Annotated in this window: 36 protein-coding genes and 4 pseudogenes; 25 read left to right on the top strand and 15 right to left on the bottom strand. The window is 70.9% G+C overall.

What is annotated here, in order from left to right:
- Positions 1 to 2,154 (top strand): cation-transporting P-type ATPase (locus tag G3I77_RS38895; protein WP_248511819.1); only part of this gene is annotated, 2,154 nt, incomplete at its 5' end.
- 129 nt (positions 2,155 to 2,283) lie between these two features.
- Here G3I77_RS38895 and G3I77_RS38900 read toward each other — a convergent pair.
- A pseudogene (locus tag G3I77_RS38900) lies at positions 2,284 to 2,424 on the bottom strand (putative PEP-binding protein); the annotation flags it as partial.
- Between the two features lie 157 nt (positions 2,425 to 2,581).
- On the opposite strand from G3I77_RS38900, the gene G3I77_RS38905 reads away from it, so the two are divergent.
- From G3I77_RS38905 to G3I77_RS38920, 4 genes are all read left to right on the top strand, one after another.
- Positions 2,582 to 3,274, top strand: coding sequence for a response regulator transcription factor (locus G3I77_RS38905; RefSeq protein ID WP_248511821.1), 693 nt, complete (start codon positions 2,582 to 2,584; stop codon positions 3,272 to 3,274).
- A gap of 143 nt (positions 3,275 to 3,417) precedes the next feature.
- Complete coding sequence (gap, locus tag G3I77_RS38910; RefSeq protein WP_248511829.1) at positions 3,418 to 4,446, top strand: type I glyceraldehyde-3-phosphate dehydrogenase; 1,029 nt, start codon at positions 3,418 to 3,420, stop codon at positions 4,444 to 4,446.
- A 191-nt stretch (positions 4,447 to 4,637) separates the two neighbouring features.
- Positions 4,638 to 5,633, top strand: a complete 996-nt coding sequence (locus G3I77_RS38915) for a nitroreductase (RefSeq protein ID WP_248511831.1) — start codon at positions 4,638 to 4,640, stop codon at positions 5,631 to 5,633.
- Between the two features lie 433 nt (positions 5,634 to 6,066).
- The gene (locus tag G3I77_RS38920; RefSeq protein ID WP_248511833.1) at positions 6,067 to 7,095 is read left to right on the top strand and encodes a nitroreductase family protein; all 1,029 of its coding nucleotides are present in this window, start codon (positions 6,067 to 6,069) and stop codon (positions 7,093 to 7,095) included.
- Positions 7,096 to 7,319: 224 nt separating this feature from the next.
- Here G3I77_RS38920 and G3I77_RS38925 read toward each other — a convergent pair whose 3' ends face one another.
- From G3I77_RS38925 to G3I77_RS38955, 7 genes are all read right to left on the bottom strand, one after another.
- Positions 7,320 to 7,670 carry a cupin domain-containing protein gene (locus tag G3I77_RS38925; protein ID WP_248511835.1) on the bottom strand — a complete coding sequence of 117 codons (351 nt, stop codon included), beginning with the start codon at positions 7,668 to 7,670 and terminating at the stop codon, positions 7,320 to 7,322.
- A 13-nt stretch (positions 7,671 to 7,683) separates the two neighbouring features.
- On the bottom strand, positions 7,684 to 8,529 hold the full coding sequence (locus G3I77_RS38930; protein ID WP_248511837.1) for a methyltransferase domain-containing protein: 846 nt from the start codon (positions 8,527 to 8,529) through the stop codon (positions 7,684 to 7,686).
- Positions 8,530 to 8,726: 197 nt separating this feature from the next.
- On the bottom strand, positions 8,727 to 9,362 hold the full coding sequence (locus G3I77_RS38935; protein ID WP_248511839.1) for a vitamin K epoxide reductase family protein: 636 nt from the start codon (positions 9,360 to 9,362) through the stop codon (positions 8,727 to 8,729).
- A gap of 4 nt (positions 9,363 to 9,366) precedes the next feature.
- Entirely contained in the window at positions 9,367 to 10,143 is a 777-nt protein-coding gene (gene narI, locus G3I77_RS38940; protein WP_248511841.1) for a respiratory nitrate reductase subunit gamma, read from the bottom strand.
- A complete protein-coding gene (narJ, locus tag G3I77_RS38945) occupies positions 10,140 to 10,967 on the bottom strand; it encodes a nitrate reductase molybdenum cofactor assembly chaperone (RefSeq protein WP_374388510.1) in 828 nt (275 codons plus the stop codon). Before narJ (G3I77_RS38945) ends, narI (G3I77_RS38940) begins: the two co-directional genes overlap by 4 nt.
- On the bottom strand, positions 10,964 to 12,532 hold the full coding sequence (gene narH / locus G3I77_RS38950) for a nitrate reductase subunit beta (protein WP_248511842.1): 1,569 nt from the start codon (positions 12,530 to 12,532) through the stop codon (positions 10,964 to 10,966). Before narH (G3I77_RS38950) ends, narJ (G3I77_RS38945) begins: the two co-directional genes overlap by 4 nt.
- A 1-nt stretch (position 12,533) precedes the next feature.
- Positions 12,534 to 16,232 carry a nitrate reductase subunit alpha gene (locus tag G3I77_RS38955; protein ID WP_248511843.1) on the bottom strand — a complete coding sequence of 1,233 codons (3,699 nt, stop codon included), beginning with the start codon at positions 16,230 to 16,232 and terminating at the stop codon, positions 12,534 to 12,536.
- A 399-nt stretch (positions 16,233 to 16,631) separates the two neighbouring features.
- On the opposite strand from G3I77_RS38955, the gene G3I77_RS38960 reads away from it, so the two are divergent.
- The 5 genes from G3I77_RS38960 (at position 16,632) to G3I77_RS38980 (ending at position 22,614) form a co-directional block, all read left to right on the top strand.
- Positions 16,632 to 17,240, top strand: coding sequence for a hemerythrin domain-containing protein (locus tag G3I77_RS38960; protein WP_248511845.1), 609 nt, complete (start codon positions 16,632 to 16,634; stop codon positions 17,238 to 17,240).
- A gap of 173 nt (positions 17,241 to 17,413) precedes the next feature.
- Positions 17,414 to 17,917 (top strand): hypothetical protein, encoded by a 504-nt coding sequence (locus G3I77_RS38965; protein WP_248511847.1) that lies wholly within the window; start codon positions 17,414 to 17,416, stop codon positions 17,915 to 17,917.
- 377 nt (positions 17,918 to 18,294) lie between these two features.
- Positions 18,295 to 19,569, top strand: a complete 1,275-nt coding sequence (locus G3I77_RS38970; protein WP_248511849.1) for a TIGR04053 family radical SAM/SPASM domain-containing protein — start codon at positions 18,295 to 18,297, stop codon at positions 19,567 to 19,569.
- Positions 19,550 to 22,168 carry a multicopper oxidase domain-containing protein gene (locus G3I77_RS41020; protein ID WP_248511855.1) on the top strand — a complete coding sequence of 873 codons (2,619 nt, stop codon included), beginning with the start codon at positions 19,550 to 19,552 and terminating at the stop codon, positions 22,166 to 22,168. The genes G3I77_RS38970 and G3I77_RS41020 overlap by 20 nt, the downstream gene beginning before the upstream one ends.
- Positions 22,168 to 22,614 carry a hypothetical protein gene (locus G3I77_RS38980; protein ID WP_248511857.1) on the top strand — a complete coding sequence of 149 codons (447 nt, stop codon included), beginning with the start codon at positions 22,168 to 22,170 and terminating at the stop codon, positions 22,612 to 22,614. The genes G3I77_RS41020 and G3I77_RS38980 overlap by 1 nt, the downstream gene beginning before the upstream one ends.
- Positions 22,615 to 22,662: 48 nt before the next feature.
- Here the strand turns inward: G3I77_RS38980 and G3I77_RS38985 are convergent, their stop codons facing one another.
- Positions 22,663 to 23,085, bottom strand: a complete 423-nt coding sequence (locus G3I77_RS38985; RefSeq protein WP_248511859.1) for a pyridoxamine 5'-phosphate oxidase family protein — start codon at positions 23,083 to 23,085, stop codon at positions 22,663 to 22,665.
- A 322-nt stretch (positions 23,086 to 23,407) separates the two neighbouring features.
- Here G3I77_RS38985 and G3I77_RS38990 point away from each other — a divergent pair, with 322 nt between their 5' ends.
- From G3I77_RS38990 to narI (G3I77_RS39015), 6 genes are all read left to right on the top strand, one after another.
- Complete coding sequence (locus G3I77_RS38990; protein ID WP_248511860.1) at positions 23,408 to 24,691, top strand: MFS transporter; 1,284 nt, start codon at positions 23,408 to 23,410, stop codon at positions 24,689 to 24,691.
- Positions 24,692 to 24,737: 46 nt separating this feature from the next.
- Entirely contained in the window at positions 24,738 to 25,214 is a 477-nt protein-coding gene (locus tag G3I77_RS38995; protein WP_248511861.1) for a hemerythrin domain-containing protein, read from the top strand.
- Positions 25,215 to 25,437: 223 nt separating this feature from the next.
- Positions 25,438 to 29,121: a nitrate reductase subunit alpha gene (locus G3I77_RS39000; protein ID WP_248511887.1), complete on the top strand. Its 3,684-nt coding sequence runs from the start codon at positions 25,438 to 25,440 to the stop codon at positions 29,119 to 29,121.
- Complete coding sequence (gene narH / locus G3I77_RS39005; RefSeq protein ID WP_248511862.1) at positions 29,121 to 30,833, top strand: nitrate reductase subunit beta; 1,713 nt, start codon at positions 29,121 to 29,123, stop codon at positions 30,831 to 30,833. The genes G3I77_RS39000 and narH (G3I77_RS39005) overlap by 1 nt, the downstream gene beginning before the upstream one ends.
- The gene (gene narJ, locus G3I77_RS39010) at positions 30,830 to 31,492 is read left to right on the top strand and encodes a nitrate reductase molybdenum cofactor assembly chaperone (protein WP_248511863.1); all 663 of its coding nucleotides are present in this window, start codon (positions 30,830 to 30,832) and stop codon (positions 31,490 to 31,492) included. Before narH (G3I77_RS39005) ends, narJ (G3I77_RS39010) begins: the two co-directional genes overlap by 4 nt.
- Entirely contained in the window at positions 31,489 to 32,259 is a 771-nt protein-coding gene (gene narI, locus G3I77_RS39015; protein WP_248511864.1) for a respiratory nitrate reductase subunit gamma, read from the top strand. The genes narJ (G3I77_RS39010) and narI (G3I77_RS39015) overlap by 4 nt, the downstream gene beginning before the upstream one ends.
- Before the next feature lie 150 nt (positions 32,260 to 32,409).
- Here narI (G3I77_RS39015) and G3I77_RS39020 read toward each other — a convergent pair whose 3' ends face one another.
- Both G3I77_RS39020 and G3I77_RS39030 read right to left on the bottom strand, forming a co-directional pair.
- Entirely contained in the window at positions 32,410 to 34,149 is a 1,740-nt protein-coding gene (locus G3I77_RS39020; RefSeq protein ID WP_248511868.1) for a GAF domain-containing protein, read from the bottom strand.
- Between the two features lie 559 nt (positions 34,150 to 34,708).
- Positions 34,709 to 35,188, bottom strand: coding sequence for an RICIN domain-containing protein (locus G3I77_RS39030; RefSeq protein ID WP_248511870.1), 480 nt, complete (start codon positions 35,186 to 35,188; stop codon positions 34,709 to 34,711).
- An 878-nt stretch (positions 35,189 to 36,066) separates the two neighbouring features.
- On the opposite strand from G3I77_RS39030, the gene G3I77_RS39035 reads away from it, so the two are divergent.
- From G3I77_RS39035 to G3I77_RS39050, 4 genes are all read left to right on the top strand, one after another.
- Entirely contained in the window at positions 36,067 to 36,270 is a 204-nt protein-coding gene (locus tag G3I77_RS39035; protein WP_003973099.1) for a cold-shock protein, read from the top strand.
- A 343-nt stretch (positions 36,271 to 36,613) separates the two neighbouring features.
- Positions 36,614 to 38,104 carry a DEAD/DEAH box helicase gene (locus tag G3I77_RS39040; RefSeq protein ID WP_248511872.1) on the top strand — a complete coding sequence of 497 codons (1,491 nt, stop codon included), beginning with the start codon at positions 36,614 to 36,616 and terminating at the stop codon, positions 38,102 to 38,104.
- A 45-nt stretch (positions 38,105 to 38,149) separates the two neighbouring features.
- A complete protein-coding gene (locus G3I77_RS39045; RefSeq protein WP_248511873.1) occupies positions 38,150 to 38,554 on the top strand; it encodes a CBS domain-containing protein in 405 nt (134 codons plus the stop codon).
- 50 nt (positions 38,555 to 38,604) lie between these two features.
- Positions 38,605 to 38,913 carry an SCO5918 family protein gene (locus tag G3I77_RS39050; protein ID WP_248511875.1) on the top strand — a complete coding sequence of 103 codons (309 nt, stop codon included), beginning with the start codon at positions 38,605 to 38,607 and terminating at the stop codon, positions 38,911 to 38,913.
- A gap of 199 nt (positions 38,914 to 39,112) precedes the next feature.
- Here G3I77_RS39050 and G3I77_RS41365 read toward each other — a convergent pair.
- A pseudogene (locus tag G3I77_RS41365) lies at positions 39,113 to 39,368 on the bottom strand (ATP-binding protein); the annotation flags it as partial.
- A 536-nt stretch (positions 39,369 to 39,904) separates the two neighbouring features.
- Between G3I77_RS41365 and G3I77_RS39055 the strand changes: the two are divergent.
- From G3I77_RS39055 to G3I77_RS39065, 3 genes and pseudogenes are all read left to right on the top strand, one after another.
- Positions 39,905 to 40,243: a MerR family transcriptional regulator gene (locus tag G3I77_RS39055; RefSeq protein ID WP_248511877.1), complete on the top strand. Its 339-nt coding sequence runs from the start codon at positions 39,905 to 39,907 to the stop codon at positions 40,241 to 40,243.
- Positions 40,244 to 40,488: 245 nt separating this feature from the next.
- The gene (locus G3I77_RS39060) at positions 40,489 to 40,692 is read left to right on the top strand and encodes a cold-shock protein (RefSeq protein WP_031104458.1); all 204 of its coding nucleotides are present in this window, start codon (positions 40,489 to 40,491) and stop codon (positions 40,690 to 40,692) included.
- A 159-nt stretch (positions 40,693 to 40,851) separates the two neighbouring features.
- Positions 40,852 to 41,174 (top strand): annotated as a pseudogene (locus G3I77_RS39065) (hemolysin III family protein); the annotation flags it as partial.
- 127 nt (positions 41,175 to 41,301) lie between these two features.
- Here the strand turns inward: G3I77_RS39065 and G3I77_RS39070 are convergent.
- Complete coding sequence (locus G3I77_RS39070; RefSeq protein WP_248511879.1) at positions 41,302 to 42,525, bottom strand: NAD(P)/FAD-dependent oxidoreductase; 1,224 nt, start codon at positions 42,523 to 42,525, stop codon at positions 41,302 to 41,304.
- Between the two features lie 336 nt (positions 42,526 to 42,861).
- Between G3I77_RS39070 and G3I77_RS39075 the strand changes: the two genes are divergently transcribed.
- Together G3I77_RS39075 and G3I77_RS39080 are read left to right on the top strand one after the other, a co-directional pair.
- Positions 42,862 to 43,482, top strand: coding sequence for an ABC transporter ATP-binding protein (locus G3I77_RS39075; RefSeq protein ID WP_248511880.1), 621 nt, complete (start codon positions 42,862 to 42,864; stop codon positions 43,480 to 43,482).
- Positions 43,479 to 44,270, top strand: coding sequence for a hypothetical protein (locus tag G3I77_RS39080; protein ID WP_248511881.1), 792 nt, complete (start codon positions 43,479 to 43,481; stop codon positions 44,268 to 44,270). The genes G3I77_RS39075 and G3I77_RS39080 overlap by 4 nt, the downstream gene beginning before the upstream one ends.
- Positions 44,271 to 44,583: 313 nt before the next feature.
- Here G3I77_RS39080 and G3I77_RS39085 read toward each other — a convergent pair.
- Both G3I77_RS39085 and G3I77_RS39090 read right to left on the bottom strand, forming a co-directional pair.
- Positions 44,584 to 44,706, bottom strand: a pseudogene (locus G3I77_RS39085) (YhjD/YihY/BrkB family envelope integrity protein); the annotation flags it as partial.
- A gap of 325 nt (positions 44,707 to 45,031) precedes the next feature.
- The coding region (locus G3I77_RS39090) for a DNA-directed RNA polymerase subunit alpha C-terminal domain-containing protein (RefSeq protein WP_282574466.1) at positions 45,032 to 45,438 on the bottom strand (407 nt) is incomplete at its 5' end.

Raw genomic sequence — 45,438 nt, forward strand, 5'->3', positions numbered from 1 at the left:
GTTGCCGAGCGCACCTGCATGCTCTTCATGAACACCGCGCTGACCCGTGGCCGCGCCGAGATGGTCGTCACGGCCACCGGCATGCGCACCGAGGTCGGCGCGATCGCCGAGGCGCTGCGCACCGGCGCGGAACCACCCAGCCCGCTCCAGGTCCAGATGGACAGCCTGGGCCGACGACTGGCCCTGGTCAGCGGCATCGCCGTGGCCGCCTACGCGCTCGTGTCCCTCCTGCGCGGCGAGGCACTCGCCGACCTCGCGCTGCGCGCGGTGGCCTTGGCCGTCGCCGCGATCCCCGAGGGGCTGCCCGCCGTTCTCGCGCTCACCCTGGCCCTGGGCGTCCACCGCATGGCCCGCCGCGGCGCCATCGTCAAACGCCTGGCCTCCGTCGAGGCACTCGGCTCCGCGACCGTGGTGTGCAGCGACAAGACCGGCACCCTGACCCTGAACGAGATGACCACCCGCGCCCTGTGGGCCGCCGGGCGCGCCTACGAGGTGACCGGCGAGGGCTACGACACCGCCGGCACCGTCCGCCCCGCCGACGGGCGGCAGGACTGGGACCCGCACGATGCGACCCTGGACGATGTGGGCACGCATGACGCGCCCACGCAGGAAGCGGCCCTGCCCGCCCTGCACGACGCGGTGCTGCCGTTCGCGCTGTGCAACGACGCCCGTGTCACCCCCGAGGGCATCATCGGAGACCCCACCGAGGCCGCCCTGGTCGTACTCGCCGCCAAGGCCGGTGTCGACGCCGGACTCCGCGGCCGCGTGCCACGCACCGGTGAAATCCCCTTCGACCCGGCCGCCAAATACATGGCCACGTTCCACACCGACGCGGACGGCCGCGTCCGTGTCCACGCCAAGGGAGCCGTCGACGTCCTGCTGGACCGCTGCACCCACGTCCTGACCGAACAGGGCCGCGCCCCCCTCGACGCCGAGCGCCGCCGTGAGATCACCGACGTCGCCCGGCGGATGGGCGGTCAGGGCCTGCGCGTCCTCGGGGCCGCCACCGCCACCACCGACCGGCCGAACCCTCGGGAGGCGATGGGACTGATCCTGACCGCGATCGCGGGAATAGCCGACCCGCCACGTCCTCAGGCCCGGGACGCCGTCGCCCTGGCCCAGGCCGCAGGCGTCACCGTCAAGATGATCACCGGGGATCATGCGGACACCGCCGCCGCCATCGCCCGCGAACTCGGCATCACCGGCGATGTCGTCACCGGCGCCGAACTGGCGCGGATGAGCGAGCAGGAGCTCGCCGACCACGTCGAGGATGTCGGTGTCTTCGCCCGCGTCGCTCCCGAACACAAGGTGACCATCGTCCGCGCGCTCTCCCGGAAGGGCCACATCGTGGCCATGACCGGAGACGGCGTCAACGACGCCGCGGCGCTGCGTGCCGCCCACATCGGCGTCGCGATGGGCATCACCGGCACCGACGTGGCCAAAGAAGCCGCCGACATGGTCCTGACCGACGACGACTTCTCCACCATCGTCCGCGCGGTGCGCGAGGGCCGCTCGATCTACGACAACATCGTCACCTTCGTCCGTTTCCAGCTGTCCACCAACATCGGCGCCATCCTCACCCTGCTCGCCACCGTGCTGGCGGGACTGCCCGCGCCCATGTCGGCGATCCAGCTGCTGTGGGTCAACATCATCATGGACGGTCCGCCCGCCATGGCCCTGGGCATCGACCCCCCGCGGGACAACGTGATGCGGCGTCCGCCACGCCCACCCGGCGAACGCATCCTGAACGCCCGCCGCCTGGCCGCCGTCACCCGCTCCGGCGCGGTCATGGCCGCCGGTACCCTGGCCGTCTTCGCCGGCGCCCGTCACCTCACCGACACCGCGACCGCCGCCACCATGGCCTTCACCACGTTCGTCCTCTTCCAACTGTGCAACGCCCTGGCCGCGCGCAGCGAGGACGGCCCCGTCCTCGGCCGCCACCAGTTGCACAACCGCACCTTGTGGATCTGCCTGGCCACCGTCCTGGCCCTCCAGATCATCGCCGTGCAAGTGCCCATGGCCCAAGGAGTCTTCGACACCGTGTCGCTCAGCCCGGCCCAGTGGGCGATCTGCCTCGCCACCGCCTGCACCGTGCTGCTGACCGAGCATGCATGGCACGTCGGCCGGACATGGCTCGGCCGCCCGACGGACTGATCAGCCTGTCCGGTGCACCGGCCCGGGTCCTGTCCGACGTCGGGCACGGGGCCCGGACGCGGCGGCGGTGCCGGTGATCCGGTTGTCGGCGAACCGGGTGCGCGGCGGCTGCCCGCCGGCACGGGTGGGGGTGTGCCGGGCCAGTCCGGCGCGGACGTACGGCAGTGATGCGGCGCCCATGGACAGACTGGTGACGCCGAGTCCGGTGAGCACGCAGGCGAGCAGGGGGTCGGTGACGGCCTCGCCGCACACCCCGCGGCTCTTGCCCGCCGGTGCGCGGGGGGATGCGGGAACAGCAGAGCGAAAAGGGCCGGTCGGCCCTGGCCGTTCGGCCCGGAATCGCGCAAGATCTGTGACAGAGAAGGACCGGTCCCGCCCATCTGGCGGTTCCGTGCCGGAAAACGACGACACAGGACAGGAGCCGTCGATGGCGGACAGCGAGCGACCCGGACCCGACAACCCGATCCGGGTCTTCCTGCTGGACGACCACGAGGTGGTACGCCGCGGGGTGCACGACCTGCTGAACGACGAACCGGACATCACCGTGATCGGCGAGGCCGCGAACGTGGAGCAGGCCTTGGTCCGTGTCCCCGCGCTGCGCCCGCAGGTGGCCGTGCTCGATGTGCGCCTGCCCGACGGCGACGGAGTGACCGTCTGCCGCGAGCTGCGCTCGCAGATGCCGGAGCTGGCCTGCCTGATGCTCACCTCCTTCGACGACGAGGAGGCCCTGCTGGACTCGATCATGGCGGGTGCGTCCGGGTACGTACTGAAGCAGATCCAGGGCTCGGATCTGGTGTCGGCCGTGCGCACCGTGGCCCGCGGTCAGTCCCTGCTCGACCCCAGCGCCACCGCCAAGCTGATGGCCCGCCTGCGCCAGAGCCAGGAACCGGAGCCCGAGCCCGACGCCCTGCCGGGCCTGACCGACCGGGAGCGGGAGATCCTGGCCCTCATCGGAGAAGGGCTCACCAACCGCCAGATCGGCCAGCGGCTCTACCTCGCGGAGAAGACGGTCAAGAACCACATCTCCCGCCTGCTCGCCAAACTCGGCGTGGAGCGGCGCATCCAGGCCGCGGTCATCGCCACCCAGGCCCAGGACCGGCTCAGGCACGAAGGGCGCTGAGGCTTCGCGCGCAGCCGGCAGCCGCAGGGCCGAACGTCCCTCACCCGGCCCCCGAGCGGCCCAAGCCGAACCCCCTCCCCGGCCACCAGGCTGGCAGCACACCCGGACACCGCCGGGCGGCACTGATCGGGAGGACGACGGACATGACCGTGCGTGTGGGCATCAACGGCTTCGGCCGCATCGGACGCAACTATCTGCGCTGCGTGCTGGAGCGCGCGGAGAGCGGTACCGGCGAGCCGGTCGAGGTCGTGGCGGTCAACGACCTCACCTCGCCGGACGCACTGGCCCATCTGCTGGCGTACGACTCGACGTACGGCCGCCTCGGCCGCACCGTGGAACACGACGACACCTCGATCACCGTCGACGGCCACCGCATCGCCGTGACCGCCGAGCGTGACCCGGCCGAGCTGGACTGGGGGCACCTCGGTGTGGACGTGGTCATCGAGTCGACCGGCCGCTTCCGCACCCGTGAGCAGGCCGGTCTGCACCTGAAGGGGGGCGCCCGGAAGGTACTGCTCTCCGTACCGGGCAAGGGAGTTGACGCCACGATCGTGATGGGCGTCAACGAGGGCACGTACGTCCCGGAGAGCGACCACGTGGTCTCCAACGCCTCCTGCACCACCAACTGCGTGGCGCCCATGGTGAAGGTGCTCGACGAGCACTTCGGCCTGGTCAAGGGCCTGATGACCACCATCCACGGCTACACCAACGACCAGGTGGTCCTGGACGGCCCGCACAAGGACCTGCGCCGCGGTCGCAGCGCCGCCGTCAACATCATCCCCACGTCCACCGGCGCTGCCCGCGCCGTCGGCCTGGTCCTGCCGGAGCTGACCGGGACCTTGGACGGCATCGCCGTCCGCGTGCCGGTCGAGGACGGCTCGCTGACCGACCTGAGCGTGGTTCTGGAGCGGCCCGTGACCGCGGACGAGGTCAACGCCGCGTTCCGGGAGGCCGCCGACGGGCCGCTGAAGGGAATCCTGCGGGTCTCGGACGCCCCGATCGTCTCCCGCGACGTGGTCGGCGATCCCGCCTCGTGCGTCCTGGACGCCCCGCTGACGCAGGCGCACGGCGATCTGGTCAAGGTCTTCGGCTGGTACGACAACGAGTGGGGCTACACCAACCGGCTGCTCGACCTCACCGAGTACGTCGCCAAAACGCTCCCACGGAACTGAGACAACCTCCGGGGCCTGGGACAAGGACGAGGAGGCGAGACGAGAGGGGTGATCAGCCCCATCTGGGCAACACTGAGGCCTTTGCGCATCGTGTTCCGTCACGGCCGCGTCGGTGTGCGGATTCCGGGTGCTCGGCGGTGCCGCCGGGCAGACACTGGAATCGGCCCGTCGGGGCAGGACAGGAGGATTCCATGGCTTCGCGCGAACTCGACGAGAAGACGGTGACCATGCTCGTGGCCGAGGCCGCGGCGGCTCCGTCCATGCACAACGCGCAGCCCTGGCGTTTCCAGTACGTCGCCGACGAGCGTCTCCTGCTGCTGCGCGCCGACCTCGCGCGGGCCATGCCCCGGTCCGATCCCGGCAACCGGGCGCTGCACATCGGCTGCGGGGCGGCGCTGCTCAACCTGCGCGTCGCCGCCGCGCACAGGGACCTCGTCCCAGACACCCGGCTGCTGCCCGAGCCACAGGATCCGCTGCTGCTCGCGGCCGTCCACCTGGCCGACCCGGGCGGGCGACGCTTGCCGCAGGACGACCTGGCGCGGCTGCATGAGGCGATCCGGCAGCGGCACACCAGCCGCCATCCCTTCGCCGAGAAGGACATCCCGGAGGACGTCCGGACCGCCTTGCAGGATGCGGCGGCGCGCGAGTCGGCCGTCCTTCTCTTCCCCGGCCCCTGGCACGCCGAGACCGTGCTCGACCTGGTCCGCGATGCGGAGAGCCGCGACGCCATGGACTCCGGCGCCCGCGCGGACCTCATCCGCTGGACCCGGCTCGGGGCGGAGGCGGACACCGCCGTCGACGGCGTCCCCGAGTACGCCTTCGGCCCACGCAAACGGGACGGCAAGGCTCCTGTACGGGACTTCGCCGGACGCCGGCCGGTTGCCGACCGCGGCAGCACCGCCTTCGAGCACACCCCGCACCTGGCCCTGCTGAGCACCCCCGGTGACACCCCCGCCGACTGGCTGCGCGCCGGACAGGCCCTGGAACGGGTTCTGCTGGAGGCCACCCTGGCCGACCTGGCCACCTCCCTGACCTCCCATGCCCTGGAAGACCGCGAGCTGCGCCTGCTGGCCCGCGACCCGGGACGGGGCACGGGCCACGTGCAGATGGTGCTGCGACTGGGCTACGGCCCCCGGGGCCCGGCTACCCCCCGTCGCCCGGTGAGAGATGTCCTCGACATCGTGTGACCGAGGCCCGGGCGGGACATTTCTCGCGTCGAACCCCGTGCCGGAGCCGCAGCCGGTGCTCCGTGTCCGGCGTGAGCAGGCGGGCCGCGTCCGGAGTCCGCCCTGGCCCGGACGCGGCTGCACCTCGTCGCCGTCACTCGGTCCTTCGGTCACTCGTGCGGGATCACCGTGACCGGCGCCGCGGCATGGTGCAGCCCTCGTCGTCCGGCCAAGACCGCGCGGAACTCACCGGGGCACGGGTGTCAGTACCAGGGCTTGACACGGACCGGCCGAGGGGCTGACGGGCATGCCCTTCAGGGGACCGCACGGCATGTCCGGCACGTATTTCAAGGCCGTATGGCAGGCCCGGAAGGGCCGGTCAACCCTCTCCCGAGCTGGGGTCCGTGGCGCAGGGTTGGCGGTACGAGGGAGAGTTTTGCAGAGGAGAGCCGTCATGCAGACCCGGGAAGTCGACGCCACAGCCGTTCGGTCCCTGCTGGCCGCGGCGGTGGCGGCACCGTCGATCCACAATACGCAGCCCTGGCGGTTCGGCCTGGACCCGGACAGCCGGTCGGTCGAGGTCCGGGCCGACCGCGGACGGCCACTGCCGATGACCGATCCCGACCTGCGTGCCCAGCACCTGTCGGTGGGCGCGGCCGTCTTCAACCTCCGGGTGGCCGCGGCACACCTGGGCTGGGAACCGATCGTCCGTCTGCTGCCCGCCGCGGACGATCCCGACCTGCTCGCCCGCGTGCAACTCGCCCGGCCCGCCGCGGACGGGCCCTCGACCCCGGGCGGCCTGTACGAAGCTATAGAGCGGCGTCACAGCAGCCGGATGCCCTTCACCGGCCGCCCGGTGCCGGAACCGGTCGTGGCACAGATGATCACCGCCGCCCGGGCCGAGGGCGCGCGCCTGGACGTTCCCGACATCATGGGAACCCGGCGTCTGCTGCGGTTGACCCAGGCGGCCGAGGCCCGCAACGCATCCCATCCGGCTCGCACGGCCGAGTCACGCACCTGGCTCACCGCCCCGGGAAGGGACACCCCCTACGGCATCCCCGTGACCGCCCTGGGCGCCCGGGATGCGTCCGGGCGGATACCGGTGCGGGAATTCACCGGCCGGCTGCCTGTGCCGTACCTGCCCGCCCTGCACTTCGAACGCCACGCCCAGGTAGCGCTGTTGTGGACCTCGCGGGACCGGCGCGAGGACTGGTTGCGGGCGGGCCAGGCCCTGCAGCGCGTACTGCTCACGGCGACGGTGCACGGGGTACGCACCTCCATGCTGCACCAGGCGATGGAGTGGCTGGATCTGCGGGCGGCGATGGGCGGATCGAGGCGACCGTGTTGCCCACAGCTGCTGATCCGGTTCGGGTACGGCCCCGAGGGCGGCCACACACCACGCGCGGCCCCGCACGCCACACCTCGTCCCGCTCTCGGACCCGAGCCGGCGGCTTCCGATGCGGGTGCCGTTCCATCCGGCTGACTGGGCCACCGGTGACCGTCTCGCATTCGACCCAGGCGTGGACGGGGTGTTGGAGGTTGAAGTGGACCGCGGCCATCATGGCCGGCGCGCCGAGCTGTTCGTCGTCGGACCCGAGCTCGGCCGCTACCTGCGGACCTCCAGGGCGACAGCGGCCTGGGCACTGGACCGCTGTCGCACGCCGCACGCCGCACGCCGCACGCCGCACGCGCGCCGCGCGGCGTCGGTCATGCCGCGGAAGGCGCGCCGGATCCGGACGGCTCCGGAGCGGGCAGCATGGTCAGCAGCATGACGCTGGGCTCGGTGGCGCGCACGGTGTGCGGCAGACGTGCGGGCAGGTGGATCCAGCTCCCGGGCGTCGCCTTGGTCTTCTCGTCACTCAGGACGAGGTCGAGGCGGCCCTGGACGACCTGGATGACCACGGGGAGGGCGGAGGTGTGCTCGGTCAGTTCCTGGCCGGCGGCGAAAGCGAAGCCGACGACGCGCAGGCGGTCGTCGCGGTACAGGACGCGGCTGAGGGTGCCGTCCTCGGGCACGGTCAGTTCGGCGGCCAGGTCGGTGATCACGGTGGCGGTCATCTGGGACAGCTCCTCAGGGCCGGGACGGGGTGGGGACGGCGAGCAGGCTGATCGCGCCCAGGTGGGCGCTGTGGCGTTGGAAGACGCGGCGCATGTGCAGCACTCGGCGCAGTGCGGACGGGTTGCGCAGGGCCCGGCCGGCGATACGCAGGGCGGGGACCAGTCCTTCGTCGGCGACGAGGCGGCGCGGTTCCAGCAGTGCCATCGGTGCGGTCTTGTGGGCGGTGACGGTGAAGCCCTCGTCGGCGAGGAGTTCACGCCAGGCGGTGGGGGTCAGGGGGCGGGCGCCGACGTGGATGGCCTCGTGCAGGTCATGGGTGATGCGGTCGGCGAGTGCCGGGTCGAGTTCGTCGGGCAGCAGGCACAGTTCGTGGAGGGCGTACCGGCCGGTGGAGTCGTCGAGGAGGCGGCGGGCCTCTCGTACGATGCGCCGCTTGGCGGATTCGGGCTGCATGGTCAGCATCGCCTCGCCGTACACGACGGTGGCGTCGCCGTCCGGCAGCCTGGTGTCCGCGGCGTCCGACCGTACGGCACGCACCTTGGTGGGGCCGGGGGTGGCGAGGGCGCTGAGCGCGGCCACGGCGGCGGCGTCGCGGTCGACGGCGGTGTAGGCGGCCGGGTGGCGGGCGAGGGTCAGCCGGGCGGTGGCGCCAAGGCCGGCGGCCAGTTCCACCACCCGGTCCTGCGGATCCACGCCGAGGGCGTCCAGCATCCACCGGGTCAGCTCCACACCGCCGGGGCGGAGCACCCGCTTGCCCAGCCGGGCCAGCAGCCAGTGGCCGGGCATGCGGGCGGCGTCCAGTCCGTCGCCGGGAATGGGGATGTTCTTCTGCAGGGCGGAATGGTCTGTCGATGCCATCTTCGTGCCTCGCTCTCTGCCTGCACCGGTACTACTTAGGCGAACCTAACTCGGAGGGGCGGCGGGGCGCGGGGGCCGAACGTCCCGGGTGAAGGGCCGGTGGGCCCGTCACTGCTCGTCGTGGAACAGGTCGGTGCTGAGGTGACGAAGCCGGCGTCTCGTTCGTGCGACGTGGGAGCGGCTGGTGCGGTGGTCGGCTACAGCAGGCTGCTCCAGTACGCCCAGAAGCGGGTGAGGACGAGGAGCGCGATCACGCCGTACCAGGCGCCGAGGAGCATCCAGTGCGTGTCCCGCACGACCGCCGGCACCCCGCTGGGCATGGGGATGATGCCGCGTTCCAGGCAGTGCAGGGTGACGTACCAGAACAGGGCGATGGTCACGACCCAGACGGCGGCGCAGTAGGGGCAGAGCTTGTTGAGCTCGTAGAGCGACTGTCCGATCAGCCAGTGCACGAACGCCACTGCCACCAGTGCCCCGGCGTCCAGCGCGATCCACATCCTCCGGTGCAGGCGCGCGCCGGTGAGCACGGCGACGCCCAGGGCGGTCACGGCGGCGAAGGCGCCCAGGCCCAGCAGCATGTTGGGGAAGCCGAACAGGCTGCCCTGCGGGCTGGACATGACGCTGCCACAGCTCACGACGGGGCTGACGTCGCACGGCGGTTGGTGGGAGGGATCGCGGAGGAGCCGCCAGTCGTCCACGGTGAGCTGGAAGGACGCGAGCCAGCCGACGGTACCGGTGAGGACCATCACCCATCCCGTGCGGCGGCCCGCGCCCACTGTGTGCGGGCGCCGGGTGGTTGGGGCGGCCGGTGCGAGCGCGGGTCCGGGGCTCATGGGCTCACCGGGAGCCGGAGGCCGACCGGGTCCGGCGCGTGTGCGTCGGGGCCGCGGTCGGTGCGGCTCGCCTGCGGTAGACGAGGTAGGGCCGGGCGAGGTAGCCGATCGGGGCGCTCCACACGTGCACCAGCCGGGTGAACGGCCAGGCCGCGAAGAGCAGGAAGGCGGTCAGGGCGTGCAGCTGGAACAGCAGCGGGGCTCCGGCGATCGCCTCCGGCTGCGGCTGGAGGACGAACAGGCCGCGGAACCAGACGGAGACGGTGGAGCGGTAGTCGTAGCCGGCGCCGAAGACGTTGTGGGCGGCGGTGGCGGTGATGCCGAGCACGACGGTGGCGGACAGCAGGGGGAAGAGGAGCTTGTCGCTGCGGTCCGTGGTGAGCCGGATCCTGCGGGTCAGGAGCCGGCGGGTGCACAGCATGCCGAGGCCCGCGACCATGGCGATGCCCGCCACCGAGCCCGCCCAGACGGCCGTGGTGTGGTACGCGTGCTCGCTGATGCCGACGGCCTCGGTCCACGAGTCCGGAACGGCGAGTCCCACGACATGCCCGGCGATCACCATGAAGGCACCCAGGTGGAACAGCGGGCTGCCCCAGCGCAGCCAGCGGTGTTCGAGGAGCTGGCTGGTGTGGGTGGTCCAGCCGAACTGGTCCTGGCGGTAGCGCCAGATGTGTCCGACCACGAACACCGCGAGGCAGATGTACGGGACGGCGACCCACAGCAGGAGGTCGGTGCCGCTCGCCGCCGCGGCGGCCGACGGGGAGAGGGATGCGGCGTTCATCGGGTGCCTTCCATACGGCTGGTGGTCGGGTCGGCGGGCGGCACACGGGTCGGCGGAGCGGCCATCGGCGGCACGAACGTGCCCGGAGGGGCGAACTCCCCCTCCCCGTACGTTCCGTAGGGGTCGAGGCCGACCTCCTCGTTCGGCGGGCCCTCGGCGACGAGCTGGGCCACCGCCGCGCGGTCCGCCTCGGTGGGCGGCGGCAGCAGGGTGAGCAGCGCGGCCAGGACGTGCCGGTACGGCGATTCGGCGTCGGCCAACGCCCGGTGGATCAGCTCAAGACCGCGCCGGTGCTGGCGCAGCGGTGCCTCGCCGCCACGGTGGCCCGCCAGGGCGGCGAACTCCAGCACGACCGGCAGGTGGTCGGGCAGTTCACCCCCGTCGATGTCCCAGCCCGCGGCCTTGTACCGCTGGTTCAACGTGAGCAGGGCCATGCCCCGGCGGCGGGTGTCTCCGTGCAGGTAGTAGGTGAGGTAGAGGCTGCTCTTGCGGCGCAGGTCGAACGTCTCGACGTAGTGGCGCTCCAGCGCCTCCGGCTCCTGGTCGGTGAACCATGTGGTGAAGTCGGCCAGGTGCTCGGCGGCGGGCGAGGGCGGCAGCGTCTTGATGGACGCGGTCAACACGGTTCGGCAGGCGGCGAGTTCGGCGTCCGGGTACTGCAGAAGCAGTGAGCACAGCCGCAGCAGCAGGGTGCGTGACTCGGCCTCCTCGGGTGTGAGGCGGGCCGGGCGGCGTACAGCGGCGCGGAGGCGGGTGCGGACGAGGGCGGGAATGGATGGGGGTCCCCCCAGGCGTTCAGCACTGGGGGAGGGCAGCGGGCTCACGGACGGTCTCCGGCGGGGACTTCGGGCGCACGGCGGCGCAGGGTGGGGATGCCGAGCATCACGCGTCGGCCACCGGCGTCCGCCGGGTCGTCGGACGATTCGACCGGGCAGCGGTTCTCGATCGCGCTGAGCGCGGCGGCATCCTCCTTGTGGGCGGCGGGGACGACGTAGCGGTCCTGGTATTTGGCGATGGCGAGAAGCCGGTGCAGGTCCTCCGCCTCGCGCGGGGTGAGGCCGACGGCCTTCAGCGCCGCCTCGTCGCCCTCCTCGCCGAGGGTGCGTTCCCGCATGTACGAGCGCAGGGCGGTGAGCTTCATCAGCACCCCGGCGACCACATCGGCGTCCCCGGCGGTGAACAGTTCCGCCAGGTACTCCAGCGGGATGCGCAGCCGGGTGACGGCGGCGAAGACGTGGTCGGGGTCGTCCTGGTTGCCGCCCGCGGCGTCGACGGCGTCCAGGACGGGGGAGAGCGGGGGCACGTACCAGACCATCGGCATCGTCCGGTACTCCGGGTGCAGCGGCAGCGCCACCTTGTACCTCATCACGAGGTCGTAGACCGGGGAGCGGCGGGCCGCGTCCAGCCAGTCCTCCGGGATGCCGGCCTCCCGCGCCGCCGCGATCACGTCGGGGTCGTGCGGGTCGAGGAAGACGCCGCGCTGCGCGTCGAGCAGGTCCTTCTCGTCGGGGGTGGCCGCGGCCTCGCCGACGCGGTCGGCGTCGTACAGCAGCAGCCCGAGGTAGCGCAGGCGGCCGACGCAGGTCTCCGAGCAGACGGTGGGCTGGCCGGCCTCGATGCGCGGGAAGCAGAAGGTGCACTTCTCGGCCTTGCCGGTGGCGTGGTTGACGTACACCTTCTTGTAAGGACACGCCGTCACGCACATCCGCCAGCCCCGGCAACGATCCTGGTCGACCAGGACGATGCCGTCCTCCACCCGCTTGTACATCGCGCCCGAGGGGCAGGCGGAGACACAGGCCGGGTTGAGGCAGTGCTCGCACAGCCGGGGCAGGTGGAAGAGGAAGGTCTGCTCGAACTCGAACTTCACCTTCTCCGCCCATTCCCCGGTCAGGTTCGGGTCGCCGCCGGCGTTCTCGGGGGCGCCGCCGAGGCCGTCCTCCCAGTTGGCGCCCCAGGTGATGGACGTCGGTTTGCCGGTGAGGACCGAGCGGGGGCGGGCGACCGGGATGTCCTTGGCGGCCGGGGCGTTGACGAGATTGTCGTAGTCGTAGGTGACCGGCTCGTAGTAGTCCTCGATGGACGGCAGGTCGGGGTTGGAGAACAGCGACAGGAGCCGTTTGATCCGGCCGCCGGAGCGCAGGACCAGACGCCCGCGCTTGTCGAGCATCCAGCCGCCCTTCCACTGCTCCTGGTCCTCGTAGCGGCGGGGGTAGCCGACGCCGGGCTTGGTCTCGACGTTGTTGAACCAGGCGTACTCGACTCCGGTGCGGTTGGTCCACGTCTGCTTGCAGGTGACCGAGCAGGTGTGGCAGCCGATGCACTTGTCGAGGTTCATCACCATCGCGATCTGGGCCATCACTCGTCCGATAGTGGCTTCGCCACGGGGCATGTCAGTACTCCACTTGCTGGCTGCGGCGGCGGATGACGGTGACCTCGTCGCGCTGGTTGCCGGTCGGGCCGTAGTAGTTGAAGGCGTAGGTGAACTGGGCGTAGCCGCCCGCGAGATGGGTGGGCTTGAGCAGGAGCCTGGTGAGGGAGTTGTGGATGCCGCCGCGTTTGCCGCTGACCTCGGTCTTCGGGACGTTCACGTTGCGGTCCTGGGCGTGGTACATGTACACGGTTCCCTCGGGCATGCGGTGGGTGACCACGGCCCGGGCGGCGACGACGCCGTTGCGGTTGTACGCCTCGATCCACTCGTTGTCCTTGACGCCGATCTTCTCGGCGTCGGCGCCGGACATCCAGATCGTCGGGCCGCCGCGGGACAGGTCGAGCATGTACTTGTTGTCCTGGTAGTTCGAGTGGATGGACCACTTCGAGTGCGGGGTCAGATAGCGGACCGTGACCTCGGCCCGGCCGCTCTCACCCAGGTGCTCGTCGCCGTAGTGCTTGGGCGTGTTCAACGGTGGTCGGTAGACGGGCAGTTGCTCGCCGAGTTCGGCGATCCAGTCGTGCTGGACGAAGAAGTGCTGGCGGCCGGTGAGGGTGTGCCAGGGCTTCTTGTGCTCGGTGTTGATGACGAACGGCGAGTAGCGGCGTCCGCCGGTCTCCGAGCCCGACCACTCGTACGACGTCATCACCGAACGGGGCTGGGTGCGCGTGTCGGCGAACGTGATCCGGTCGGCCTCGCGCTCAGAGGCGAGTTCGACCAGGCCCTCGCTGCCGGTCTGCCGCTCCAGCTCCCGGAAGCCCTCGGTGGCCAGGCGGCCGTTGGTGGTGCCGGACAGGGCGAGGATCGCCTCGCACATGTCGGAGGCGGTGGCGAGGGAGGGCCGTCCGGCGGCGATGCCGTCCCTGACGGTGCCGTTGCGGTGCCGGAGGTCGTCGATCTCCTGGTTCGGGTGGACGGTGACGCCCTTGGTGGTGGTGCCCAGCGTGTCGAGCAGCGGGCCGACGGCACGCATCTTCTGCGCGATCGCGGCGTAGTCCCGTTCGATGACGACCAGCTTCGGCATGGTCCGCCCGGGAACCGGTTCGCACTCGCCGGCCTTCCAGTCCCGCACCACCCCGCCCGGCTGGGCGAGTTCGTCCGGGGTGTCGTGCAGCAGTGGCACCGCGAGGACATCGGTGCGGGTGCCGAGGTGGTCGGCGGCCAGTTCGCTGAACCTGTCGGCCATCGTCAGGAACATGTCGTAGTCGGTGCGTGCCTTCCACGGCGGGGCGATGGCGGGGGTGAAGGCGTGCACGAAGGGGTGCATGTCCGTGCTGGACAGGTCGTCCTTCTCGTACCAGGTCGCGGCCGGCAGCACGACGTCGGAGAGCAGGCTGGTGGAGGTCATGCGGAAGTCCATGGTGACGAGCAGATCGAGCTTGCCCTCGGGAGCCTCCTCCCGCCACACCACCTCCTTCGGACGGCCCTCGGGCGGGGTCTGTTCGGAGCGGACCGCCGCGTCCGTGCCCAGCAGGTGGCGCAGGAAGTACTCGTTGCCCTTGCCGGAGGAGCCGAGCAGGTTGGCCCGCCACACGGTCAGCACACGCGGGAAGTTGGCCGGGTCGTCCGGGTCCTCGACGGCGAACCGCAGCCGCCCGGACTTCAGCTCGTCCACGACGTGCTCGGCGACCGGCCGGCCCGCGGCGGCTGCCTCGTCGGTCAGATCGAGGGGGTTGCGGTTGAAGCCGGGGTGACCGGGCGTCCAGCCCAGCCGCACGGCCTGCGCGAGTGTGTCCGCGAACGCCTGGCCCTTGAACCGGCCCTTCCCGAGCGGGGACGCGAGCTCGTCGGGCCCGAACGCCTCGTAGCGCCACTGGTCGGAGTTCAGATACCAGTACGAGGTGCCCGCCATGTGCCGGGTGGGCCGCTGCCAGTCGAAGGCGAACGACAGGTGCTGCTGCCCGGTGACCGGGCGGACCTTCTCCTGGCCGACGTAGTGCGCCCAGCCGCCGCCGTTGACGCCCTGGCAGCCGGTCATCGTGATCAGCGCCAGAAAGGCGCGGTAGATGGTGTCGGAGTGGAACCAGTGGTTGGTGCCGGCACCCAGCGCGATCATGGACCGGCCGCCTGTGCGCTCGGCGTTGCGGGCGAACTCCCGGCCGATGCGCGCCGCCTGCTCGGCGGGCACGGAGGTGATGGTCTCCTGCCAGGCCGGGGTGTACGGCTCGGAAGCGTCCTCGTACGAGGTGGGCCAGTTGCCCGGCAGCCCGGGGCGTGCGACGCCGTACTGCGCCAGCATCAGGTCGAAGACCGTGGTGACGAGCCGGCCACCGACCCGGCGCACCGGCACCCCGCGCACCATGACCGAACCGCCTTCCGTGCTGCCCTCGTCGAAGCGGGGCAGCGCGACCTCGGCCGTCTCCTCGGCCCGCTCCAGCAGGCTCAGTTCGGGTACGACGTCGCCCAGGTCCAGGTTCCAGCGACCTCGCTCGGCTTCCCCCCACCGGAAGCCGAGCGAGCCGCCGGGGACCACGGGTTCGCCCGTGGCCCCGTCCAGGAGAACCGTCTTGGACTCGGCGTGCTCCGTGTCGTGTCCGAGGTCGGCCGCGGTCAGGAACCCGTCCGGGACGAGACCGCGTTCGTGTTCGCGCAGGGTCACCAGGAACGGCGCGTCGGTGAACTTGCGCAGGTAGTCCTGGAAGTAGGGCACTTCGCGGTCGACCAGGAACTCCCGCAGGACGACGTGGCCCATGGCCATCGCCAGCGCCCCGTCCGTGCCGGGGTGCGGGGCGACCCACTCGTCGGCGTGCTTGACGTTGTCGGCGTAGTCGGGGCTGACCGCGACGACCTTGGTGCCGTTGTAGCGGGTCTCGGTGAGGAAGTGGGCGTCGGGCGTGCGGGTCACGGGGATGTTGGAGCCCCACATGATCAGATAGCCCGCGTTCCACCAGTCCGCCGCCTCCGGCACGTCCGTCTGGTCGCCGAAGACCTGCGGGGAGGCGATGGGCAGGTCGGCGTACCAGTCGTAGAACGACAGCAGGGTGCCGCCGATCAGCGAGTGGAACCGGGCCCCGGCCGCGAACGACGCCATCGACATCGCCGGGATGGGCGAGAAGCCCGCGACGCGGTCGGGGCCGTACGCCTTGACGGTGTGCACCTGTGCGGCCGCGATCAGCTCGCTGACCTCGTCCCAGTCGGCGCGCACCAGACCACCCTTGCCTCGGGCCCGCTTGTAGGCGCGGGCCTTGGCCGGGTCGCCGGTGATCTCGGCCCAGGCCGCCACCGGGTCGCCGAGCCGCCCCCTGGCCTCGCGCCACAGCTTCAGCAACGCGCCGCGCACATACGGGTAGCGGACGCGGCTGGGGGAGTAGGTGTACCAGGAGAACGAGGCCCCGCGCGGGCAGCCGCGCGGCTCGTACTCGGGGCAGTCCGTGCCGATCGACGGGTAGTCGGTGGCCTGGTGCTCCCAGGTGATGATGCCGTCCTTGACGTACACCATCCACGAGCACGACCCGGTGCAGTTCACGCCATGGGTGGAGCGCACCACCTTGTCGTGGGCCCACCGGTCCCGGTAGAAGCCCTCCCACTTCGGGTCGCCCTCGCCGAACACGGCGCGCCCGTCGGCCGACACCTCACGGCGGGTCAGCAGTCTGCGGGCTGCCAGCGGCCAGCTCTCACCTGTGGGCGACGCCTGGCGCCGTGCGTTCTGATCGTTCTCCATGGCTGGGAACGCTAGAAGCCGCAGGCCATGGTGCACCTGGGGCTGGCGGTCCCTGCCGGACGACCTTCCGGCCCTGTCTGACCGGCTGCAATAGGGACCTTTGGTCCCCGTGCGGGGTCCGGTCGGCGGGGGAGCCGGCTGCGCCCGGCGTGCATGCTGGGCACTGATCGAACCGCAGATGCCCATCTGTACGACCGCATTCCGTGCCTGCCTGGCGGCCGATTCCCCCGTCCCCGGCTGCCGCAGGCAGAGCGCGTACGGCGCGTGGCGCCCGGTTCGGTCGAGCGTCCGGCCGCTCACCGCGGCCGGACGCCGCATCCGCCCCGAGAGTCGGCACCGGAATGCCGGCCCCACCCGCATCTGCCGGCCGCGCCGGCCCGACCCGCTGGAGACACGACCATGAGCGTGCTCACCCTTGCCTCGGACCCTCAGGACGCCACAGCCCTAGAGGGTGCGGAAGCGCATCACGCCCGCCTGGCCGGGGAACTGGCCGGACGCGTGAAGATACTGCTCACCGCCGTGGACCGCCGCGAGTCGAGCGCCGCTGAGAAGATCCACGCCGGGCTCGTGGCCTTCTGCGACCGCTCGCTGCTGCCGCACGCCGCAGCCGAGGAAGCCGCGCTCTACCCCGTCGCGCACGGCATGCCCGAGGCCCGCCTGCTCATCGAGAGCCTCATCGGCGAACACCACTGCCTCACCGCCCTCGTCGAGGCCCTGCGCGCCGCACCCGACCCGGCGGGGGCGGCGGCCGACGCGCGGGCCCTTCAGGTGCTCTTCGAGGAGCACGTGGCCAAGGAGAACGGCCTCGTCCTGCCTCTGCTCGCCATGGCGCCCGAGGTCTCCCTGGCTGAGCTGCTCGCGGACATGCACCACCGGCTCGCGAACGACACGCCCGCCAAGGGCGCCCACGGAACGCAGGGCACCGAGGAAGGACAGGACGTGCAGGAGGAGCGGACCGAGGAGACCGGCGGCTGCGACGGAGCATGCGGCTGCGGCGGTGCGGAGTAGGCCGAGCCGGAGCTGGATGTGCGGGAGGTTCCCCACGCCCTGCGTCACGCCACGGTCTCCGGCGCGCTGGACGCCGTCCCCCGGAAGCCGGCGGCTCCGGCTCAGCCACAGCTGACGCGGCACCCCAAGCACAAGGAACGCCCCAGCACACGAGGAAAGAAGGAGAACACGTCATGGACGGATCACACCGCCGGGCCCGCGCTCTGCTCGGAACGGTCGGCATGGCCCTGGCAGTCGCCGGGCCGGTCATGGTGTGGCGCGGCCGCGGTGGCAGGAAGGAGATCCGCAGCGAGCTGGCCGCCCAGAAGATCACCTTCCCGGACCACGGGCTGCCCGCCGAACTCGCCGCCTACGCCGGCCGTCGTGTGAAAACCGGCTCCGGGGCGCACGCCTACGCCGAGTTCATCAAGGGCAATCTCGCCCATGCCACCGGCGGTCGCACCTATGCCGAGATCAGTGCTGAGTTGCACGCCGCCGGAGGCGACGACGAGAAGCTCGCCGAGCTGCGCCAGACCGCGTTCATGGGCCAGTCCCTGCGTGCTTCCCTGATGTCCGCCTACCAGGCGTGGCACCTCACGACCCTGGTCACGGGCCTGGGCGCCGCACTGACCGGCCTGGGTGTCGCCTTGGTGGCCACCGCAGACGCCCTGGCATCCCGCTCCCTGAACCGATCCTGACCTGCGGCGGGCATGGATGGGCCCCGGTCTGCCGGGAGTGCTCAGCGGCGCTCCCAGGGCCGTTCCCCAGCGCCACGTGACCTTTCTGACGGCCCGTCCGGCCCTGTCGCACCTGCCGCGAAGAGGGACCATCGGCCCCGTTCGAGAAGACCCTCGGCCGCCGCGCCGACCACCGCCGCCGGTGGATGCTGACGGCGACCGATCCGGAGGTATCCCGTGCACGACCACGTCGACCCCCCTCAAGGCCGATTCCACCGCTGTCGCTCGCGGTGGGTACCGCGCACGGTCCGGCCCGGTCACCGTCCGGCCTGCCGCCTCGTCTGCCCTGGCTCCAGGGCGGCCGGACACAGCTTCTGGGCGCGGGGCAGGGCCGTGCGATGAGCGCCGCCGCCCATGCCATCCGCCGCCAGCGGCACGACGCGGCCGACCGACCCTTCATCGTCATCTGGGAGTCCACCCGGGCCTGCCCGCTGGCCTGCCGCCACTGCCGCGCCGAGGCGGTGCCCGACCGCGATCCGCGCGAGCTGGACACCGTCGCCGCGAAGGACCTGCTGGACCAGGTGGCCGCGTTCGGGCAGCCCGCCCCGCTGTTCGTGATCACCGGCGGTGACCCGTTCCAGCGCCCCGACCTGACGGAGCTCATCGCCCACGGCAAGGAGGCCGGGGTCCGGGTCGCGGTGTCCCCGTCCGGTACCCCGACGCTCACCGCGGAGCGGCTGCGAGACCTGCACGAGGCGGGCGCGGTCGGGCTCTCGCTGAGCCTGGACGGCTCCACCGCCGAGCTGCACGACGACTTCCGCGGTGTGCCCGGGGTGTTCCGGTGGACCTTGGACGCCTGGGACGCGGCGCGTGCCCTCGGCATGAAGGTGCAGATCAACACGACGGTCGCCCGGCACAACCTGCACGACCTCCCCGACATCGTCCGCCTGGTCACCGAGCACGGGGCGATGCTGTGGAGCGCCTTCTTCCTGGTGCCGACCGGCCGCGGCCGCACCCTCGGCGCGCTGACGCCCGGCGAGGTCGAGGACGTCCTCCACTTCGTCTACGACGTGGGCCTGACCGTGCCCGCCAAGACCACCGAGGCCCACCACTTCCGCCGCGTCGCCCTGCAACGCCAGGTCCTTGCCGACCGGGGTGACGACCATGTGGCGGTGCTCGGACTCGGCCCGCTCTACCGGGAGCTGACCGACAGAGCGGCCGTCCTGGGTCTGGACGCCGCCACGCGCCGGGTGCGGCGGCCGCCGCTGGACGTCAACGCGGGCCGTGGCTTCGTGTTCGTCTCGCACACCGGCACCGTGCACCCCAGCGGCTTCCTGCCGCTGAGCGCGGGAAGCGTGCGCAAGACGACGCTGACGTCGATCTACCGAACCTCACCGCTGTTCACCGCCCTCCGGGACGCCGACATGCTGGGCGGGCGGTGCGGGCGGTGCGAGTTCCGCCGGGTCTGCGGCGGCTCGCGCTCCCGCGCCTACGGCGTCACCGGCGACCCGTACGCCGCGGAGCCGTGGTGCGGCTACGTCCCCGGTTCCTTCCCCCACCAGCGGGAACTGGCAGCGCTGCTGGACGGCGGCGCACCTGTGGAACCGCCTCTTCGCCCCGGTCCGACCGCCGCCCCGGGCGGCAAGGAGCATCGTGTACAGCAAGAACGATGACCCGGCCGCCGGTGACGGCCGGCCGCCCAGCAGGTTCAAGGCGTCCGGTCTGCGGAGCCGACACCTGTACGCCCACGTCCTGGTCGCGGTCTGGGTGGTGCTCGCGCTGCTGGCGGCGAGCGCCCAGCAGACGCTGCCCGTGGCCCGCTGGCTGGCCATCCATCTGTTCCTGCTCGGTGGCGCCACCACCGCGATCGTGGTGTGGAGCGAGCACTTCGCCGTCGCGATGCTGCACGCCCCGCTGCCCGACCGGCGGTGGAGTAACGCCCGGCTGGCCGGCGTCAACACAGGGGTCGCGGGCGTTCTCACCGGCGTGTGGGCCGACCTGCCGGTCCTGACCGGTGCCGGGTGCGTGCTGCTGGTCACCGCGGTCGGCGCGCACTTGGTGGTGCTGGTCCGCATGGGCGGGGGCGCGCTGGGCGGACGGCTCGCCCCGATCGCCGACTACTACCGGGCCGCCGCGGCCGCGCTGATCGTCGGCGCGGTGCTGGGCTGGCTGCTGGCCACCGGCAAGGCCGGACCCGGGCACTACACCGGGCTGAAGCTGGCCCACGTGCACGTCACCCTCCTCGGCTGGATCGGACTGCCCGTACTGGGCACGCTGTTCATGCTCTGGCCCACCGTGCTGGGCGTGCGCATGGCCGAGAACACCACCCGGCTGGCGCGCCGGGTACTGGCGCTGACCGGGGGCGGCCTGCTGACCGCGGTCGCCGGACTGGCGGCCGGATGGCGCCCCGCCGCCGTACTCGGGATCGCCGGCTACGCGGCCGGCGTCGCCGTCGCGGCGCAGCTGTTCGCCCGCACCGTGCGCCGACGGCCCGCGATCTCGGCGGCCGCCGCGTGGATGCTGGCCGCCGCCGCGGGATGGCTCGTCGTCGGAGTCGTCGTGGACCTGGTGCTCCTGGCCGCACGACCCCTCGCCGAGATCCAGGACGACATCCGGTCCCTGGTCCCGGTACTGCTCCTCGGGCTCGTCGCGCAGGTCCTCGTCGGGGCCCTCACCTACCTGCTGCCCATCGTGCTGGCCGGCGGTCCCAAGGAACGAGCCGCGCTGCGGGCGGTACTCGAACGGGGCTGGGCGCCACGGATCATCGTGCTCAACCTCGGCGTGTCCCTGCTCGCGCTTCCGCTGCCCGACCCTCTCGGCACGGCCGGCATGCTCCTGGCCGGGTCGGCGGGTGCCGCGTTTCTCGTCCTGGCGGTGCGCGTGTTCGTCCGCAGCGGACGAGGTCTCCTTCAGGACACGGACAAGGCCGGTGGGTCACGGCGCCCCGTCCTGTGGGGCACCGCCGTGGGGGCCGTGGTCACGGTGCTGGCCGTGCTCGTGGCCAACAGCGGTGGGGAGACGAGCGGCGGGACGAGCGCCTCCGGGACGGCGGGTGCGGGCGCCGGGACAACTCGCACGGTCGCCGTCACCCTGGCCGACATGCGCGTCCGTCCGGCCCGCATCGAGGTCGCCGCGGGCACCGCGCTGCGGCTGAAGGTCACCAACACCGACGCCCAGCGCCACGACCTCAGGGTCGAGGATGGTCCCGCCACCCCGATGCTCGCCAAGGGCGACACCCGCGTACTCGACCTCGGACCGGTCACCGAGAACCGCGCGGCGTGGTGCACCCTGCCGGGCCACAAGGCGGCCGGGATGACCACGGAGATCGTCGTGAAGGACGACACGGCAACCGACAGCAGCCAGCACCGGGGACACACATCGGCCGCCGCCGACGACGACGGCATGGATCTCTCCGCCGACTTCTCCACCGGGTGGCAGCCACGCGACGCCGACCTGGCCCCCGCGCCCGGCGGGACGGTCCACACGGTCGAACTGCGCGCCGCGCACACCACGGTCGAAGTGGCTCCGGGCGTGAAGCAACAGATGTGGACCTTCGGCGGCACCGCACCGGGCCCCACCTTGCACGGACAGGTCGGCGACGTCTTCGAGGTCACCCTCGTCAACGACGACCACGGCATGGGCCACGGCATCGACTTCCACGCCGGCTCCCTCGCCCCCGACCGGCCCATGCGCACCATTCAGCCCGGCGAGCGGCTGGTCTACCGGTTCCGGGCCGAGAAGGCAGGGGCATGGCTGTACCACTGCAGCACCGCTCCGATGCTCCAGCACATGGGGAACGGCATGTACGGTGCCGTCGTCATCGACCCACCCGGCCTGGCGAAGGTGGACCACGAGTACGTGTTGGTCTCCTCCGAGCTCTACCTCGGCACCCCGGGCAGCAGCGCCCAGGTGACGAAGATGCGTCAGAACACCCCGGACGCCTGGGTGTTCAACGGTGTCGCCAACCAGTACGCCCAGCGGCCCCTGAAGGTGAAGGCCGGTGAGCGGGCCCGCTTCTGGGTGGTCGCCGCAGGTCCCAGTGACGGCATCGCCTTCCACATCGTCGGCACCGTCTTCGACACCGTGTACAAGGAGGGCGCCTACCTGCTCAAGCCGGACCAGGCGGGCGGCGCTCAGGTGCTGGACCTGGCCACGGCACAGGGCGGCTTCGTCGAGACGACGTTCCCCGAGGCCGGCCACTACGCGTTCGTCGACCACGACATGCGCCACGCCGAATCCGGCGCGCACGGGATGGTGGAGGTGAGCGACTGATGGACACCGTCGGCTGGTGGTCCCTGGTGCGGTTCGCGCACGTGGCCGGTGCCGCCCTGTGGGTCGGCGGCCAACTGGCCCTGTCCCTGGTGATCCTGCCGCTGGCCCGCCACCTGCTCGCCCCGGAGGCCAAGGACGGCTTCACGGCCGCGGCGGGCCGCCGGTTCGGGATGCTGACCGGGGCGGTGTTCCTGCCCGTGCAGCTGGCCACCGGCTGGGCCATGGCCTGGCACCGGGGAGTCACCTGGGCTTCCCTCGCCGAACCCGGCTACGGCCGCACTCTGGCGACCAAACTCGCCCTGTTCGTGGTGGTGATGCTCGCCGCGGCCGGACACGGCATCGCCCACGCCACAGGCCGCGCCGACCTCGCCCGGGCCCTGGCGGTCGTCTCTCTCGTCGGCTCACTCGGAGTCGTCCTGCTGGCCACCGCCCTGCCCGCCACATGACCCGCGGCCACGAAGGGAAACGAGGAGGCCCGGCCCCTCTGCTGCGCCTCACGGAGTGCCGCGCGCCCCGTTGAGCTCCCGGCCCGTGACCATCTCGGATTCGATCCGTACGAACACGGCGTCTTTCAGGGGCATCCACGTCGTGGGGCCGTCCTGGGACAGCCGCTCGTGCTCGGCGGGGTCGGTCACCACGGTGGCCCGGCCCGTGACGACCACGCTCCAGCCGGACCGGGTCGCCCCGTCGAACTCGTCCGCTTCGAAGGCGACCACGGCGCCGGCGATGGCATGTACGAGGTCCGAGTCCGGCGAGGTGCACACCAGGACGGAGGCGTCCGTGTCCAGGGAGTAGTTGATGGGGAGGACCGCGGGCAGTGCCTGCCTGGTGTAGACCACGCGGCCGACCGGCACCTGGGCGAGCAGCCGCAGGCACTCCTGCCGGTCGAGTGAGCGAAAGGCGTCGTTCTGGGACATCAGTCCATCGTCCCCGCGGGAGCCGGGAGGGGGTAGGGCCGACTGGCCCTATCCCCTCCCGGCTCCCGCGGGGACGGCCGATCGCAGCCGTTGTGTCGCGGGTGCCGCTCGGGCATGGCGGTTCAGGGGGCTGTGTGGAGGGACGGCCGGGTCCGAACCCGAGGACCGTCTGTCCGTCGGTAGGGACTGATGGCCCATGCCCGCGGTGCGTCCTGATCCGGACAGTGGTGACGTGACGCCGTTCTGCGGGCAAGGGGCCCGCGGTGCGCGTGCGATCCCGGTGGCGCAGTACCACCCATGAAGTGGAAAGGGGACGGACAACATGGTCCAGCCGTTGGAGTCGAAGAGCGGCAGCTCACCGTCAGCCGGGTCGGTGTCCGGCCGGGCGTGGCTGATACTGGCCCTGGCAACGGTCGGTTTCGCTGTGAACTTCTGGGCTTGGGCGCTGCTCAGCCCGCTCGGCCCGCGGTTCAAGGACGGCCTCGACCTGTCGTCGTTCGAGCAGTCGCTGCTGGTGGCGGTGCCGGTCGTGGTCGGCTCACTGGGCCGGATCCCGGTCGGCGCGCTGACCGACCGGTTCGGCGGCCGGGTCATGTTCCCGATCGTGTCGGCGGCCACCATCGTGCCGGTGCTCTACCTCGGTCTGGCCGGGCACTCCTCCCTCGCCGCCCTGCTGGTCGGCGGGTTCTTCCTCGGCATCGGCGGCACTGCTTTCGCCGTCGGTGTGCCGCTCGTCAGCGCCTGGTTCCCGCCCGAGCGGCGCGGTCTTGCCATCGGCGTCTTCGGCGCCGGCATGGGCGGCACCGCGATCAGCGCCCTGACCACGGTGAAGCTGGTCGACGCGAACAGCATGTCCACTCCGTTCCTGATCACCGCCGCGGTCCTGGCCGTGTATGCCGTGGCCGCCGCGCTGCTGCTGCGTGACGCGCCCGGCCGCACCGCGCCGACCGAGCCCTTGGCCCGCCGACTGGCCGCCACCGTCCGGCTGCCCATCACCTGGCAGGCATCCGCGCTGTACGCGGTCGCGTTCGGCGGCTACGTCGCCTTCTCGGTCTACCTGCCCACCTACCTCAAGACCGGCTACGGCCTGACCCAGGCCGACGCCGCGAACCGCATGGCCGGGTTCGTACTCCTCGCGGTGGCGATGCGCCCGATCGGCGGCTGGCTGTCCGACCGGATCGGCCCGGTCCGGGTGCTGGCCGGCTCGCTGGCCGTGGTCGTGGCCGGGGCGGTCGCGCAATCGTTCACCCCCGCCCTGGCGCCGGTGGGCACCATCGCGTTCCTGGCCATGGCCGCCGCGCTCGGCGCGGGCAGCGGGGCGACCTTCGCCCTGGTGGCCCTGCGCACCCCGGCCAACCAGGTCGGCTCCGTCACCGGCGTGGTCGGCGCCGCGGGCGGACTGGGCGGCTTCCTGCCGCCGCTGGTGATGGGCTCGCTGTACGGAGCCTACGAGTCGTACGCGATCGGTCTCGTCCTGCTCGCGATCGTGGCCGCCGCGGCGCTGGCCTTCACCCTCACCGGTGTCCGCGCGGCGGCCGGAGGCGGCGAGAGGAAGCCGCGCACCGGCGGTCGGCGAGGGCACCGCACCGCCGGCACCACCGCGTAAGGGCGAGCGGCACAGAACGACAGCGACGAAAGCAGGGAGCAGACCGGTGTGCGAGTACTGCGGCTGCCAGTCGCTGGCGTCGATCGACGAGCTGACCCGTGAGCACGACGAGGTCGTCCGCCTGATCAGCCACCTTCGCCCCGCCCGCCAGGACGGTGACGTGGCCCGGATGGCTCGGATCGCCCGCGAGATCACCACCGTGCTCGACCCGCACACGCAGGTCGAGGAGCACGGGCTGTTCCCCGCGATGGCAGTGGACTTCCCCGAGCAGATCGCCGCCCTGGAGGCCGAGCACCGCCGCATCGAGGCGGTGCTGGCCGAGGCCGCCGACGGCGCGACGCCCTCGGACCCGACCTGGCCGGACCGGCTCATCGAGGCGATCGCCCTGCTGCGCGATCACATCCTCAAGGAGCAGGACGGGCTCTTCCCGGCCGCGCTCGCCTACCTCGGCACCGATGAGCGGGAAGCGGTCGAGGCTGTGCGCGCGAAGGCGTGCGGCACCCTGTCCCGGCCGGCCGCCTGACCGGGCCGTGCTCCGCCCTCTCGGGGCACCCCATGCAGATCCCGCGCCCCCGCTCGGAATGAGCGCCACGTGTTGGTCATGGTGTGGCTGTTGACCTTCGGGGGGACGGCGGTCGTAGAGTCGTGTGCGGCCGGAACCGATCACAATTCGAACGGGTGCGTGGCGCCCGGGGCGGAGTGGCACGGTGAGCACGGAGACCAGCCGGGAACAGTCGCAGGCGGCCATGGACGGCGAATTGGCGGAGGCGCTGGTGCGCAGCCGCCGGTTCTTCACCAGGGCGGAAGTCTCCGACGATCTCCGCACCCTGCACAGGAAGGGCGGCCGGCAGGCGGACGATTTCTACCGGGATCGCTGGTCGCACGACAAGGTGGTGCGCTCCACGCACGGGGTGAACTGCACCGGCTCCTGCTCGTGGAAGGTGTACGTCAAGGACGGCATCATCACCTGGGAGGCCCAGCAGACCGACTACCCCTCGGTCGGCCCGGACCGCCCCGAGTACGAGCCGCGCGGCTGCCCGCGCGGCGCCGCCTTCTCCTGGTACACCTACTCGCCCACCCGGGTGCGCTACCCGTATGTGCGCGGCGTGCTGCTCCAGATGTACCGCGAGGCCAAGGCCCGCCTCGGCGACCCGGTGGCCGCCTGGGCGGACATCGTGTCCGACCCGGAACGTGCCCGCCGCTACAAGCGGGCACGCGGCAAGGGCGGCCTGGTGCGGGCGAGCTGGGACGAGGCGGTCGAGATGGTCGCCGCCGCACATGTGCACACGACCAAGGAGTACGGCCCGGACCGACTGGCCGGCTTCTCGCCGATCCCGGCGATGTCGATGGTCTCGCACGCCGCCGGAGCCCGCTTCTACTCGCTGCTCGGCGGCGCGATGCTCTCGTTCTACGACTGGTACGCCGACCTGCCGGTCGCATCCCCCCAGGTCTTCGGCGACCAGACCGACGTACCGGAGTCCGGGGACTGGTGGGACGCCGGCTATCTGATCATGTGGGGCTCCAATCTGCCGGTGACGCGCACGCCCGACGCGCACTGGATGGCGGAGGCCCGTTACCGCGGCCAGAAGGTCGTCGCCGTCTCTCCGGACTACGCGGACAACGTGAAGTTCGCCGACGAGTGGCTCGCGGCCCAGCCGGGCACCGACGGGGCCCTCGCCATGGCGATGGGGCACGTGATCCTCAAGGAATTCTTCGTCGACCGGGCCACACCGCGGTTCACCGACTACGTCAGGCGCTACACCGACCTGCCCTTCCTGGTCGCCCTGGAAGAGAGCGAGGACGAGCCGGGCACCTTCACCCCGGGCAAGTTCCTCACCGCCGCGGATCTCGGTGGCGAACACGCCGAGGCCGAGCACGCCGAGTTCCGGACCGTGCTGTTGGACGCGGACACACGACAGCCGGTGGTGCCGAACGGCACACTCGGCGACCGCTACGGCGAGTCCGGCGCCGGGAAGTGGAACCTGGACCTCGGCGACACCCAGCCCCTGCTGTCCGCCGCGGGCGGCGACGAGGCGCCGGTCGCGGTCGAACTGCCGCGCTTCGACGCTCCCGACGGCGGCGCGGCGCGACTGCGGCGCGGCGTACCGGTTCAGCGGGTCGCCGGGCGCCTGGTGACCACGGTGTACGACCTCCTGCTCGCCCAGTACGGGGTCGCTCGCGACGGGCTGCCCGGCCGGTGGCCGTCCTCGTACGAGGACGTGGAGGAGCCGTACACGCCTGCCTGGCAGGCGGCGATCACCGGAGTGGACGCGCGGAAGGCGGCGCGGATCGCCCGGGAGTTCGCCGCCAACGCCGAGGAGTCCGGCGGCCGTTCGATGATCATCATGGGGGCGGGGACCAACCACTGGTTCCACTCCGACACCATCTACCGCGCGTTCCTCACGCTGACCACGCTGACCGGCTGCCAGGGCGTCAACGGCGGCGGCTGGGCCCACTACGTCGGCCAGGAGAAGGTCCGTCCGATCACCGGCTACTCGGCGATCGCGACCGCCGCCGACTGGAACCGCCCGGCCCGGCAGATGATCCAGACCGCCTACTGGTACCTGCACAGCGACCAATTCCGCTACGACCCGTTCGCCGCCGACACCCTCGCGGCGGTCGGCGCGGGCGGCCCGTTCGCCGGGAAGACCACCGCCGACGTCATCGCCCAGTCCGCGCGGATGGGCTGGATGCCGTCGTACCCCACCTTCGACCGCAACCCCCTCGACCTCGCCGACGAGGCCGACACCGTGGGCCGCCCGGTCGCCGAGCACGTCGTCGACGAACTCAAGGCGGGACGGCTGCGGTTCGCGGGCGAAGACCCGGACGCCCCCGAGAACCACCCCCGCGTGCTGACCGTGTGGCGGGCCAACCTGCTGGGTTCGTCGGCGAAGGGCAACGAGTACTTCCTCAAGCACCTGCTGGGCACCGACCATGCGGTCCGGGCGACCGAGGCGCCGCCGGAGGCACGCCCGCGGGACGTGGTGTGGCGGGAAGAGGCGCCCGAGGGCAAGCTCGACCTGCTGCTGACCCTGGACTTCCGGATGACCAGCACGACCGTCTTCTCCGACGTCGTCCTGCCCGCCGCCACCTGGTACGAGAAACACGACCTGTCCAGCACGGACATGCACCCCTTCGTGCACGCCTTCAACCCGGCCATCGCCCCGCCCTGGCAGACCCGCACCGACTGGGACGCCTTCCACACCATCGCCAAGGAGTTCAGCCGCCAGGCCGCCGATCACCTCGGCGTCCGCAAGGACGTGGTCGCCGCCCCGCTGCAGCACGACACCCCCGACGAACTGGCCAACCCGCACGGCCGGGTGCTCGACTGGAAGGCCGGGGAGTGCGAGCCGGTCCCCGGCCGCACGATGCCCAAGCTCGTGACGGTGGAACGCGACTACGCGGCCGTCGCCGACAAGATGGCCGCCCTCGGCCCCCTGCTCGACAGCCTGGGCGCCACCACCAAGGGCGTCACCTTCAAGGTCGGCCGTGAGCTGGAGTACCTGCGCCACAAGAACGGAACGGTACGCGGCGGAACAGCAGACGGACGGCCCTCGATCGCCCGCGACACGCACGCCTGCGAAGCGATCCTCGCCCTGTCCGGCACCACCAACGGCCACCTCGCCACCCAGGGCTTCCACACGCTCGAAGCCCGCACCGGCACACAGCTCGCGGACCTGGCCGCCGAGCACGAGGGCAAGCAGATCACCTTCGCCGACACCCAGGCCGCCCCCGTCCCGGTGATCACCTCCCCGGAGTGGTCCGGGTCGGAGACCGGCGGTCGCCGCTACTCGCCGTTCACCGTCAACGTCGAGCGCCTCAAGCCCTGGCACACCCTCACCGGCCGCCAGCACTTCTACCTCGACCACGACTGGATGACCGCACTCGGCGAGCAACTACCCGTCTACCGGCCGCCGTTGAACATGGCCGCCCTCTTCGACGAGCCTCGGATCGGCGACACCGGCGAACTCGGCGTGACCGTGCGCTACCTGACACCGCACAACAAGTGGTCCATCCACTCCGAGTACCAGGACAACCTGTTCATGCTCTCGCTGTCCCGGGGCGGCCCGACGATCTGGATGAGCACGCAGGACGCGGCCAAGGTCGGCGTGAAGGACAACGACTGGGTGGAGGCGGTGAACCGCAACGGCGTGGTCGCCGCCCGCGCGGTCGTCTCGCACCGCATGCCCGAGGGCACCGTCTACATGCACCACGCCCAGGACCGCTTGATCGACGTGCCCCGCACCGAGACCACTGGCCGGCGCGGCGGCATCCACAACTCCCTGACCCGCCTGCTGATCAAACCCAGCCACCTCATCGGCGGCTACGCCCAGCTCTCCTACGCCTTCAACTACCTCGGCCCGACCGGCAACCAGCGCGACGAGGTCACCGTCATCCGCCGCCGCACGAACCAGGAGGTGACGTACTGATGCCCCGTGGCGAAGCCACCATCGGACGCGTGATGGCCCAGATGGCGATGGTGATGAACCTCGACAAGTGCATCGGCTGCCACACCTGCTCGGTCACCTGCAAGCAGGCGTGGACCAACCGCACCGGCGTCGAGTACGTCTGGTTCAACAACGTCGAGACCCGCCCCGGTCAGGGCTACCCCCGCCGCTACGAGGACCAGGACACCTGGAAGGGCGGCTGGGAACTCAACAAGAAGGGCCGCCTCGCGCTGAAGGCGGGCGGGCGGTTCAAGAAGCTGATCCAGATCTTCTCCAACCCCAAGCTGCCGTCTCTCGACGACTACTACGAGCCCTGGACTTACGACTACGAGACCCTGACCAACGCCCCGCTGCAGGAGCACACCCCCGTCGCCCGCCCCAAGTCCCTGATCTCGGGCAAGGACATGAAGATCACCTGGTCGGCGAACTGGGACGACGACCTCGGCGGCTCGGCAGCGACCAGCGAGCAGGACGTCCTGCTGAACGAGGTCTCCGAGAAGATCAAGTTCGAGTTCGAGCAGACCTTCATGTTCTATCTGCCGCGGATCTGCGAGCACTGCCTCAACCCGTCCTGCGCGGCCTCCTGCCCCTCCGGCGCGATCTACAAGCGCGAGGAGGACGGCATCGTCCTGGTCGACCAGGACCGCTGCCGCGGCTGGCGGATGTGCGTCACGGGATGCCCGTACAAGAAGGTGTACTTCAACCACCGCACCGGCAAGGCCGAGAAGTGCACCTTCTGCTTCCCCCGCGTCGAGGTCGGCCTGCCCACCGTATGCTCCGAGACCTGTGTCGGCCGGCTGCGCTACATCGGCCTCGTCCTCTACGACGCCGACCGCGTCCTCGAAGCCGCCTCCACACCCGACGACACCGGCCTGTACGAGGCCCAGCGGCAGGTCTTCCTCGACCCGCACGACCCTCAGGTCATCGCCGCAGCCGAGAAGGCGGGCATCCCCCGCGACTGGATCGAGGCCGCCCAGCGCTCCCCGGTCCACTCCCTGATCAACACCTATGAGGTGGCCCTGCCGCTGCACCCGGAGTACCGGACGATGCCCATGGTCTGGTACATCCCGCCGCTGTCGCCGATGGTCGACGCCGTACGTGACACCGGCCGCGACGCCGAGGATCACCACAACCTGTTCGCGGCCGTCGAGTCCCTGCGCATCCCCGTCGACTACCTCGCCCAGCTGTTCACCGCGGGCGACCCGGCACCGGTTGACGCGGTCCTGCGCCGGCTGGCGGCGATGCGGGCGTACATGCGCGACATCAACCTCGGCCGCGAGCCCGATGCCGCGATCCCGCAGGCCGTGGGCATGGACGAAGAGCAGATGTACGACATGTATCGGCTGCTGGCCCTGGCCAAGTACGACGAGCGGTACGTCATCCCGCCGGCCCACGCCGAACAGGCCCACAAGCTGGAGGAGTTGGCGACCGAGTGCAGCCTGGACTACGAGGGCGGGCCAGGCATGGGCGGCTCGGGCCCCTTCGGTGAGACTTCCGGCGGTGCCGCGCCGATCGCGGTGGAGAACTTCCAGGCCCTGCGTGACCGGCAGACCGCCGAGACTCCGGCCACGCCCACCGACAAGGGCACCCGCGTCAACCTCCTCAACTGGGACGGCAAGGGGTCCCCGCCCGGCCTGTTCCCGGACAGGACATCCTCTGGCGGCGGCGGTGGGGAGGTCGAGCCGAAGTCATGAAAAGGAAGAACACACGCACGGCTCGATCGGAGACCTGGCGCCCTGCCGCCTGGCAGACCCAGTCCCTGTTGCTCGCCTATCCCGACGAGGAGTTCGAGCAGCGCCTGGCCCTGGCCGGTCGGGTCGCCGCCACCCTGCCGGACCCGGTCGCCCGCCCCCTGCTCCGCTTCACCGCCCACGCCGAGCAGACCGCCCCTGCGGACCTGGCAGCCACCTATGTGGCCACCTTCGACCACCGCAAACGCTGCTGCCTCTACCTGACGTACTACGCGCACGGCGACACCAGAAAGCGCGGCATCGGCCTGCTGCGGCTGAAGCAGACCTACGCGGCGGCCGGATGGCGCCTGGGCGACGACGAACTGCCCGACCACCTGGCCGTCGTCCTCGAGTTCGCCGCCACCGACCCCGCCACCGGGGCGCACCTGCTCACCGAACACCGCGCCGGCCTGGAACTCCTGCGGCTCGCCCTGAACGACGACGGCTCGCCCTGGGCCCACGTCCTGGACTCCGTCTCCGCCACCCTGCCCACCCTCGCCGGCGACGACCGCGAAGCCGTCATGCGCCTGGCCGCTCAGGGCCCGCCCGAGGAACAGGTCGGCCTCGACCCGTACGCGGCCCCCGTGTTCCTGCCCGACCCCGTCGTAGGAGGCCCCCGATGAGCGCACCCGCCCAGCATGTCCCCCTGGCGGCGGAGGCAGGCACCGGCGGCATCCTGCTGTGGGTCGTGCTGCCCTACGTCGTGCTCGCGGTGTTCGTCCTCGGCCACATCTGGCGCTATCGCTACGACAAGTTCGGCTGGACCACCCGCTCCTCCCAGCTCTACGAACGCCGACTGCTGCGCATCGGCAGCCCGCTGTTCCACTTCGGCATCCTGGTGGTCCTGATCGGCCACATCGGAGGCCTGGTCATCCCCAAGAGCTGGACCGAGGCGGTCGGGGTCAGCGAGCACACGTATCACGTCGGCGCGGTCGTGCTCGGCACCATCGCGGGCGTCGCCACGCTCGGTGGGCTGGCCATCCTGATCTACCGGCGCCGTACCGTCGGCCCCGTCTTCTCCGCCACCACCCGCAACGACAAGGCCATGTACGTCTCCCTGACGGTGACCATCGTGCTCGGACTGGCCGCCACCGTGGCCGCGAACATCGTCGGCGGGGGATACGACTACCGCGAAACCATCTCCCCCTGGTTCCGCTCCATCTTCTACCTCCAGCCCGACCCCGCCCTGATGACCGAAGCCCCGGTGCTCTTCCAACTCCACGCGATCAGCGCCCTCCTGCTGTTCGCGGCCTGGCCCTTCACCCGACTCGTCCACATGCTCACCGCACCGCTCGGCTACCTGACCCGCCCCTACATCGTCTACCGCAGTCGCGACACCCGACTCGGCGCCCGCGCGCCGCGCCGTGGCTGGGACCGCGTGGGGCCATGAACAGCCAGGCCGGGACACGAGTGATGCGCCGGCGCTGACAGTCGGGGTTGACCGTGGCGGTACGTCAGATGCGGCAATCGCCAGGACCAGGCGCGAGGCAACCAGCCCTCGTCGTTGGGCCGAACGGCACTCCCGCCCCCGCCCCGGGGCTCAGGCGTCCGTCTGCGTGGGGAGAGGCACGGTCCATTCCGCGATGGTGCCGGTGGGTTCGTTCGGCGTGAGCGTGAAGCCGCCACCGAGGTCGGCGGCGCGCCGACGGAGGTTGTCCAGGCCGCTGCGCCGGGTGACGGCCGGGTCGATGCCGCCGCCGTTGTCGGCCACGCGCAGGTGGAGCCGCCGACCATCCGTCTCGGCGGTGACCTCGACGGCGGTGGCGTGCGCGTGCCGGGCGGCGTTGGAGAGCGTCTCGCGCAGCACGGCGAGCAGGTGCTCGGCACGGTCCGCGGGCACGTCGGTGTCGAGCAGGCCGGTCATGCGCAGGGCGGGAGTGAAGCCGAGCATGGCGGCGGCCTGGTCGGTCTCGGCCAGAAGCCTTGCCCGCAGCCCGCCGCGGCCGTCGGAGCGGTCGCGCTCGTGCAGCGCGTAGATCGTGCCCCGTACGGTCTTGATGGTGTCGTCGAGGTCGTCGACCACACGCTGGACGCGCTCGGCCACCTCGGGTCGGTCGGAAATCCGGCCGAGTACGGAATTGAGGGTCAGTCCGGAGGCGAACAGCCGTTGGATGGCCAGGTCGTGCAGGTCGCGGGCGATGCGGTCGCGGTCGGTCAGGACCATGAGGTGCTCGGCCTCGCGCCGGTGCTCGGCGATCTCCAGGGCGAGTGCGGCCTGGTCGGCGAAGCTGTCGATCATGGCCATGGTGGCGTCGGAGAACTCCGTGCCGCCGGGGAGGTTGGCGACCTGCAGGACCCCGCGCACGTTCTCGCCACCGCCCAGCGGGAGCAGGAACCCCGGCCCCAGGCCGAGCTGTGCCGCTGAGCCGCCACCGGCCTGCGGCTCGGCGGACAGCGCACTGCTGGTGATCCGCTCGTTGGAGTGGTAGACCTTCGCGGCCAGTGCGGTGGCCGGCAGGACCAGTCCTCGCACCCGCTCGGCGCCCTCGCCGTCGGCGGCCTCGATCACCAGTTCTTCGCCGCCGTCGAACCGTACCGCCAGCGTCACCAGGTCGGCGCCGGACAGCGTTCTGACCGTGGCGGCGACCTGCTGCAGAACCCGGTCCGGGTCGGTGCCCGACAGCAGGCTGCGGGTCAGTTCGCTGCTCGCCGCCAGCCACTGCTCCCGGCGCCGGGAACCCTCGTACAGGCGAGCGTTGTCGATGGCCACACCGGCCGCGGCCGCCAGCGTACGCAGCACCGCCTCGTCATCGTCGTCGAACTCCGACCCGCCGCGCTTGTCGGTCAGGTACAGGTTCCCGAAAACCTGGTCGCGCACGCGCACGGGCGCGCCCAGGAAGGTGGTCATCGGCGGATGCCCCGCGGGGAAGCCGACCGAGTCGGGGTGGCGGCCCAGGTTGGCCAGGCGCAGCGGCTCCGGCTCCTTGATCAGGAGCCCCAGGATGCCCTGGCCCTCGGGATAGTGGCCGATGTCACGGATGGTGTCCTCGTCCATGCCGACCGTGATGAACTGCCGGATCTTTCCTTCCTCGCCCACCACGCCGAGGGCCCCGTACTGGGCGTCCACCAGGGTGACCGCGGACTCGGTGATCCGCCGCAGCACCACGTCGAGATCCAGATCAGTGCCGATGGTGAGAACCGCGTCCAACAGCGTGTGCACCCGGTCCCGGGCCGCGCGGACCTGCTCCACCTGCGCCTGCAGGCCCTCCAGCAACTCATCCAGCCGCAACTGGGGCGCCGCCGGGCCGCCCCTGCGCCCCTGTGCTGGACTCTCCGCCATTCCCGCTCCCTCCGGAAAAGGTGCCGTTGGCACCTCCTCATCATGCCCGAACGGCCCTGTCGGCACCCGAACGCCTGTGTTTGATGTCCGCCTCAGATCCTATGGCCCTTTGACGTGTGTGAACGATGCACCGGTGGACGGCGCGGACGCTGCGGCAACCACAGCACGCCGGAGGACTCGTACCTGGACCCCGAGGGTTCCGGCAATGCCGGATCCGAGAGGGAGGGTCCGCCCAGCTCGTGATACCTGCGTGTTCTACTCGCTCGTCCTCGCTCCACCAGAGCTCGACTTGCGCTTCGTCGCCGACGAAGCGCAAGGACGCGGTATTGGACGGCTGCTCGTCGCGCGGCCTCACGGTTGATTAGTGGCGCTGGTTCGTGCGCCAGAGTGAACGCGTAGGTCTCAGCCATCTCGTTGAGGCGTGGGCTGGTGACACCCGGCTGCGGGTGACCGCCGTTGCGTCGCCGTTCCGGCCGGCGCCTGGCGGTCACCTGCTGTTCGACCGGCACGCTTCAGGTGTCACTCCCCGCGATGGGGCGGTGCGCGTGCTCGTCCGGGTTCATCCCTGGTCCTCTGACGAGGGGTAGATCCGCCACAGCTGGGAGAGGTTCGGTCCGCCCCACATGCGGGTCAGGCCCACCAGTCGGTCGTTGCCCTGGAGGTGGTCGGCGATGGCGAGGGCGTAGCGCGGGTGCACGACCGAGACCATGTAGAAGTCATTGCCGCGCTCTGCGTGGGAGACCAGCCGCCAGTGCTGGTTGAGGCTGTCCGTGCTTTCTCGAAGAGTCACGATGTCGGGCGGGTTGGCCCCCGCGGTGAGGCAGCGGTGGTTGGCGTACGACTCGATGCGCACGGTGCCGTCGGAGTTCTGCCGCAGGAACCATCGGTGCGAGTTGTTGTCCTTGGCGAACGGGTCCTGTGCCCAGGTCTGGGTGTGGTTGCCGACACCGTCGTGCCAGTCGTTGCACATGAAGTAGGTGCCGGTGACGTGGTGGGTCATCGTCACCGATCCGCCCGCGAGCAGTACGAGGTCGCTCATGTCAGTGCTCCTCAGCCTCGAGAGTTTCTTCAGGGGGCGCCCATGAGACTCAGCGTAAAGAGCCGGTTGCAGCTCCACAGCGTGGCCAACCGGTCGTTTACCGAGGTCAGAGCTTGTCCGGGAGATCTCGAACCGATGAACGGAGCTAGTCGAGCCGGCTGACCGAGCGTCACCCACATGTCCCGCAGGCGGCGCAACGATGTGGCAGGGCACCGCTACATTCGAACGGGCAGGGTGGACGCCACGCGGCAGGCGGGAGCTGCAAGAACGAGAAGATGACAGCCTTCCCGACGAGCCCACTGTCTTATTCCGTTTCCCCGTCGCTCCGGTGTGAGAGGCCGCGGCGGCATGGGGGGATTCCCGATACCAGCTCGCAAGTCGAACGTGCGGGTACCGCAGGACGCGGACCCGGACGCGAGGAAGCGTTCGGCGCTGCATTCGTAGCGACGGTGCACACGATCGTCCAGCGACGCCGAATGCCACTTGCTGGGCCCCTTCGAAGAGGCGTCCTACGGATAGCCGCGTACGTCGTCGCGCCCCCTTGGGAGCCCCGGTGCCGTTGGCCGCTCTTCATGAGACGTTGCACTTCGAGTGAACCAATATCTGTGCCCGAGAGATCAGAGTTTGACGGACCACGCAGTGGGAGTTTTTGCTGCGACGAGCAGAGTGGAATTATCCAACGCGCACGGGCCGCTCCAGCGTGCTACTGTCTATCTCAGTTGCAGTTGTGGTTCCCGAAACTTCAAGTGCCCCCACCAGGTTTCTTCCGGTCGGGAGCACCCTTGTATTTCCGGTCATCTCCGGGCGGGGTAATCATCGCGGCGACACGGCGTCCGCGCAGTGCGGACGCCGATGCACTGCCCCAAAGGAGATATGACATGGCTGCTGGTACCGTGAAGTGGTTCAACGCGGAAAAGGGTTTCGGCTTCATCGAGCAGGACGGTGGCGGCGCCGACGTGTTCGCCCACTACTCGAACATTGCCGCGCAGGGCTTCCGTGAGCTGCTCGAGGGCCAGAAGGTGAACTTCGACATCGCGCAGGGCCAGAAGGGCCCGACGGCCGAAAACATCGTTCCGGCCTGACGCTCACGCGCAATCCGCAGCTGGGGCCCGCATCCTTCGGGGTGCGGGCCCCAGCTGCACGCGTATCCCGCAGCGGCTTTCACCCGCGGGCCGACCCGGAGGAATCCGCAGTACGACCACAAGCGGTTCCTCCCTCAGGACGCAGACGCATCCTGAAGCGCTACACCGCAGCCGGCGCCCGGATCGCAAGGTCCCATCGCGTCACCCATTTCAGCACTTGCGCCCACGGATGTATCCGCCGGTCAGATCTGCTTTCTTTTCCACCGGTCCATACCTGTAATTCTCCATGCCATTCATCGCAGCGGGAATTCCTTGATATGTGCCACCTCGAGGAAGGTTCCGCATGAACCGCACGTACACGAACGACCGCCCCGCCCGCTCCCGTGACGGCCGTGCCGACGCCGGAAGGGGCGGCGGCTACGGCTCGCAGGCACCGCGTCGTGCCGGCGGGCCCGTCCGCTCCGGCGGTTACGGCCGTCGGCCCGCCGCAGTGCAGGGTGAGTTCGCGCTGCCCAGGACGATCACCCCCGCACTGTCGGCCGTCGAGGGCTTCGCCGAGCTCGACATGCCCGAGCAGCTCTTGGCCGAACTCGGCAGGCAGGGGGTGACCGCACCGTTCCCGATCCAGGCCGCGACGCTACCGAACTCCCTGGCGGGCCGTGACGTTCTGGGCCGCGGCCGCACCGGTTCCGGCAAGACCCTGGCCTTCGGCCTCGCCCTGCTCGCCCGCACCGCCGGACAGCGTGCCGAGCCCCGCCAGCCGCTGGGGCTGATCCTCGTACCCACGCGTGAGCTGGCACAGCAGGTGACCGACGCGCTGACCCCGTACGCCCGCTCCGTGCGGCTGCGGCTGGCCACCGTGGTGGGCGGCATGTCGATCGGCCGGCAGGCCAGCGCGCTGCGCGGCGGAGCCGAGGTCGTCGTTGCGACCCCGGGCCGGCTCAAGGACCTCATCGACCGCGGCGAATGCCGGCTGAACGACGTGGGCATCACCGTGCTGGACGAAGCCGACCAGATGGCCGACATGGGCTTCATGCCCCAGGTCACCGCGCTGCTCGACCAGGTCCGCCCCGAGGGGCAGCGAATGCTGTTCTCCGCCACCCTGGACCGAAACGTCGACCTGCTGGTGCGCCGCTATCTGACCGACCCCGTCGTGCATTCGGTCGACCCGTCGGCCGGTGCGGTCACGACGATGGAGCACCACGTCCTGCACGTCCACGGCGCCGACAAGCACGCCGCCACGACCGAGATCGCCGCCCGCGACGGCCGCGTGATCATGTTCTTGGACACGAAGCACGCCGTCGACCGGCTGACCCAGGACCTGCTCAACAGCGGGGTGCGGGCCGCCGCGCTGCACGGCGGCAAGTCGCAGCCGCAGCGCACCCGCACGCTGGCGCAGTTCAAGACGGGGCACGTCACCGTGCTGGTGGCGACCAACGTCGCGGCGCGCGGCATCCACGTCGACAACCTCGACCTGGTCGTCAACGTCGATCCGCCGACCGACCACAAGGACTACCTCCACCGCGGCGGCCGTACCGCTCGTGCCGGCGAGTCCGGCAGCGTCGTCACCCTGGTCACGCCGAACCAGCGACGAGGCATGGTCCGTCTGATGTCGGACGCCGGAATCCGGCCGCAGACCACCCAGGTCCGCTCGGGCGACGAGGCCCTGAGCCGGATCACCGGAGCTCAGGCCCCGTCCGGCATCCCGGTCGTCATCACCGCACCGGTGGCCGAACGCCCCAGGCGCAGCGCCACCTCCCGAGGCCGCCGCCGCCCCGCCTCCGCGACCAGGCGCACCCCCGTACGCCAGTCCGGCTTCGGCGCGGTGGCCTAGGACCTTCGTGATCAGGAAGCCGGCCCATCTCTGCAGGAGGCACCCTTGACGCTGATTCAGACGCAGCCCCGCCCGGCGGACGCCAACCCCGTGCACAGGACGGCGGCGGAGGTCATGGACGCGACCGGACCGCAGGTCTGTGACGACATGAGCGTCGAGGTGGCGCTGGCCGTCATGGCCGCCGCCCGCACGGGCCGACTGGTCGTCTGCGACCAGGATGGCCAGTGCACCGGCCTGGTCACCCGTACCGAACTAGCCGCCGTCCGCGACAGCTCCGACTACACGGACCGTGTCCGCCTGCGCGACATCCTCGGCGACCACGGTTCGTTCGCCTCACCCGTGACCACGATGGCCGAAGCCGAGCACGCGATGCGCACCCGTCGGCTCGGTGTCCTGCCGGTGGTCGACGAGCAAGGCAGCGCCCTGGGCATCCTCGCCCTCTCCCGCTGAAACACCTCACCCCTGGTCGGACCGTTCTTCCCTTCTCTCTGTGAGGCCACATGCGCTGCGTCATCGCCCGCTTCCCCTTCGAACTCACCAAGGGCGGCGTGCTGGAATCGATGAAGGGCATCAAGCCCGAACCGGTCACCGGCGAATCGGTGATCATCGGCCGCCGTCACTACCCCGTCAAACAGGTCGGCCAGGTCATCACGCGGCAGGACCGCCGTGACTTCAGCGCCGCCGAAGTCCTGCGGGCCATGGCTCAGCTCGGCTTCACCTGCCGCGCCGTCCCCAAGGCAGCGCCCCTGGGCATCCTCAGCCCGATGCAGCATGCCTCCTCGCTGCTCGGCACCCCCGTCACGGTCTGACCGGGTAAACAGACACGGGCCCACACTGCGTGCGTGCTCTGCAGGATCCGGGCGACACGGACGTGCAGACGCGTGGGCGGCCTGTCCTTCTTCGTGGGCGTCGGACTCCACCGGGGCGCCGACGTCAGCGAGCAACTCGTCAGGCTGCGACATGAGGCGGACCATATCCGCCGGCCGTCCTGCTGCCTGAGCGGTGACGCTACCGGGCAAGGAAGGCGCTCACGGTCTCGCCGCCGGAGGCCCGGCGGCGGGTGACCGCCGTGGCGTGGGCGAGGCCGGTGACCATGGGCCGACCGAAGCCCCCGGTTACCGCCCTTCAGGTATGGGGTGCGCAGTCAGTTCCAGTGTGCAGCGGGCCCGCCGTGGTGCAGGGCATTGGTGACGAGCTCGGACACGACCAAGACCACCCTGTCCGCCGCGTCACGGGCCAAGGCCGGCTGCTGCAAACCTTCGAAGCCGGCCGCTCGATCGCCCCGGGATCGTCGAGGGCGGCGCGGGGCCTCCTGCCACGCTCGTCAGCGGCCGACCTGAGGGGCGTCACGGCTGGAAACGTCCGTCCCGGCCGGTGGAGTTCTCCACGAGACGCAGTGTTGGCGCCCGCCGCGGTAGGCGCGGCGCAGTCGGCGACGTCACGCTCAGCCCTACGTGCCGCGCTGCGCGAAATCCCTGCGCGCCGGACTGAGCCCCGAAGCTGCTTGAACCATCCATGGACCGGTCGACGCAGACTGGTCGAGACGGACTACCTCATCGTCGAGTGCACGGAGAGCGGTTGCAGGACGGCGACGGGACTGACGACCGGACCGGGTGACGGGGCTGGCTGCCGAACGGTCGAGCAACCGCGATCCCCGTGCCCCCGACGGCGTCTCGGTCGGGTCTGCGGAAACAGATGGCCGGTGCAGTATCAGGGCCGGCAGATGGTGTAGTAGTTCCTTCGGGGCCCTGGTGCCAGTACGGTGCCAGGGCCCCTCCACGCGTTCCGCAGAGAGGTGCGATGACAGCAGACGACACGTTCGGCCGTCTCGATGACGACGACTATCCCGCCTACACCATGGGCCGGGCCGCCGAGATGCTCGGCACCACACAGGGCTTCCTCCGTGCCATCGGCGAAGCCCGCCTCATCACCCCGCTGCGCTCCGCCGGCGGACACCGCCGCTACTCCCGCTACCAGCTGCGTATCGCCGCGCGCGCCCGGGAACTCGTCGACCAGGGGACCCCCATCGAGGCCGCCTGTCGGATCGTCATCCTTGAAGACCAGCTCGAGGAAGCCCAGCGCCTCAACGCCGAATACCGCCGCGCCGCCGAATCGGCGAACCCGACGGCAGCAGCATGAGATGAGCGTGCCGGTCAGCGTCGGCGGGAACCGCACGCGCGGTCTCGGTGTGCGGTGTGATCATTTCCTATGGTGACGCGGTGTGTGGGCGTGTAGCGTTTGGGTCAGCTGTCGTGGTTCGGACTTCCCTCTTGCCCCGCGCCTTCGGTGTGGGCGTTTTGCTGTGCTGTGCCGCAGGGACCAGGGCGATCACCTCCGTCTGCCACATCGAGTGGGAGGCGTTCATCGACTGGAAGGCATGTGACATGGCTACGGGAACTGTGAAGTGGTTCAACGCGGAGAAGGGCTTCGGCTTCATCGCCCAGGACGGCGGCGGCCCGGATGTCTTCGCGCACTACTCCGCGATCAACTCCACAGGCTTTCGCGAGCTCCAGGAGGGCCAGGCCGTGACGTTCGACGTCACCCAGGGCCAGAAGGGTCCGCAGGCCGAGAACATCAACGTGGCCTGACCTCGCAGACCCACCCGGACGAAGGCGCCTGTTCTCGTGCCGGGCCGGCAGGATCAGGGGCCGCGCAGCAACGGCTGCGCGGCCCCTGATCTGTGGAGGCCCCCGGGCCGGTGCGACTTCGGCCCGGAGCCGAGGCTGCGTGGCTGGCTCCATCCCGGGATGGTCCCTGCTGCACCGATCGCAGGCGTCGTGCTCATCTGCCTGGCCCGTACACCGCAGGCGGCCCTGGCTTGCTCCGTGTATGCGGCCACCGCCTGGCTGCTGTTCGCGACCAGCGCCATCTCCACCGCGGCACCCGGGGACCGCTCGGCGAGGCTCTTCTGCGACGCCTCGACCACGCCAACATCTTCCTGATCATCGCCGGCACCTGTACCCCCCTGGCCGTGCTCCTCCTCCCGCCGGACCAGCGGTCCGTGCTGCTGTGGACTGTCTGGACGGGAGCATTGGCCGGCATCGCGTTCCGGGTCCGGTGGGTCGGAGCCCTCGCCGGCTCATCCATGCCCGCTCAATGCGCTCCGCCGAAGCGTCCACGCCTGCCTTCAACCGCCACCGCGGCATCCATTCGCCCCGCAGGGGACGCCGCTGAAAGGCCAAGCCTCCGAGGATCCGTCAGCTCGGAGCGTGCCCTCTCTGAGGTGTGTCGGCTGTGGGGTCGCCACCTCGGGGGGTGAGAAGGGGTGCCCGCGCCGTCTCACGTCGGAACGCGTGGGCGATGGCGCGCGCCTCGATGCCCGCCTGGCGAAGAACACCCGTGAGGGGATTGGTGTATCCGGCGAAGTACAGGCGCGGGGCTTCGGGATGGGTCCGTGCCCCTGCGGCGAGGGGCTGCCCGGCCTCGTCGAGTACGCCCAGGTGCCCGACCAGGTCGTTCAGGCAGGGCCGGTACCCGGTGGCTGCGATGACCGTGTCGGGTCGCAGTCGGGCGCCGTCGGCCAGTACCACGTCGGGGCCGTCGAACGCCTGGACGGCCGCGACCGGCTCGACCCGCCCGGACCGGACGGCGTCCACGAAGCCGTGGTCGAGCACCGGGTTGACCCCTTCGCGGGCATTGCGGGTGTACAGGCCCGTGCGGGGCCGCGGCAATCCTCGCGAGGTCAGGTCGGGCACCGCGAGACGTTGTGTGAGCAGGGAGGTGCGGTCGCGCCACGCGAGCGGGAGGGCCTCCGTCAGCCGGCCGACTGCATGCCATCGGGCGCTGGAGCGGGGCAGGATGTTGGGTGGGGTACGGACTGAGATCCGTACCCGTGCGGCCCCGGCCAGGACGGCGGCGATCTCGGTACCGCTGTTGCCGGCGCCGACCACCAGGACGTGCTGCCCGCGGTAGGGGGCGGGAGAGCGGTAGTGGGCCGAGTGCAGCAGGGTGCCGGTGAAGGTCGAACGCCCGGGCCAGGGGGGGATGTTCGGGCTATGGCAGCGGCCGGTGGCCACCACGACCGCACCAGTGGGCACCGGGCCGTCGGGGGTATGGGCCAGCCACTGCGCTCCCGAACCGGGCTCGGCCTGTTCGATGCGCTGCACAGGGGTGGCCACCCGGACGTCGAGCCGGTGATGGGCGACGTAACGCTCCATGTATCGCACGTAGTCGTCCCGGCTCACCCACGGGCCCGCCTGGCGCGGCACCGACAGGCCAGGGAGTTTCGAGGCGCCGTGGGTGGTGTGCAGGCGTAGATGGTCATAGCGCTGCGCCCAGCTCGCTCCCACACGGTCCGACCGTTCGAGGATCACGGTCGGCTCGCCGGAGCGGCTCAGTAGCGCGGCGACCGCCAGGCCGTGGGGACCGGCTCCGATCACGATCGTGGGAGCGCTGAAGTCTCGCTGTGGTGTCGGGGGCATCGCCTCCTACAACGGCGGACCGCGGCTCACGTCACGCTCAACGGGCAGGCACAGAGCCTGTGCCGCGGCGATGCCGACATGTCACCGGAACAGCGCTGACTGCCGTTACACCGACGGTGCGGATTCGTTGAGACCGGGTATCAGCGCCACCCCGCGCAGGCGAGTCAGTCCGCCCAAGGCCGGGCCGTCCGGGCCAGGCGCAGTTGATCGGCGAGGAGCCGGACGAGCCGGTAGGCATGGCCCGCGCGGCCCCGGCCACCGCGGCGGGCTTGTCCTTCGGGGCCGGCTCGCTGTGCCTATCCGATCTTCTGAGGGGCTCATGTGCAGGCAGTAACGGTGCACCACCGGCCACGACTGCGGATCAGCGGGGTCCGCAAGGCATACGGCGGCAAGCAGGTCCTGCGCGACGTCGACCTTGATGTGCCCGCCGGGACGCTGGTAGGAGTCGTCGGCGAGAACGGGGTGGGAAAGAGCACGCTGCTGCAAATCGCCGTAGGGCACCTTGCGCCTGACCGCGGAACGGTGACACGGACCGGCACCGTGGGGTACTGCCCGCAGCGAGCGGTCCTGAACGCTGCGTTCACCGTCGGCCAGCATCTGCGGTTGTTCCAGATGGCCTACCGGCTGCCGACGCTGGAGCGCGTCGACGAGCTGATGGATCTGCTGGCGCTGACCGGTTGCCGGCGACAGCGGGTCGGCGAGCTCAGTGGTGGAACGCGACAGAAGCTGAACCTGCTGATCGCTCTTATGCACGATCCGCAGTTGCTGGTCCTGGACGAGCCCTACCAGGGCTTCGACTGGGACACCCATCAGAGGTTCTGGACCCTGGCCGCCGACCTGCGTGATCAAGATCGGTCGATCATCGTGGTTTCGCACCTGCTGCACGACCTGCACCACTTCGACGCGATCGCTCATCTGCGCCAGGGGCGTCTGTACTTCGAGGAGACCGACCGTTGAGGCTCTCCTGGACGGCATTCACCGAACTGCTGCGCTGCACTCTGCTGGGCCACCTGCGCAACCGGCTGGCCCTGGTTCTGGCGGTCGTGTTCATCCCGGTCTGGATCGCCGTGGCACGCCTGTGCACCTCCGACGAAGTGGTGCGCATCTGGCTGGACGCCATCAGCGCCCCAGTCTTCACCCGCGCCAGCCAAGTGGCTCAGGTGGCCAGCGCGCTGGGCGCCGTCACCCTGGTCACCGGCTTCATCACCTTCACGGAGACCTTTCAGTCCCGGCAGGTGGACCGCCGTCTGCTGCTGGCCGGCTACCCCCGGCTTCCGATGCTGCTGGCCAAACTCGCTGCCGTCGCCCTCACCGCCGCCCTGCTGGCCTTCTACACCACGATCCTGCTGTGGATCTCCCTGCCCGTACGCCACGCGGGCTCCCTGGGACTGGCCCTTGCCGGCGCCGGCCTCGCCTACGGTGGCATTGGCCTTCTGCTCGGCTCTCTGGTCCGCGGCGAGCTGGAGGGCTTCTTCCTCATCATCATGCTCAGCCTGGTCGACACCGGCCTGCAGAACCCCGTCTTCAACACACTCATGGATGTGGCAGGCGTATCCGCGCTTCCTCTGTACGGCGTGAACCAGCTGGCGCTGAGCTCAGCCCTCACCCCACACATCCCCTGGTCCCACGGCCTGCTCTCCCTCACCTGGTCCGCAGCGACCGGCGCCCTGGCGCTGCTCGTCCTCCACAGCCACCGCCCTTCCCGCTCCCCGTGGCCACGCAGGTCGAGAGTCCAGGCAGGGTGATCACGGTGAGGGCTTGGTCTTCCTCCAGGGCCCTGGTTGCTGACACAGGGGCTGTCCGATCAACGGCTCTGGCCTGTAGCCGGTGGTGACCCCGGGTAGCCGTCCTGGATCATGATCTTGTGATGGATGTCAACTCCCTCGTCGGCACGGTGTTCTCCGGGCTGTCGGTGCTGGTCGTGGAGGGGCACGGTGCCCTCCACGACCAGCGGCGGACGGCGCGCCACGCGAGTCCAGAGGCCGCCACTGTCCACGCGGCCGCGGCGAACCGGCCCCAAGGGTACGGGCGGTCAGCCGCAGGTACGAGAAGACCGGCTCATTCCCCGTGCGCAGGCTTCGTCAGCTCTGCGTTGAACTGAGCGCCGATCAGGAGGGACAGATTGGAGAGCCACAGCCAGACCAGGAACACCACGACGCCTGCCAGTGAACCGTGCACGCGAGGGGCGACGTCAGAAGCAGAGAGCTCAGGACGAGTGCCGTGGCGATGATGAGCGCAGCGGCCGCGTCCGGCGCAATGCCACCCACCACCGAGCCGTGTGACCGTCTGCGTCATCCATGACGCCGATGTTCTCACTCTTCGGCCTCGGGCCACCATCCAGCACCGCGGTGCGGCAGAACCCGGCACACGTGCCGGGTTACCCGACCTGCTTGGGAAGGCGGGACGGCCGCGGGGGCCGCGGCCCCATGGCACCGCGCGGTGAACAGAGCGTGGAGATTCTCCTGTCCCTGTGCGCGAGGTGTCTCTGACCGGCGCAGCGCAGGGTTCAGTATTGCCCGGTCTCCCCGAAACCCCCGTCCGAGTCGTCGTCCGCACCGAGTGCGGCGGCGGTCGGGTCGAATCCGGGCGGGCTGTCCTTGAGGCCCAAGCCCAGGCCGGCCAGCTTCGCCTTGACCTCGTCGATGGACTTCGCACCGAAGTTGCGGATGTCCATAAGGTCGGCCTCGGAGCGCGCGAGGAGTTCGCCCACGGAGTGGACGCCCTCGCGCTTGAGGCAGTTGTACGACCGAACGGTGAGTTCGAGCTCCTCGATCGGCAGGGCGAGGTCGGCGGCCAGGGCGGCGTCCGTGGGGGACGGGCCCATGTCGATGCCCTCGGCGTCGATGTTGAGCTCGCGGGCCAGACCGAACAGCTCGACCAGGGTCTTGCCGGCCGACGCCATGGCGTCACGCG

It is taken from the genome of Streptomyces sp. D2-8 (assembly GCF_023184515.1).
Lineage (GTDB): Bacteria > Actinomycetota > Actinomycetes > Streptomycetales > Streptomycetaceae > Streptomyces.

Bases quoted from the DNA above. Each gene is read 5' to 3' on its own strand.
- G3I77_RS38905 (WP_248511821.1), top strand. From the start codon at position 2,582: ATGGCGGACAGCGAGCGACCCGGACCCGACAACCCGATCCGGGTCTTC.
- gap (WP_248511829.1), top strand. From the start codon at position 3,418: ATGACCGTGCGTGTGGGCATCAACGGCTTCGGCCGCATCGGACGCAAC.
- G3I77_RS38915 (WP_248511831.1), top strand. From the start codon at position 4,638: ATGGCTTCGCGCGAACTCGACGAGAAGACGGTGACCATGCTCGTGGCC.
- G3I77_RS38920 (WP_248511833.1), top strand. From the start codon at position 6,067: ATGCAGACCCGGGAAGTCGACGCCACAGCCGTTCGGTCCCTGCTGGCC.
- G3I77_RS38925 (WP_248511835.1), bottom strand. From the start codon at position 7,670: ATGACCGCCACCGTGATCACCGACCTGGCCGCCGAACTGACCGTGCCC.
- G3I77_RS38930 (WP_248511837.1), bottom strand. From the start codon at position 8,529: ATGGCATCGACAGACCATTCCGCCCTGCAGAAGAACATCCCCATTCCC.
- G3I77_RS38935 (WP_248511839.1), bottom strand. From the start codon at position 9,362: ATGAGCCCCGGACCCGCGCTCGCACCGGCCGCCCCAACCACCCGGCGC.
- narI (WP_248511841.1), bottom strand. From the start codon at position 10,143: ATGAACGCCGCATCCCTCTCCCCGTCGGCCGCCGCGGCGGCGAGCGGC.
- narH (WP_248511842.1), bottom strand. From the start codon at position 12,532: ATGCCCCGTGGCGAAGCCACTATCGGACGAGTGATGGCCCAGATCGCG.
- G3I77_RS38955 (WP_248511843.1), bottom strand. From the start codon at position 16,232: ATGGAGAACGATCAGAACGCACGGCGCCAGGCGTCGCCCACAGGTGAG.
- G3I77_RS38960 (WP_248511845.1), top strand. From the start codon at position 16,632: ATGAGCGTGCTCACCCTTGCCTCGGACCCTCAGGACGCCACAGCCCTA.
- G3I77_RS38965 (WP_248511847.1), top strand. From the start codon at position 17,414: ATGGACGGATCACACCGCCGGGCCCGCGCTCTGCTCGGAACGGTCGGC.
- G3I77_RS38970 (WP_248511849.1), top strand. From the start codon at position 18,295: ATGAGCGCCGCCGCCCATGCCATCCGCCGCCAGCGGCACGACGCGGCC.
- G3I77_RS38980 (WP_248511857.1), top strand. From the start codon at position 22,168: ATGGACACCGTCGGCTGGTGGTCCCTGGTGCGGTTCGCGCACGTGGCC.
- G3I77_RS38985 (WP_248511859.1), bottom strand. From the start codon at position 23,085: ATGTCCCAGAACGACGCCTTTCGCTCACTCGACCGGCAGGAGTGCCTG.
- G3I77_RS38990 (WP_248511860.1), top strand. From the start codon at position 23,408: ATGGTCCAGCCGTTGGAGTCGAAGAGCGGCAGCTCACCGTCAGCCGGG.
- G3I77_RS39000 (WP_248511887.1), top strand. From the start codon at position 25,438: ATGGACGGCGAATTGGCGGAGGCGCTGGTGCGCAGCCGCCGGTTCTTC.
- narH (WP_248511862.1), top strand. From the start codon at position 29,121: ATGCCCCGTGGCGAAGCCACCATCGGACGCGTGATGGCCCAGATGGCG.
- narJ (WP_248511863.1), top strand. From the start codon at position 30,830: ATGAAAAGGAAGAACACACGCACGGCTCGATCGGAGACCTGGCGCCCT.
- narI (WP_248511864.1), top strand. From the start codon at position 31,489: ATGAGCGCACCCGCCCAGCATGTCCCCCTGGCGGCGGAGGCAGGCACC.
- G3I77_RS39020 (WP_248511868.1), bottom strand. From the start codon at position 34,149: ATGGCGGAGAGTCCAGCACAGGGGCGCAGGGGCGGCCCGGCGGCGCCC.
- G3I77_RS39030 (WP_248511870.1), bottom strand. From the start codon at position 35,188: ATGAGCGACCTCGTACTGCTCGCGGGCGGATCGGTGACGATGACCCAC.
- G3I77_RS39035 (WP_003973099.1), top strand. From the start codon at position 36,067: ATGGCTGCTGGTACCGTGAAGTGGTTCAACGCGGAAAAGGGTTTCGGC.
- G3I77_RS39040 (WP_248511872.1), top strand. From the start codon at position 36,614: ATGAACCGCACGTACACGAACGACCGCCCCGCCCGCTCCCGTGACGGC.
- G3I77_RS39050 (WP_248511875.1), top strand. From the start codon at position 38,605: ATGCGCTGCGTCATCGCCCGCTTCCCCTTCGAACTCACCAAGGGCGGC.
- G3I77_RS39055 (WP_248511877.1), top strand. From the start codon at position 39,905: ATGACAGCAGACGACACGTTCGGCCGTCTCGATGACGACGACTATCCC.
- G3I77_RS39060 (WP_031104458.1), top strand. From the start codon at position 40,489: ATGGCTACGGGAACTGTGAAGTGGTTCAACGCGGAGAAGGGCTTCGGC.
- G3I77_RS39070 (WP_248511879.1), bottom strand. From the start codon at position 42,525: ATGCCCCCGACACCACAGCGAGACTTCAGCGCTCCCACGATCGTGATC.